52 protein-coding genes and 4 pseudogenes (1 of these 56 running past the window's edge) are annotated in these 56,259 nt (G+C 63.7%); 37 read left to right on the top strand and 19 right to left on the bottom strand.

Going from position 1 to position 56,259, the window contains the following annotated elements:
* Window positions 1-180 precede the first annotated feature (180 nt).
* The 7 genes and pseudogenes from NXT3_RS01770 to NXT3_RS01740 all read left to right on the top strand — a co-directional run bounded on the left by NXT3_RS01770 (window position 181) and on the right by NXT3_RS01740 (window position 9,083).
* Complete coding sequence (locus tag NXT3_RS01770) at window positions 181-1,311, top strand: Gfo/Idh/MocA family protein (RefSeq protein ID WP_104838700.1); 1,131 nt, start codon at window positions 181-183, stop codon at window positions 1,309-1,311.
* Between the two features lie 295 nt (window positions 1,312-1,606).
* A complete protein-coding gene (locus tag NXT3_RS01765; protein ID WP_037420896.1) occupies window positions 1,607-2,467 on the top strand; it encodes a MurR/RpiR family transcriptional regulator in 861 nt (286 codons plus the stop codon).
* A 109-nt stretch (window positions 2,468-2,576) separates the two neighbouring features.
* Window positions 2,577-4,517 (top strand): annotated as a pseudogene (locus NXT3_RS01760) (bifunctional 5-dehydro-2-deoxygluconokinase/5-dehydro-2-deoxyphosphogluconate aldolase); the annotation flags it as partial.
* Window positions 4,518-4,630: 113 nt separating this feature from the next.
* Window positions 4,631-6,484, top strand: a complete 1,854-nt coding sequence (gene iolD / locus NXT3_RS01755; protein WP_104839916.1) for a 3D-(3,5/4)-trihydroxycyclohexane-1,2-dione acylhydrolase (decyclizing) — start codon at window positions 4,631-4,633, stop codon at window positions 6,482-6,484.
* A 222-nt stretch (window positions 6,485-6,706) separates the two neighbouring features.
* Window positions 6,707-7,606: a myo-inosose-2 dehydratase gene (gene iolE, locus NXT3_RS01750; RefSeq protein ID WP_097537724.1), complete on the top strand. Its 900-nt coding sequence runs from the start codon at window positions 6,707-6,709 to the stop codon at window positions 7,604-7,606.
* A gap of 191 nt (window positions 7,607-7,797) precedes the next feature.
* Window positions 7,798-8,598: a 5-deoxy-glucuronate isomerase gene (gene iolB, locus NXT3_RS01745; protein ID WP_097525517.1), complete on the top strand. Its 801-nt coding sequence runs from the start codon at window positions 7,798-7,800 to the stop codon at window positions 8,596-8,598.
* A gap of 80 nt (window positions 8,599-8,678) precedes the next feature.
* Window positions 8,679-9,083, top strand: coding sequence for a GFA family protein (locus NXT3_RS01740; protein ID WP_037420907.1), 405 nt, complete (start codon window positions 8,679-8,681; stop codon window positions 9,081-9,083).
* Window positions 9,084-9,220: 137 nt separating this feature from the next.
* On the opposite strand, the gene NXT3_RS01735 is transcribed toward NXT3_RS01740, so the two are convergent.
* Window positions 9,221-10,204 carry an NAD-dependent epimerase/dehydratase family protein gene (locus NXT3_RS01735; RefSeq protein WP_104838699.1) on the bottom strand — a complete coding sequence of 328 codons (984 nt, stop codon included), beginning with the start codon at window positions 10,202-10,204 and terminating at the stop codon, window positions 9,221-9,223.
* Window positions 10,205-10,279: 75 nt separating this feature from the next.
* A complete protein-coding gene (locus NXT3_RS01730; RefSeq protein ID WP_037420913.1) occupies window positions 10,280-10,804 on the bottom strand; it encodes a helix-turn-helix transcriptional regulator in 525 nt (174 codons plus the stop codon).
* Between the two features lie 102 nt (window positions 10,805-10,906).
* On the opposite strand from NXT3_RS01730, the pseudogene NXT3_RS01725 reads away from it, so the two are divergent.
* From NXT3_RS01725 to NXT3_RS01715, 3 genes and pseudogenes are all read left to right on the top strand, one after another.
* Window positions 10,907-11,716 (top strand): annotated as a pseudogene (locus tag NXT3_RS01725) (AraC family transcriptional regulator); the annotation flags it as partial.
* Window positions 11,717-11,892: 176 nt separating this feature from the next.
* Complete coding sequence (locus NXT3_RS01720; protein WP_104838698.1) at window positions 11,893-12,804, top strand: DMT family transporter; 912 nt, start codon at window positions 11,893-11,895, stop codon at window positions 12,802-12,804.
* A gap of 14 nt (window positions 12,805-12,818) precedes the next feature.
* Entirely contained in the window at window positions 12,819-13,511 is a 693-nt protein-coding gene (locus tag NXT3_RS01715; protein WP_097525515.1) for a B3/B4 domain-containing protein, read from the top strand.
* A gap of 171 nt (window positions 13,512-13,682) precedes the next feature.
* On the opposite strand, the gene NXT3_RS01710 is transcribed toward NXT3_RS01715, so the two are convergent.
* Window positions 13,683-15,266, bottom strand: coding sequence for a peptide chain release factor 3 (locus tag NXT3_RS01710; RefSeq protein WP_097525514.1), 1,584 nt, complete (start codon window positions 15,264-15,266; stop codon window positions 13,683-13,685).
* Window positions 15,267-15,358: 92 nt separating this feature from the next.
* Here NXT3_RS01710 and dut point away from each other — a divergent pair, with 92 nt between their 5' ends.
* Window positions 15,359-15,835: a dUTP diphosphatase gene (gene dut, locus NXT3_RS01705; RefSeq protein WP_104838697.1), complete on the top strand. Its 477-nt coding sequence runs from the start codon at window positions 15,359-15,361 to the stop codon at window positions 15,833-15,835.
* Window positions 15,836-15,893: 58 nt separating this feature from the next.
* Here the strand turns inward: dut and NXT3_RS01700 are convergent, their stop codons facing one another.
* Entirely contained in the window at window positions 15,894-16,328 is a 435-nt protein-coding gene (locus NXT3_RS01700) for an Lrp/AsnC family transcriptional regulator (RefSeq protein ID WP_037420924.1), read from the bottom strand.
* Window positions 16,329-16,464: 136 nt separating this feature from the next.
* Between NXT3_RS01700 and NXT3_RS01695 the strand changes: the two genes are divergently transcribed.
* Together NXT3_RS01695 and NXT3_RS01690 are read left to right on the top strand one after the other, a co-directional pair.
* Entirely contained in the window at window positions 16,465-17,376 is a 912-nt protein-coding gene (locus NXT3_RS01695; protein WP_104838696.1) for a DMT family transporter, read from the top strand.
* Complete coding sequence (locus tag NXT3_RS01690; protein WP_104838695.1) at window positions 17,376-17,681, top strand: NIPSNAP family protein; 306 nt, start codon at window positions 17,376-17,378, stop codon at window positions 17,679-17,681. Before NXT3_RS01695 ends, NXT3_RS01690 begins: the two co-directional genes overlap by 1 nt.
* On the opposite strand, the gene NXT3_RS01685 is transcribed toward NXT3_RS01690, so the two are convergent.
* Both NXT3_RS01685 and NXT3_RS01680 read right to left on the bottom strand, forming a co-directional pair.
* Window positions 17,659-18,396 (bottom strand): gamma-glutamylcyclotransferase, encoded by a 738-nt coding sequence (locus tag NXT3_RS01685; RefSeq protein WP_097525509.1) that lies wholly within the window; start codon window positions 18,394-18,396, stop codon window positions 17,659-17,661. The genes NXT3_RS01690 and NXT3_RS01685 overlap by 23 nt on opposite strands.
* Window positions 18,397-18,470: 74 nt before the next feature.
* Window positions 18,471-19,103 carry a LysE family translocator gene (locus tag NXT3_RS01680; RefSeq protein WP_104838694.1) on the bottom strand — a complete coding sequence of 211 codons (633 nt, stop codon included), beginning with the start codon at window positions 19,101-19,103 and terminating at the stop codon, window positions 18,471-18,473.
* Between the two features lie 282 nt (window positions 19,104-19,385).
* Here NXT3_RS01680 and cysK point away from each other — a divergent pair, with 282 nt between their 5' ends.
* Complete coding sequence (cysK, locus tag NXT3_RS01675) at window positions 19,386-20,354, top strand: cysteine synthase A (RefSeq protein WP_037420937.1); 969 nt, start codon at window positions 19,386-19,388, stop codon at window positions 20,352-20,354.
* A gap of 284 nt (window positions 20,355-20,638) precedes the next feature.
* On the opposite strand, the gene NXT3_RS01665 is transcribed toward cysK, so the two are convergent.
* From NXT3_RS01665 to rsmI, 10 genes and pseudogenes are all read right to left on the bottom strand, one after another.
* Entirely contained in the window at window positions 20,639-21,079 is a 441-nt protein-coding gene (locus NXT3_RS01665; protein ID WP_144353212.1) for a hypothetical protein, read from the bottom strand.
* Window positions 21,080-21,229: 150 nt separating this feature from the next.
* The gene (locus tag NXT3_RS01660) at window positions 21,230-22,762 is read right to left on the bottom strand and encodes a YifB family Mg chelatase-like AAA ATPase (protein WP_097525505.1); all 1,533 of its coding nucleotides are present in this window, start codon (window positions 22,760-22,762) and stop codon (window positions 21,230-21,232) included.
* Between the two features lie 166 nt (window positions 22,763-22,928).
* Window positions 22,929-23,876 (bottom strand): glutathione synthase, encoded by a 948-nt coding sequence (gshB, locus tag NXT3_RS01655; RefSeq protein ID WP_097525504.1) that lies wholly within the window; start codon window positions 23,874-23,876, stop codon window positions 22,929-22,931.
* 177 nt (window positions 23,877-24,053) lie between these two features.
* A complete protein-coding gene (locus tag NXT3_RS01650) occupies window positions 24,054-25,046 on the bottom strand; it encodes an endonuclease/exonuclease/phosphatase family protein (RefSeq protein ID WP_199773316.1) in 993 nt (330 codons plus the stop codon).
* Window positions 25,043-26,169 (bottom strand): annotated as a pseudogene (locus NXT3_RS01645) (sn-glycerol-3-phosphate import ATP-binding protein UgpC). The gene NXT3_RS01650 and the pseudogene NXT3_RS01645 overlap by 4 nt, the downstream one beginning before the upstream one ends.
* Window positions 26,170-26,299: 130 nt before the next feature.
* A complete protein-coding gene (ugpE, locus tag NXT3_RS01640) occupies window positions 26,300-27,142 on the bottom strand; it encodes a sn-glycerol-3-phosphate ABC transporter permease UgpE (RefSeq protein ID WP_104839913.1) in 843 nt (280 codons plus the stop codon).
* 10 nt (window positions 27,143-27,152) lie between these two features.
* The gene (locus NXT3_RS01635) at window positions 27,153-28,073 is read right to left on the bottom strand and encodes an ABC transporter permease subunit (protein ID WP_199773315.1); all 921 of its coding nucleotides are present in this window, start codon (window positions 28,071-28,073) and stop codon (window positions 27,153-27,155) included.
* 125 nt (window positions 28,074-28,198) lie between these two features.
* On the bottom strand, window positions 28,199-29,497 hold the full coding sequence (locus tag NXT3_RS01630) for an extracellular solute-binding protein (protein WP_104838691.1): 1,299 nt from the start codon (window positions 29,495-29,497) through the stop codon (window positions 28,199-28,201).
* 106 nt (window positions 29,498-29,603) lie between these two features.
* Window positions 29,604-29,972 (bottom strand): YraN family protein, encoded by a 369-nt coding sequence (locus NXT3_RS01625; protein ID WP_097525499.1) that lies wholly within the window; start codon window positions 29,970-29,972, stop codon window positions 29,604-29,606.
* A complete protein-coding gene (rsmI, locus tag NXT3_RS01620) occupies window positions 29,962-30,891 on the bottom strand; it encodes a 16S rRNA (cytidine(1402)-2'-O)-methyltransferase (RefSeq protein ID WP_234828074.1) in 930 nt (309 codons plus the stop codon). Before rsmI ends, NXT3_RS01625 begins: the two co-directional genes overlap by 11 nt.
* Window positions 30,892-31,145: 254 nt before the next feature.
* On the opposite strand from rsmI, the gene dnaN reads away from it, so the two are divergent.
* The 7 genes from dnaN (at window position 31,146) to NXT3_RS01585 (ending at window position 36,404) form a co-directional block, all read left to right on the top strand.
* A complete protein-coding gene (gene dnaN / locus NXT3_RS01615) occupies window positions 31,146-32,264 on the top strand; it encodes a DNA polymerase III subunit beta (RefSeq protein ID WP_037377962.1) in 1,119 nt (372 codons plus the stop codon).
* A gap of 299 nt (window positions 32,265-32,563) precedes the next feature.
* Window positions 32,564-33,166, top strand: a complete 603-nt coding sequence (gene pmtA, locus NXT3_RS01610) for a phospholipid N-methyltransferase PmtA (RefSeq protein WP_083854119.1) — start codon at window positions 32,564-32,566, stop codon at window positions 33,164-33,166.
* Between the two features lie 15 nt (window positions 33,167-33,181).
* Window positions 33,182-33,763, top strand: coding sequence for a histidine phosphatase family protein (locus tag NXT3_RS01605; RefSeq protein WP_097525496.1), 582 nt, complete (start codon window positions 33,182-33,184; stop codon window positions 33,761-33,763).
* Window positions 33,764-33,768: 5 nt separating this feature from the next.
* Window positions 33,769-34,473: an orotidine-5'-phosphate decarboxylase gene (gene pyrF, locus NXT3_RS01600; protein ID WP_104839912.1), complete on the top strand. Its 705-nt coding sequence runs from the start codon at window positions 33,769-33,771 to the stop codon at window positions 34,471-34,473.
* Between the two features lie 127 nt (window positions 34,474-34,600).
* Window positions 34,601-34,888 (top strand): DUF1330 domain-containing protein, encoded by a 288-nt coding sequence (locus tag NXT3_RS01595; protein WP_037420963.1) that lies wholly within the window; start codon window positions 34,601-34,603, stop codon window positions 34,886-34,888.
* 135 nt (window positions 34,889-35,023) lie between these two features.
* Window positions 35,024-36,004, top strand: coding sequence for a complex I NDUFA9 subunit family protein (locus NXT3_RS01590; protein ID WP_097525495.1), 981 nt, complete (start codon window positions 35,024-35,026; stop codon window positions 36,002-36,004).
* A 238-nt stretch (window positions 36,005-36,242) separates the two neighbouring features.
* Window positions 36,243-36,404 carry a hypothetical protein gene (locus NXT3_RS01585; protein WP_012710132.1) on the top strand — a complete coding sequence of 54 codons (162 nt, stop codon included), beginning with the start codon at window positions 36,243-36,245 and terminating at the stop codon, window positions 36,402-36,404.
* A gap of 111 nt (window positions 36,405-36,515) precedes the next feature.
* Here the strand turns inward: NXT3_RS01585 and NXT3_RS01580 are convergent, their stop codons facing one another.
* The gene (locus NXT3_RS01580; protein WP_097525494.1) at window positions 36,516-37,322 is read right to left on the bottom strand and encodes an undecaprenyl-diphosphate phosphatase; all 807 of its coding nucleotides are present in this window, start codon (window positions 37,320-37,322) and stop codon (window positions 36,516-36,518) included.
* A gap of 257 nt (window positions 37,323-37,579) precedes the next feature.
* Here NXT3_RS01580 and NXT3_RS01575 point away from each other — a divergent pair, with 257 nt between their 5' ends.
* The 10 genes from NXT3_RS01575 (at window position 37,580) to NXT3_RS01520 (ending at window position 49,607) form a co-directional block, all read left to right on the top strand.
* Window positions 37,580-38,272 (top strand): glutathione S-transferase family protein, encoded by a 693-nt coding sequence (locus NXT3_RS01575; protein ID WP_037420971.1) that lies wholly within the window; start codon window positions 37,580-37,582, stop codon window positions 38,270-38,272.
* Between the two features lie 10 nt (window positions 38,273-38,282).
* Complete coding sequence (gene queG, locus NXT3_RS01570; RefSeq protein ID WP_097525493.1) at window positions 38,283-39,455, top strand: tRNA epoxyqueuosine(34) reductase QueG; 1,173 nt, start codon at window positions 38,283-38,285, stop codon at window positions 39,453-39,455.
* Window positions 39,443-40,315, top strand: a complete 873-nt coding sequence (locus tag NXT3_RS01565; RefSeq protein WP_104838689.1) for an SDR family oxidoreductase — start codon at window positions 39,443-39,445, stop codon at window positions 40,313-40,315. Before queG ends, NXT3_RS01565 begins: the two co-directional genes overlap by 13 nt.
* A gap of 462 nt (window positions 40,316-40,777) precedes the next feature.
* Window positions 40,778-41,152 carry a septal ring lytic transglycosylase RlpA family protein gene (locus NXT3_RS01560; RefSeq protein ID WP_037420980.1) on the top strand — a complete coding sequence of 125 codons (375 nt, stop codon included), beginning with the start codon at window positions 40,778-40,780 and terminating at the stop codon, window positions 41,150-41,152.
* A 132-nt stretch (window positions 41,153-41,284) separates the two neighbouring features.
* On the top strand, window positions 41,285-42,574 hold the full coding sequence (locus NXT3_RS01555) for an RsmB/NOP family class I SAM-dependent RNA methyltransferase (RefSeq protein ID WP_097537707.1): 1,290 nt from the start codon (window positions 41,285-41,287) through the stop codon (window positions 42,572-42,574).
* Window positions 42,575-42,781: 207 nt separating this feature from the next.
* Window positions 42,782-44,062, top strand: coding sequence for an imelysin family protein (locus NXT3_RS01550; protein WP_104838688.1), 1,281 nt, complete (start codon window positions 42,782-42,784; stop codon window positions 44,060-44,062).
* 44 nt (window positions 44,063-44,106) lie between these two features.
* Window positions 44,107-45,861 (top strand): di-heme oxidoreductase family protein, encoded by a 1,755-nt coding sequence (locus tag NXT3_RS01545; RefSeq protein WP_104838687.1) that lies wholly within the window; start codon window positions 44,107-44,109, stop codon window positions 45,859-45,861.
* A complete protein-coding gene (locus NXT3_RS01540) occupies window positions 45,861-46,985 on the top strand; it encodes an imelysin family protein (RefSeq protein WP_104838686.1) in 1,125 nt (374 codons plus the stop codon). Before NXT3_RS01545 ends, NXT3_RS01540 begins: the two co-directional genes overlap by 1 nt.
* A gap of 307 nt (window positions 46,986-47,292) precedes the next feature.
* Complete coding sequence (locus NXT3_RS01530) at window positions 47,293-48,282, top strand: magnesium transporter CorA family protein (RefSeq protein WP_104838685.1); 990 nt, start codon at window positions 47,293-47,295, stop codon at window positions 48,280-48,282.
* A 236-nt stretch (window positions 48,283-48,518) separates the two neighbouring features.
* On the top strand, window positions 48,519-49,607 hold the full coding sequence (locus tag NXT3_RS01520) for a DUF1513 domain-containing protein (RefSeq protein WP_104838684.1): 1,089 nt from the start codon (window positions 48,519-48,521) through the stop codon (window positions 49,605-49,607).
* Between the two features lie 12 nt (window positions 49,608-49,619).
* On the opposite strand, the gene NXT3_RS01515 is transcribed toward NXT3_RS01520, so the two are convergent.
* Window positions 49,620-50,174 (bottom strand): GNAT family N-acetyltransferase, encoded by a 555-nt coding sequence (locus tag NXT3_RS01515; protein ID WP_199773314.1) that lies wholly within the window; start codon window positions 50,172-50,174, stop codon window positions 49,620-49,622.
* 219 nt (window positions 50,175-50,393) lie between these two features.
* Here NXT3_RS01515 and NXT3_RS01510 point away from each other — a divergent pair, with 219 nt between their 5' ends.
* From NXT3_RS01510 to NXT3_RS01490, 5 genes and pseudogenes are all read left to right on the top strand, one after another.
* The gene (locus tag NXT3_RS01510; protein WP_234819746.1) at window positions 50,394-50,780 is read left to right on the top strand and encodes a PaaI family thioesterase; all 387 of its coding nucleotides are present in this window, start codon (window positions 50,394-50,396) and stop codon (window positions 50,778-50,780) included.
* Window positions 50,777-51,415 (top strand): 5'-methylthioadenosine/S-adenosylhomocysteine nucleosidase, encoded by a 639-nt coding sequence (locus NXT3_RS01505; RefSeq protein ID WP_104838683.1) that lies wholly within the window; start codon window positions 50,777-50,779, stop codon window positions 51,413-51,415. Before NXT3_RS01510 ends, NXT3_RS01505 begins: the two co-directional genes overlap by 4 nt.
* A 106-nt stretch (window positions 51,416-51,521) precedes the next feature.
* Window positions 51,522-53,084, top strand: a complete 1,563-nt coding sequence (gene guaA, locus NXT3_RS01500; RefSeq protein WP_037420999.1) for a glutamine-hydrolyzing GMP synthase — start codon at window positions 51,522-51,524, stop codon at window positions 53,082-53,084.
* A 227-nt stretch (window positions 53,085-53,311) separates the two neighbouring features.
* Window positions 53,312-53,562, top strand: a pseudogene (locus NXT3_RS01495) (hypothetical protein); the annotation flags it as partial.
* Between the two features lie 85 nt (window positions 53,563-53,647).
* A complete protein-coding gene (locus NXT3_RS01490) occupies window positions 53,648-54,709 on the top strand; it encodes a M14 family metallopeptidase (RefSeq protein ID WP_097525660.1) in 1,062 nt (353 codons plus the stop codon).
* Between the two features lie 42 nt (window positions 54,710-54,751).
* On the opposite strand, the gene NXT3_RS01485 is transcribed toward NXT3_RS01490, so the two are convergent.
* A complete protein-coding gene (locus tag NXT3_RS01485; RefSeq protein WP_037421085.1) occupies window positions 54,752-55,222 on the bottom strand; it encodes an Lrp/AsnC family transcriptional regulator in 471 nt (156 codons plus the stop codon).
* A gap of 204 nt (window positions 55,223-55,426) precedes the next feature.
* Between NXT3_RS01485 and tatA the strand changes: the two genes are divergently transcribed.
* Window positions 55,427-56,259, top strand: the 5' portion of a protein-coding gene (tatA, locus tag NXT3_RS01480; protein WP_097525659.1) for a tyrosine aminotransferase. 337 nt of this gene lie beyond the right edge of the window; the window shows 833 of its 1,170 coding nt (coding positions 1-833); its start codon is at window positions 55,427-55,429; its stop codon lies beyond the right edge, outside the window.

The following is a 56,259-nucleotide window of genomic DNA, read 5'->3' as shown; positions in this document are numbered from 1 at the left end:
TAAAAATGCGTTAACACTTTTCGCATGGCGTGCTTTTCAACAGCCGAGAGCATGCCGCCACATGCGCTGTTTCGCTTGGCACATCGGAAAGCCATTTCGAACAAACATTCCATATTGACAAGCTTCGCACATTTCATTTCATTTCGATCCAGATGCAAAGGCTCGGCCGGGAGGAACGACATGAGCGGCAAACGCAGATTGGGTGTCGGCCTGATCGGTACGGGCTTCATGGGCAAGGCCCATGCGCTCGGCTTCACGATCGCTTCGCGGGTCTTCGACCTGCCCTTCGAACTGGATCTGGTTTCGGTTGCCGACGTCACCGTGGAGACTGCCGAGGCCGCCCGCGCACGTCTCGGTTTCCGCAAGGCGACCGCCGACTGGCGCGAGCTCTTGACCGATCCGGACATCGACATCATCGACATCACCACGCCGAACCTTTTGCACAAGGAGATGGCGCTTGCGGCCATTGCCCATGGCAGGAATGTTTATTGCGAAAAACCGCTGGCACCGACCGTCGCCGACTGCGCCGAAATGGTCGCGGCGGCCGAGAAGGCCGGCCTCGTCACCCAGGTGGGCTTCAACTATCTGAAGAACCCGCTGATCTTCCTCGCCAAGGAGATCATCGACAGCGGCGAGATCGGCGAAATCCGCTCGTTCCGCGGCGTCCATGCCGAAGACTTCATGGCCGACGCCACGATGCCGTGGGCCTGGCGGCTCGATCCGAGGAGCGGCGGCGGCGCGCTCGCCGACATCGGCAGCCATATCATCGCCTGCATGCGTCACCTCGTCGGCCCGATCAAATCCGTGCTTGCGGAGACGGTCATCCACATACCGGAGCGTCCGGTCGCACGCGGCGCAACCGAGACCCGCGCGGTAGAAGTCGACGACATCGCCCGCGCCTTCATCCGCTTCGAGAGCGGCGCGAGCGGCAGCTTCGAGGCGAACTGGACCGCCACCGGCCGCAAGATGCAGCATGACTTCGAAATCTACGGCTCGAAGGGCAGCATCGTCTTCACCCAGGAGCGGCTGAACGAGATAAAGGTCTATTCGACCGGTGGCGACATCAAGAGCCGCGGCTTCCGCACCATCTGGGCAGGACCGGAACACCCGCCCTACGGCGCCTTCTGCGTGGCACCGGGACACCAGATCGGCTTCAACGATCTGAAAGCCATTGAGGTGCACGAGTTCCTGGAGGCGATCGCCAAGGGCGGCAGACCTTCGACGGATTTCCGCGAGGGCTACGAGGTCCAGAAGGTGCTTTCGGCCACCTACCGGTCGGCCAGGAGCAACGAATGGGTAGAGATCAGCTGACGGCGTTTCCTTCTCGAGAGGAAACGACGCCCGGGAATCGCCCTCACCCTAACCCTCTCCCCGCAAGCGGGGAGAGGGACTTGGACGGCGCGGCATATCCCTTCTCCCCGCGCGCGGGGAGGGCATATCCCTTCTCCCAGCGCGCGGGGAGAAGGTCGCGGCAGCGGGATGAGGGGCCAAACGGCTTTTCACCGCCACGGAGAATCCACAAAAATAGAACGTCCGTTCTATGCCCGTATCGCCTAATCGATTAAAGTGAGGCAAATAGAACAAGCGAGCCTGGAGACGCTGAACGATGTCGACATCGGAGACGACCACGGATGCCCCGCAGGATTTCGAGGCGCTGAAGGCCGTCATCCTCGAACGCAAGGCGCAATTGCCGAAGCGGCTGAAACAGGTCGCCGCCTATTCGCTCGACAATCCGGACGAAATCGCCTTCGGCACGGCGGCGAGCATCGCCACCTCGGCCGATGTCCAGCCGTCCACTCTGGTGCGCTTCGCCCAGCATTTCGGCTTCGAAGGCTTTTCGAGTCTGCAGCAGATTTTTCGGGCGCGCCTGCGTGAGCGAACACCGGGCTACGAGGACCGGTTGAAGGCGCTGCGCGGCAACGAGCACAGCAAGCTCGAGAGCGGCTCGATCTTCAACGGCTTCGTGGCGGCCGCGCATCGCTCGCTCGACAACATCGCAACATCGGTCGACCCGGAAGCCTTCGAGCAGGCCGTCGACATCCTCGCCAAGGCGGAGACGATTTATCTCATCGCCAAGCGCCGCTCCTATCCGATTTCCAGCTACATGGCCTATGCCTTCGGCAAGCTGAAAGTGAAATACCAGCATGTCGGCACGGCCGCCGGCATCGACGACGACATGCTGGCGATGGCGACGAAAGAGGATGCCGCCTTCGCCGTCAGCTTCTCGCCCTATGCGTCCGAGAGTGCGGCCCAGGCTCGGCTTTTGGCGAATCGAAGGGTTCCGGTCGTGTCGCTGACAGACTCCGCCTTCTCGCCGCTGGCCGAGTCGTCGAAGGTCTGGTTCGAGCTCGTCGAAGCCGATCATGCCGGCTTCCGTTCGCTTTCGGCCAGCATGGCCTTCGCCATGGCGCTGACCGTGGCGATCGCCGAAAAACGCCGTCGCGCCGAAGATGCCGCGTCAATATAGAACGAAAATTCCATATTGACGAGAGGACGGAATTTATGTTTCATACACTCATCGCCCAGCACCTAACGAAATCTGTCGGCGCCGGCGCGGCGTCCGCGGGGAGGAAGCAGTGAGCCAGATTCCATCGGCATCGGCAAAGGGCGCCAAGCCCCTCGACATCATCACCATCGGCAGAGCCTCGGTCGACCTTTACGGTCAGCAGATCGGCACGCGGCTTGAGGACGTGGCGAGCTTTGCCAAATCGGTCGGCGGCTGCCCCTGCAATATTTCGGTTGGCACCGCGCGCCTCGGGCTCAAATCGGCGCTGCTGACGCGCGTCGGCAACGAGCAGATGGGCCGCTTCATCCGCGAACAGTTGCAACGCGAGGGCGTGGAGACGCGCGGCATCGTCATCGATCCGGAACGGCTGACCGCACTCGCGATCCTCTCCGTCGAGAACGAAAAGTCGTTTCCGCTGCTCTTCTATCGCGACAATTGCGCCGACAACGCGCTCAATGAAGATGACATCGCGGAGGACTTCATCCGCTCCGCCCGCGCGGTCCTCGTCACCGGCACGCATTTCTCGAAGCCCAACACCGATGCCGCGCAGCGCAAGGCGATCCGGATCGCCAGGGAAAGCGGCGCGCAGATCGTCTTCGACATCGACTATCGCCCGAACCTCTGGGGTCTCGCGGGCCACGATGCCGGCGAAAGCCGCTACATCGCGTCCGACCGCGTCTCGGCACATCTGAAGACCGTGCTCGGCGATTGCGACCTGATCGTCGGCACCGAGGAAGAGGTGCTCATCGCGTCTGGGGAGAGCGACCTGCTGCAAGCCTTGAAGACCATCCGGTCGCTGTCGAACGCGACGATCGTCTTGAAGCGCGGACCGATGGGCTGCATTGTCTATGACGGGCCGATCTCCGACGATCTCGAGGACGGCATTGTCGGCAAGGGCTTCCCGATCGAAGTCTATAACGTGCTCGGCGCCGGCGACGCCTTCATGTCCGGCTTCCTGCGCGGCTGGTTGAAGGGCGAGCCGCATGCGACCTCGGCCACCTGGGCCAATGCCTGCGGCGCGTTCGCGGTATCGCGGCTGCTCTGCGCGCCGGAGATCCCGACCTGGACTGAATTGCAGTATTTCCTGGAGCACGGCAGCAAGGAAAAGGCGCTGCGCAAGGACGAGGCGATTAACCACGTGCACTGGGCGACGACGCGCCGCCGCGACATTCCGCTGCTGATGGCGCTCGCCATCGACCACCGCAGCCAGCTGGAGGATATCGCCGAGGGCAAGCCGGAACTGCTGGCGCGCATCCCGGCTTTCAAGGCGCTCGCCGTCAAGGCCGCTGCTGAAGTGGCCGCCGGCCGGCCCGGCTTCGGCATGCTGATCGACGACAAATACGGCCGAGACGCGCTTTATGCCGCCGGTGCCTACCGCGATTTCTGGATCGGCAAGCCGATCGAGCTACCGGGCTCGCGGCCGCTGCAGTTCGAATTCAGCCAGGATCTCGGCAGCCGGCTTATCGACTGGCCCGTCGATCACTGCATCAAGGTGCTCTCCTTCTACCATCCGGACGATCCGGCCGAAATGAAGGCCGCGCAGATCGCCAAGCTTCGTTCGGCCTTCGAGGCGGCCCGCAAGGTCGGCCGCGAGATCCTGATCGAAATCATCGCCGGCAAGCACGGACCGCTTGAGGACGACACGATACCGCGGGCGCTGAACGAGCTCTATGATGCCGGCCTGAAACCCGATTGGTGGAAGCTCGAGCCGCAGGCGAGCCGCGGCGCCTGGGCGGCCATCGACGCCGTCATCGAAAACCGTGACCCGCTCTGCCGGGGAGTCGTCCTGCTCGGCCTCGAGGCCCCTTACGACGTGCTGAAGGACGGGTTCGCGGCGGCGAGGACGTCGACGTCGGTGAAAGGATTTGCCGTCGGCCGGACGATCTTTGCCGACGCCGCCAAGAGCTGGCTCACCGGTTCGATGAGCGACGACGAGGCCGTCGCCGACATGGCGGCGAAGTTCAAGGCGCTGGTGGATCTCTGGCTGCGCTTGGGTGAAACAAAGGCTGCCCAAGCAGGACAAGGACGTGGGAAGCACCCGAAGCCTGCTGTACTTATAGCCGGCCTGCGGCATTAAAAACGACAATGGGCGAAGCGGACTTCGCCACCTGGAGGAAATTCAAGATGAGCCAGAAAACCGTGCGCCTGACCATGGCACAGGCCGTGGCGCGGTTCATGACCCGGCAGATGACGATCATCGATGGCAAGCGCGTGCCGATCTTCGGCGGCGTCTTCGCGATCTTCGGCCATGGCAACGTCGCCGGCGTCGGCGAGGCGCTCTACGCCATCCGCGAAACCCTGCCGACCTACCGCGCCCAAAACGAGCAGGGCATGGCGAACGCTGCGATCGCCTTTGCCAAGGCGAGCTTCCGCCGCCGCTTCATGGCCTGCACGAGCTCGATCGGCCCCGGCGCCCTCAACATGGTCACCTCGGCGGCCCTCGCCCATGTCAACCGCCTGCCTGTCCTGTTCCTGCCCGGCGACGTCTTCGCCAACCGCCGGCCCGATCCGGTGCTGCAGCAGGTGGAAAGCTTCGGCGATGCCACCATCTCGGCCAATGACTGCTTCCGTCCGGTGTCGCGCTATTTCGACCGTATCACCCGGCCGGAACAGATCATCCCGGCGCTTCGCCGCGCCATGCAGGTGCTGACCGATCCGGCCGATTGCGGTCCCGTGACGCTGTCGCTCTGCCAGGACGTGCAGGCGGAAGCCTATGACTATCCGGAATCCTTCTTCGACGAGAAGGTCTGGGTGCCGCGCCGCATCGAACCGGACCTCGACGAGTTGGCATCGGCGATCGAATTGCTCAAGTCCGCGAAGAAGCCGATCATTATCGCCGGCGGCGGCGTGCTCTATTCCGAAGCGACCGCAGACCTCGCTAACTTTGCAGAAAGGCACGGCATCCCAGTCGTCGAGACGCAGGCCGGCAAGTCCGCATTGCCGCATTCGCATCCGTTCAACATGGGCTCGGTCGGCGTCACCGGGACCTCCGCGTCCAACCGGCTTGCCGAGGAGACCGACCTGGTGCTCGCCGTCGGATCGCGGCTGCAGGACTTCACCACCGGTTCCTGGGCGCTCTTCAAGAACGACGAGCTGAAAATCATCGGCCTCAATGTCCAGCCCTTCGACGCCGGTAAGCACAACGGCCTGCCGCTGATCTGCGACGCGCGGGTCGGCCTCAACCGCCTGTCCGGCGGGCTCGGTGGCTACACGGTCGACCGGAGCTGGACGGAAAAGGCGAAGGCCGGCAAGGCCGAATGGATGGCCGCGGCCGACAAGGCGACGGCCACGACCAATGCGGCGCTGCCCTCCGACGCCCAGGTGATCGGTGCCGTCCAGCGCGCCCGCGGCGGCAACAAGACGACGCTCGTCTGCGCCGCCGGCGGTCTGCCCGGCGAGCTGCACAAGCTCTGGCAGGCGGAAGAGCCCGGCGGCTACCACATGGAATACGGCTTCTCGACAATGGGCTACGAGGTTGCCGGCGGCCTCGGCGTCAAGCTTGCCAGGCCCGAGCGCGACGTGATCGTCATGGTCGGCGACGGCAGCTACATGATGCTGAACTCGGAGATCGCCTCGTCGATCATGCTCGGCGCCAAGTTCACCATCGTTCTCCTCGACAACGCCGGCTACGGCTGCATCAACCGGCTGCAGATGGAGACCGGCGGCGCCAACTTCAACAATCTGCTTCAGGACACGCATCACGTAGAACTGCCGCAGATCGACTTCGCCGCGCATGCCGCCGCCATGGGAGCCGTCACCCGCAAGGTCGGCTCGATACCCGAACTCGAAGCGGCACTTGCCGAAACCGCCAACGAGGCCCGCACCACGGTGATCGTCATCGACACCCATCCGCTGATCACGACCGAGGCCGGCGGCCATTGGTGGGACGTCGCCGTTCCGGAAGTCTCGGAGCGCGAGCAGGTGAAGGTGGCCCGCGACGGTTACGAGAAGGCACTGCAGTCGCAGCGCTTCGGTTGATCTCAATAAACCACGGGTTCCAGTACATTCAGGGGCCCCTCTCCTCGGGTTTAACCCGAGGACTAGCCCTCTCCCTCAAGCGGGGAGAGGGGACTTCGGAGGTCGCGGCATATCCCTTCTCCTCGTCCTTACGGGGAGAAGGTGGCGGCAGCCGGTTGAGGGGCATTGCGCCAAAAGATAACGAAGCAACCGCTTCGAGCAGACAAACCAGAAAGTGAGACCATGATCCGCTACGGAACCAACCCGATCGCCTGGAGCAACGACGACGACCATTCGATCGGCGCGCATCTGACGCTCGAGGACTGCCTCTCCGATTGCCAGAAGATCGGCTTCGACGGCATCGAGAAGGGCCACAAGATGCCGTCCGATCCGGAGGCGCTGAAGCAGAAGCTCGGCTCCTACGACCTCGTCTTCGTCTCCGGCTGGCACTCGACCAATCTCTTGACCCATGACGTCGAGGCCGAGAAAAAGGCCATCCAGCCGCATCTCGATCTTTTGAAGCACAATGGCTGCAAGGTGGCGATCGTCTGCGAGACCTCGAACGCCATCCATGGCGACGATTCCAAGTCGCTCGTCAGGGACAAGCCGGTGCTGCCGGCCGATCAGTGGAAGAAGTTCGGCGCGGATCTCGAGGTGATCGCTGAGTATTGCGCCGACCAGGGTATCGACCTCGTCTATCACCACCACATGGGCACGATCGTCCAGAGCGGCGAGGAGATCGACCTGTTGATGGAAAACACAGGGCCGGCGACGAAGCTGCTGCTCGACACCGGGCACGCCTGGTTCGGCGGCTCCGATCCGGTGGAAGTGGCGAAGAAATACATGGACCGCGTCCGTCACATTCATTGCAAGAACGTCCGTCCGGCGGTCCGCAAAGTGGTTGAAGGCGAAGGACTCTCATTCCTCGAAGGCGTGCGCCGCGGCGTCTTCACGGTACCCGGCGATGCCGAAGGCGGTGTCGACTTCCTGCCGGTGCTGAAAATCGCCGCCGAACACGGCTATGATGGCTGGCTGGTGATCGAGGCCGAGCAGGATTCGGCGGTGCGCAATCCGTTCGAATACCAGTCCTTGGGCCTGAAATCGTTGAAGGCGTTTGCGAAGGAAGCGGGGCTGGACAAGTAAGCTCTTATTCGTTGGCAGCGCCCCCTCATCCGGCTGCCGCCACCTTCTCCCCGCTCGCGGGGAGAAGGGATATGCAGCGCCGCTTAAAGTCCCCTCTCCCCCTGCAGGGAGAGGGTTAGTCTTCGGGTTAAACCCGAGGAAAGGGGCGGGCCCAGACGCGGCTACAAGGAAGAAAATCAGGAGACCGTCACATGTCCAAACTGCTCGTCAAACCGAAGGCGCAAACCGGTCTGGTCCAGGACATCACGCCGGAGAGCGCCGGCTGGACCTATGTCGGTTTCGCGCTTAACCGGCTGAAGCCAGGGGAAAAGACCGGCGGCGAAGCGGGCGAGAAGGAATTCTGCCTGGTGCTCGTCAGCGGCAGGGCGAAGATCTCCGTCGACGGCGAGGATTTCGGCGAACTCGGCGAGCGCATGACGCCCTTCGAGGGTCAGCCATATGCCGTCTATGTGCCGAAGGGCAGCGCATGGCAGGCCGAAGCCACGACCGACCTCGAGCTCGCCGTCTGCTCCGCACCCGGTGGCGAAGGCTTCGAGGCGAAGGTGATCCACCCCGGCACGCATCCGCAGATGACGCGCGGCAAGGGCACCAATACCCGCTACGTCACCAATATCATGCCGGAGGACGACGGCTCGGCTCAGTCGCTGCTGGTCGTCGAGGTGATCACGCCGGGCGGCCACACCTCCTCCTACCCGCCGCACAAGCACGACCAGGACAACCTGCCGGCCGAAAGCTATCTCGAGGAAACCTATTACCACCGCCTCAACCCGCCGCAGGGCTTTGCCATGCAGCGCGTTTACACGGACGACCGATCGCTCGACGAGACCATGGCGGTGGAAGACGGCGACGTGGCGCTCGTCCCGAAGGGCTACCATCCGGTCGCCGCCATTCACGGCTACGACTCGTATTATCTCAACGTCATGGCCGGGCCGAAGCGGATCTGGAAGTTCCACAATGCCAAGGAACACGAGTGGCTGTTCACCGGCATCTGAGCCGGGGCGGCAATACACTCGACGAAACGGGCGGGCGCCCTATCGTATCTTGCTGAGGCAAAGCGACGAGGAGCCCTCCCATGCACATCGACGGCCAGTGCCATTGCGGCTTCGTCACCTATGAGGCGGAAATCGATCCCGAGGACGTCTCGATCTGTCACTGCACCGATTGCCAGAAACTCACCGGTTCCGCCTATCGCGTGACCGCGAGCGCGCCGCGCGCCTCCTTCCGGCTCACCGGCGGCGAACCGAAGCTCTACGTCAAGATCGCCGAGAACGGGCGCAAAAGGCTGCAATTCTTCTGCCCGCAATGCGGCTCGCCGGTCTATACCACGGGCACGGATGAGGACGCGGAGGAGATCGGCATCCGTGTCGGCACGATCAACCAGCGGGCCGAACTCACGCCGCGTTCGCAGATCTGGTGCTCCTCCGCCCTGCCTTGGGTCGGCGACATAAGCGCGCTGCCGGGGCGGCCGCGGGAATAAGAGAGGGTGTTGATACCCCCTCTGCCCTGCCGGGCATCTCCCTCACAAGGGTGGAGGGGTAGATGCCCGGCAGGGCAGAGGGGGGTGCGACCCAGGGGTACTCCGCAGATCCGACCCCGCGCAATCTCCGCGTACCACTACGCCACCGGATAGGGCCCCTCGGCGAACACCGTATCATGGTAGCCCTTCGAGCCGATCTCACGCGCCAAGGGACTTCGGAAATCCTCATCCCGGCGAAGGCAAGAAAGCGCGTGCCGGAAATCATATTTGGGCCGCCAGCCGAGAGACGAGATTGCCCGGGCACTCACATAAACCCGGTCGATCGACGGAAAGAGCTTCCAGCCCCGCTCTGCATAGAACGCTTCGCATTCCGGGAATCGGCGCAGGACGACGCGCGCGGCGTTCGTCCTGAGCTCGGCCAGGTCGTTAGGCGAAAAGGGCGTCGGCGCCGAGACGATATAGCGCCCGAAGCCAATCTCCTCTGCCCGCTCCAGCGCCGCCAGATGCGCGCTCACCACGTCTTCGATATCGGCCCGGCGGTAGAGGAGTTCGTTCGCCTGAGCATTCTCCGTTTCATAGCGGCCCCGGATTTCCGCATCGTCGTCGGCCTCGGGAAAAAATCGGGAGGTGCGCAGAATGAGGGTGGGCAGCCGGTGCCGCCGGGCGAAGAGTTCGCAGAGTCCTTCCGCCGCAAGCTTGCTTGTGCCGTAGATATTGCGTGGAATCGGCGTGACATCCTCGGTGATCCAGGCGGCCGGCGCGCCAGGCGCCGGCGTCAGCGCGGAACCGAAAGCGCTGGTGGTGCTGGTAAAGACGAAGGCGCCGACGCCCGCATCGGCTGCGGCCTCGAGCAGGTTGAGCGTCCCGGTGATATTGGTATCGACGAATTCCGAATAGCCGTGCGTCGCCACATGCGGTTTGTGCAGTGTCGCCGCATGGATGACGGCTCGCACGCCCTTGACGGCGTGCCGGACGAAGGCGGGATCGGCGATCGAGCCGAGATGGTCGCCGAATTCCGAGGGCTTGATGTCGACACCGCGCACCGGGCGCCCCGCCCGGCGCAATACTCGCATCAGCGCCTCGCCGAGATGGCCAGCGCTTCCCGTCACTAGAATTGTCATCCGTTCGCTCCTCGTTTCCTGGAAGGCTAAACGCGGCCGGCGAGGAGCGACAAGGCATAAATTATACCCCCGCGATCACGTCAGCGTCGTCACCAGGCGGCCGATCGCTCCGTCCGAAAGTGGAATGCGTTCCCACAGCACGCTGCCCGCGAGGATCGGCACGTCGTCGCGGCCGTTCGGCCCCGTCGCGACGACAAGCGACGACGTCTGGCCGTGATACCAGCCAAGGTCTTGAAGCGTCGCCTCAGCCTGCTGAATGCCCTCCGACGCATAACGGAACATCGGCGTTCCGAGCATATCTCGTCGCCATTCCTTCCGCCGGGCCGGCGACGCCGCCAGCAGCCGATGCGAGTGGTCGCAAATCAGATGGACGCGCGCTGTCGAGGTTTCGACGAGCCGCCTGATGGCCGCATCGGCGGCGGATGCCTGAGGTGCGAAGAGGCGTTCGAGAGCGGCTCGCTGATCCTCGGCGGGCATCAGGACGCCGGTCTCCCAGCGCGATACCGTCGCCTGCGTGACGCCCAGGAGCTCCGCCACGTGGCTCTGCTTGATGCCGCGCATGAGGCGCAAGCGCTTCAACGCGCGTCCTGTGTAAAGCATTGCCACCTCCTCGAAGCCGAACCGCGTGCCGCTTTGCCGCAGGACAACGGAAAGGCTATACCAGCATCGGGCCCAACGAAGAACACAGACGGCGATCGGATCGTGATGAAAGGCCAATTCAGGGTGATGCCGCGCCGCATTGACGGGGTCGACGTGGTCGAAGCCGCGACACGCCATCGCTTCGCGCGCCACACCCATGAGCAATTCGGCATCGGCCTCATTCACCAAGGCGCGCAGAGTTCGCTGAGTGGGCGCGGCACCGTCGAGGCGGAAGCCGGCGACGTGATCACCGTCAATCCGGGCGAGGTCCACGACGGCGCGCCGGTCGGCGACGCCGGTCGCTCCTGGCGGATGCTCTATCTCGCGCCGTCGCTGATCGAGGCTGTCGTCAGCGACATCAGCGAAGGACGAATGCGGACCTGCGAGTTCGCCGTTCCGGTCATCCGCAACGTTGTCCTCGCGGCCCGCTTTCGCGCCCTCTTCGCGGCTGCAGCGACCGCAGTCGGCGCCGAGGCGACGCTTCGCTGGGAAGAACTGGCGGTGACGTTGCTTGCCGAGGCGATGCATCTTGTCCCCAGATCCGCCACCGGGCAAAAAGTGCCCGCTTCGATCGCAGCGGCGATCAGTCTGATCGACGACGATCCGCTGACGCCGCTCACCTTGGCGGACCTCGCCCGCGAAAGCGGCTTGAGCCGCTTCCAGGTCGTGCGCGGCTTTGCCAAGGCGACCGGCCTGACGCCGCATGCCTATCTCATGCAACGGCGCATCGATATCGTCCGTCGGCTGATCGGCGAGAGCACGCCGCTTGCGGAGGCGGCGATTGCCGGCGGTTTTGCCGACCAGAGCCATATGACGCGGCTATTCGTCCGCAAATATGGGTTTTCGCCAGGCGCCTATGCGCGGGCTGTCGGCATGTCGCCCAAAAGTGCGCAGCGGTTTTGTGACATCGACATGCACAAAAACAAACACCCAAAGCGCGTGGCATGAATATGGTTGAATGCGACGCGCTTTAGGACCTGCAATTCCGTTCAAGACCGCCGCCCCCCGATCCGATTTTCTGCCGTCAGCAATCACGGATGGCGGGCAGCATGTCGAAGCAAGCTCAGGGATACTTCTATCTTTCTCTCGCGATGGTTCTGGTGGGGAGCACGGTTGCTGCGAGCAAGATCATCGCGGCCGGCCTGCCGCCTTTCACCGCAACTGCGCTGCGTTTCGCCATCGCCTTCCCGCTCTTGCTGCTGCTGATGCGGCGAACCCGAACGCCGTGGCCGCGGCTCCCAAGGGGCGACTGGCTCATCCTTTTTCTGCAGGCCGGCGCCGGCAGCGTCGGCTATACGACCCTGCTCATTTCCGGCTTGAAGCTCACCCCCGCGGCAGATGCCGGCGTGATCATCGGTACGCTTCCCGTCGTCTCGGCGGCGATCGCCATCGTCATTCTTGGTGAAAGACCGCATCCTTCGACGCTTCTCGCGATCGCTCTTGCCGCCGCAGGCGTGCTGACGATCGTTTTTCGATCGGAGACCGGCGGCATGCATTCGCTCACCGGTAGCGTTCTGATCTTCTGCGCCGTCATCTGCGAAGGGCTGTTCATCCTCCTCAACAAGCGTTTGAAGCGCGCAATCCCACCGCTGACCCTATCCAGTCTGATGGCCGGCCTCGGCGGCGTGATCGCCGCGCCGATTGCGCTTGCGGAGGTTCCCTGGGCCGGATCGACAACCACGGCCGCCATTGCCGCCGTCGCGTATTATGCACTGGTGCCGACCGTCGGCGGCTTCCTGCTCTGGTATGCGGGGCTGGCCAAGGTGAGCGGTACCGAAGCGTCGGTCTTCACAGCGCTTGCGCCCGTTTCCGCCGTGCTTTTCGCCTTTGCGGTGCTCGGCGAGCCGCTGACTCGTCATCAACTGCTCGGCATCGGCTGCGTCCTTGCCGCGGTGCTCTGCCTCGGCCGTTCCAGACCGACGACTCCGGGCAGCCTACGGATACGACCCGAACCTCATTGAACAGGAGCAGTCTCATGCATTTCCGTCACTCGACCGATATCTGGACAGAGTTCCCCGAACTTGCGGCGGGCGTCCTCCATGTCGAGGGCATCCATCGGGACGTGCCCGTCGCAGCCCATGCCACTGAGTTCGAGGCCGTCGCGAAAGCCCGACTTGCAGAAGCCGCAGAGGGTGATCTTCCCGAAATACAGGCCTGGCGCCGCGCCTTTTCGCGCATGGGGATGAAGCCGACGCAATATCGCTCAGCCTCCGAGGCGCTGCTCAGGCGGTTCAGGAAGGAGGGAACACTACCCAAAATCCATCCGCTGATCGATCTTTGCAATGCGGCTTCGCTCGCCTTTGCCATTCCGATCGCAGTCTTCGATCTCGACAAGGTGGCGGCCCATCTCGAGGTGCGGCACGCTGACGGCGACGAGATCTACATGACATTTGCCGGCGACATCGAACATCCTGAGCCGCGGGAGGTCATCTTCACCGACGCCGAGAAACGTGCCCATGCGCGACGCTGGACCAACCGCCAGAGCGGTTATTCGGCCGTGCGCGACGAGACAAAGCGCGTGCTGGTCGTCGCCGAGGCGCTGCATGCCGGCGCGGCGGCCGACGTGAAACGGCTGACCGACGAACTCGGCGCCGCCATCCGCGCCGTCTGGTCCGTCGAGCCTCGATGCGCGATATTGGGCCGGACGGCGCCGCGTCTTGATTGCTGAACGGCCACCATTCGCTTGGTCATCGCCTCACTGCTGCCAAAAAGCTTTGAACGGCTAAGGCGCGTTCCAACCGCGACAGCGAGGATCAAATCCATGCTTGATGGAGGCGTTCCATCACTTGCTGCGCCCAACTGATTCTCGCGCTGCGAATGTCATTCTCGTGGGGGTCGATCACGCCGCCTTGGCGACGTGATATTCCTTGATCGCCACCATTTTGATCGCCGGGTAGCGTTCCGACTCGTAGCGCAGCGAGAAGCCGTCCTGGGCCATGAACACCGGGTCGCCATCGAGGTCGCGGGCGATGTCGCCGCGCCGCGCCGCGATAAACTTTTCGAGTTCGGCGGGATTGTCGGCGGAGACCCAGCGGCAGACGGAGAAACGCGACATTTCGAAGGAGACGGGCAGGCCGTATTCCGCCTGCAGGCGCTCCTTCAGCACGTCGAGCTGCAGCGCGCCGACAACGCCGACGATGGCAGGCGCACCGTCATCGGGGGAGAAGAGCTGCACGACGCCCTCCTCCGCCATCTGCTGCAGCGCCTCCTTCAGCTTCTTCGCCTTCATCGCGTCCTCGAGCCGCACGCGGCGGAGGATTTCCGGCGCGAAGTTCGGCACGCCTTGGAAAACGAGCGGCTCGCCTTCCGTCAGCGTATCGCCGATCCGAAGCGTGCCGTGGTTCGGGATGCCCACCACGTCGCCGGCAAAGGCCGTATCGGCGAGCTGGCGCTGCGAGGCAAAGAAGAACTGCGGGGCGGTAAGCCCCATCTGCTTGCCGGTGCGCGACAGGCGCGCCTTCATGCCGCGCTCGAGCTTGCCCGAGCAGACACGGACGAAGGCGATGCGATCGCGGTGGTTCGGGTCCATGTTCGCCTGGATTTTGAAGACGAAGGCGGTCATCCGGTCGTCGGTCGCCTCGACGGTGCGGATGTCGGCGACCTGGGCGCGCGGCGGCGGCGCGAAGTCGCTGAGCGCATTGATCAGGTCGCGAACGCCGAAATTGCGGAGCGCCGAGCCGAAGAAGACCGGCGTCAGATGGCCCTCGAGGAAGGCTTTGCGGTCGAAGGGCTTGCAGGCCTCGATCGCCAGCATCGTCTCCTCGATGAAGGCGTCGCGCTCGTTCTCCGGCAGGCGATGCGAGGCCATTTCCGGATCGTTGACCTTGGTCAGCCGCTCCTGCGTGTCGGCGCCGCGCACCTCGTTGGTGGCAAGATGATACGTGCCGCAGAAGGTTTTCGAACGGCCGATCGGCCAAGTGACCGGCGCACAGTCGAGTGCCAGCTTTTGCTCGACCTCGTCGAGGATCTCGAAGGGGTCGCGGCTCTCGCGGTCCATCTTGTTGACGAAGGTAATGATCGGAATGTCGCGCAGGCGGCACACCTCGAAGAGCTTGAGCGTGCGCGGCTCGATGCCCTTGGCGGCGTCGATCACCATGACGGCCGCGTCGACCGCCGTCAGCGTGCGATAGGTATCGTCGGCAAAGTCCTCGTGACCGGGCGTGTCGAGCAGGTTGAAGACCGTGTCGTCGTATTCGAAGGTCATCACCGAGGTGACGACCGAGATGCCGCGCTCGCGCTCGATCTTCATCCAGTCGGAACGGGTCTGGATGCGGTCCTTCTTGGCCTTCACCTCGCCGGCGAGCTGGATCGCGCCGCCGAAGAGCAGCAGCTTTTCGGTGAGGGTCGTCTTACCGGCGTCCGGGTGCGAAATGATCGCAAATGTGCGGCGGCGGGAAACCGCCTCGGCAATGCTTTCGGCCATGATCTGAGTATCCTGTGAGTTGCCGCGTCCTTTACAGGCTCGGACGGCAATATGCAATTGACTGCCGGGAGACCGATCCTGCTTATGGCGGAATGGCCATGCACAATTCCATAGACCACCCTGCTCTCGCTCTCGTCCGTCTGCCGCACGCGCGAGACCTCGACCTGCCTGCCTATGAGACGGCCGGGGCCGCGGGCATGGACCTGCGAGCCGCCGTGCCCGCTGATCAGCCGATGACGATTCCGCCCGGCGCTCGCGCGCTGGTGCCCACGGGCTTCATCTTCGAGATCCCCGCCGGCCACGAGGGCCAGGTGCGACCGCGCTCCGGACTTGCCTTCAAGCACGGCATCACTTGCCTCAACACGCCGGGCACGATCGACAGCGACTATCGCGGCGAAGTGAAGGTGCTGCTCATCAATCTCGGCGAGACGGATTTCATCGTCGAGCGCGGCATCCGCATCGCCCAGATGGTGATCGCCCCGGTGATCCAGGTGGCGATCCGCGAGGCAGACGGCGCCGCGCCGACCGAGCGCGGCGCCGGCGGTTTCGGCTCGACGGGAGCTAACTGATGCATGTCCGCCAAAAGTGTGCAGCGGTTTTGGGATAACGACATGCATAAACAAGAATCTATAGCGGCGGCAGGCGCCGCTTGACCGGCGTCGACTTAACGATCGAGGTGTTGGTCTGCGCCTTTTCGGCGATGCGATCGAGGATCGTGTCGAGCTCGCCCATGTCACGGACGAGCATCTTGGCGATGAAGCAATCGTCACCGGTGATCTTGTCGCATTCGACGATTTCCGGTGTCTCCTGGATCAGCTTTTCGACGATGTGCAGCATGCCCGGCATCGGCCGGACGCGGACCACCGCCTGCAGCGGATAGCCGAGCCGCGCCGGGTTGACGGAGACGGTAAAGCCGTTGATCACGCCACGCTCCTCTAGCTTGCGCAGCCTCTCGGCAGCGCTCGGCGAGGAGAGCCCCGCTTCCAGCGCGAGTTCCTTCAGCGACACGCGGGCGTTCGCGGCGAGAATTTCCAGGATACGACGGTCAAGTTCGTCCAGCATCGGCAACTCCGTAAGTCAACTTGGGAAGTTCCCCTTACACAATTAGGCATTCTCTCACAATCTCCTTCGTCAATCCCTATATTCGCATCAGCAGACTCATTACTCTGGCGGTCAAGTCATCAGTGGAGCGAGAGCGATGAACAAGGATTTGCGGCGCGGAAGCGCGGAAATGACGGCGGCAATGCTGATATCGGGAACTATCGGCTGGTTCGTACTGATGTCGGGACAGCCGGTCGCCGGCGTCGTCTTCTGGCGCTGCGTCTTCGGGGCCGTGACGCTCGCAATCCTTGCCGCAGCCCTCGGCCTCATCGATCTCAGGCACTTGCGTCCGAAGGTCGTCGGGCTTTCCGTGCTCGGCGGTGTGGCGATCGTCATCAACTGGCTGCTGCTTTTCGAAGCCTATTCGCACGCCTCGATCTCGATTGCGACGATGGTCTACAACACGCAGCCCTTCATGCTGCTCGGGCTCGGGGCGCTTTTCCTCGGCGAGAAGATCACCCCAACCAAGCTGTTCTGGCTCTCGGTCGCCTTCATCGGCATGCTGGCGATCGTCTCCGCAAAGCCGGCGGGCGGAGCCGGAACCGGTCATTATCTCGCAGGGATCGCCCTCTCGCTCGGCGCCGCCTTCTTCTACGCCATTGCGGCGATCGTCACCAAGCTGCTCAAGGGCACGCCGCCGCAGCTTATCGCGCTGATCCAGGTCTTGACCGGCGCGGCGATGCTCGCCCCCTTTGCCATGACGGCGCCGCTGCCGCAGAGCGCAATCCAGTGGACCTTGCTGATCACCATCGGCGTCGTCCACACCGGCATCATGTACATCCTGCTCTATGGCGCGATCCAGCGGCTGCCGACCCATGTGACGGGCGCGCTTTCTTTCATCTACCCTATCGCCGCAATCCTGGTCGACCGCATTGCCTTCGGGCACCAATTGCAGCCCGTGCAGATCCTGGGATCGGCCGCGATCCTGCTGGCAGCGGCCGGCAGCAATCTCGGCTGGACGCTTCGTTCGGCCCCACGTATCAAGCAGCACGCCGAACGGAGCGCCTGATGATCACCTGCTATTTGAAATACGTCATCGATCCTTACAAGCTCAAGGAATTCGAGCATTACGCCAAGCTCTGGATTCCGCTGGTGAACCGGCTCGGCGGCAGCCATCACGGCTATTTCATGCCGCATGAGGGCGCCAACAATATTGCGCTCGCGCTCTTCAGCTTTCCCTCGCTCGCAGCCTACGAGACCTATCGCGAGCAGATGGCCGCCTATCCTGAATGCCAAGCGGCCTTCGCCTATGCCGAGGAGACGCGCTGCATTCTAAGCTACGAGCGCAGCTTCATGCGTCCAGTGTTTGAATGAGCTCGCTTGACGCCGCGGCTCCATCGCGCTCGATGCACTCCGCTACGAGCGCTTGTAGGCGCCACAAATTGCGATCTCGAATGCCCCTGGCTTCAAGATGCGTTACCGTGTTGAGGAGATACTCCGCGCCCGAGCCGACATGGCCGCAGGCGCGCGCCAGGACTTCGGCGACGGCCTCGAGAGGAAGGCTTCCGGTATAGAATGACGAAGCGCGGTTCATGACGAAACCCAGAGCGGGAACGGATCCCTGCCCCGTCTCGACCTTGATCCAGCGGGGCATGCTGTTGGGCGGCTTATAGGTGAACTCACGCCGGAACAGCCTTCCGAGCTGGCCTTCGAGGTCGTCGTTCGGCAGTTCGTAGAGAACGCCGCGGCACTGCCCGCCGCGGTCGAGGGCCATCATCAGACCCGGCTCATCGGGTGTGCCCCGAAAGCGAAGCATCCGCAAGCAGAACGAACGATGCCAGCCCCGGGCGATGCCGATCTCTTCCCTGACATGCTCGATCTCCGGCCTCCAGATCAGTGATCCATAGGCGAAGAGCAAGGTTGGCAAGCCCGGAGCCGGATGGCACTTCATTATCCGCGCCACCCAGTGGTCATAGTCCGCATCTGTGTGCAGTTGCGCTCCGGATCCCGGACCGCCGTCCGCAATCGCTCTGTGGACCTGCGCAACATGGGCCGCGGTCAAGCTGAAGGATGTTGATCTGCCGGACATGGTCAAAATCTCCGCCGAAGAGGATCGCGCAACGGTCCCCCGGGTGCAAGCTGGCCTTTCACGGGTGACCTCGCCTACCGGCGCGCCTCGGCAGCCATGCTGACGGCGAGGCTGGCGAGCACGGTGCTCATCATCCAGCGCTGCACCAGCATGAAGAGGGGCCGGCCTGCGAGGAAGGCGGCGATCGACCCGGCGGTCACGGCGATCAGCACATTGACGCTGACGCTGATTGCGATCTGCAGGCTGCCGAAAACGAGCGACTGCAGGAGCACGCTTCCGGATTCCGGTCGGATGAACTGCGGCAGCAGCGAAAGGTAGAGCGCCGCCACCTTCGGATTGAGCAGGCTGGTGACGAGGCCCATGACGAAGAGCTTGCGCGGTCCGTCCTGCGGCAGGTCGCGGACCTGGAACGGCGAGCGACCGCCGGGCTTCACGGCCTGCCAGGCGAGGAAGAGGAGATAGAGTGCGCCGGCGAAGCACAGCACGTTGTGGGCGAAGGGAACCGCGAGCAACAGGGCGGTGATGCCGAGCGCGGCGAAGACCATGTAGAAGACGAAGCCGAGTGCCACGCCGCCGAGCGAGACAAGGCCGGCGCCCGGGCCTTGGCAGATCGAACGGGAGATCAGGTAGATCATGTTCGGTCCCGGCGTCAGTACCATGCCGAGCGCAATCAGCGCGAAGCCGATGAGATTGTGAGTTTCGGGCAAGGCCGTTCCCCTTCCGCAGTTTTTCCGGAACGTGCACGGCTCAACGAGTCGCTAGCAACGCCGTTCTTGTCACCGGGTCAATTTTTGCGAGCGATGGTGCGGCGTTCTCAAGCGGAACTTTCCACGCCGTGCTATCCACCGACCGGAAAAACATGCTCCAACCGGCGGGTTTGCTATCGCTTTTTCCTTCGCCTGCCCGCATCCGGCGCTTTCCCGCTCTGGAATGGACCGTTGATTGTTCCTATTCTCATGACAACCATCTTGAGCAACGGGAGAAGTACAATGCCAGAAGCGCGCAAGCCCGGCCGCGGCCGCGTCTTTTCATCAATCACCGAAACGATCGGCGACACTCCCATCGTGCGGCTGGACAGGCTCGCCAGCGAAAAGGGCGTGAAGGCGAACCTGCTTGCCAAGCTCGAGTTCTTCAATCCGATCGCCTCGGTCAAGGACCGCATCGGCGTCGCGATGATCGAAGCGCTTGAGGCGGAGGGCAAGATCGAGCCCGGCCGGACGACGCTGATCGAGCCGACATCGGGCAATACCGGCATAGCGCTTGCCTTCGTGGCCGCCGCTAAAGGCTACAGGCTGATCCTCACCATGCCCGAAACGATGTCGGTCGAGCGGCGCAAGATGCTGTCGCTGCTCGGCGCCGAATTGGTGCTGACCGAAGGGGCAAAGGGCATGAAGGGCGCCATCGCCAAGGCGCAGGAACTCACCGAGACGCTGCCCGACGCCATCATCCCGCAACAGTTCGAAAACCCGGCCAATCCGGAAATCCATCGCAGGACGACCGCCGAGGAAATCTGGAACGACACCGAAGGCAGCGTCGATATCCTTGTTTCCGGCATCGGCACCGGCGGCACGATCACCGGCGCCGGTCAAGTGCTGAAGGCGCGCAAGCCGTCGGTCAAGGTGATTGCCGTCGAGCCCGAGGAGTCGCCGGTTCTCTCGGGCGGCACGCCGGGACCGCACAAGATCCAGGGCATCGGCGCTGGCTTCGCGCCGCCGATCCTCGACACCTCGATCTATGACGAGGTCGTCACCGTGAATGCGGGCGAAGCGGTCGAAGTGGCACGGCTCGTCGCCACGCTCGAAGGCGTGCCGGTCGGTATCTCCTCCGGCGCCGCGCTCCAGGCGGCGATCGAAGTCGGCCGGCGCGAGGAGAATGCCGGCAAGATGATCGTGGTGATCATTCCGTCCTTTGCGGAGCGTTATCTTTCGACGGTGCTTTTCGAGGGGCTGGGCGGGTAGAGGCGCGGGCACTGCGGAGCGGGATGAGAGGAGGTGCTCGGTTTTCCGCCCACCGCGCTCGATCCCTTCGCTGTTCAGCGACACGACGATCTCGTGCCAATCGCTGGGCTTGTTCATGAGGTCGGCCTTGGTCGAAGCCGCTTTCGCATTCTCCGCACCTCCCTCATCGATCTCATCTTCGAGGCGAACTCGGCGATGAAAGGTTCATCCCGCCGTCCCTGATCGCGATCGCCTGAAAGGGGGCGCGGACGCTGTAGTGCAGCACGCTTCGCCGTTTCGTGGCGCTATTTCGCAATTCCGGGGCAAAGGCTTTGAAAAATTTCGAGCCTCTCGGCGTAGGAGGCAAGCGAAAGGTTTGGGAGAAAAGCCTCGTCACCGTCGCGGCGGATGAGATAGTCCGTCTCCGACAGCAGCCCTTTCTTGATCATTTCAGGAGACTGCCTGGCGGAGCCGTGAAAGGAATAGCTGGAGCCATGCATGTCCGTCCAGGTGCGCTCGACGCAATTGCCGGTGACGCGGTCAGCGAGCTTCGTCGTCGCGATCACGTCTCCAATGCAGCGCAACGAGTCATCGCGGAGATATTCGACGCAGAAGACTTTCGCGTCCTGCGGCGTGTGCTTCAGGCGGATCACAGCGTTTGCCGTTCCAATTCCCTCCTTCGAAACGATCGTCATCGTCATGCCGATTCTCGCCCCATAGGAGAGCTTGCTTGGGTTCTCGGACACTGCCGACCCCACGGCCGGTCCAAGGAGAATGCCTGCCACAAGGGCGAGCGGCATAACGAAACCGTTTGGTTGGAAGGTGCCGTTGAAGGGGAACACGATAGCGGGCCTTGAGAGATGGACTTGGATTTGTGCAACTGGGCCAGGCGAGCGCTACGCCGCTACCGGCAGGCGCTCGCCGGCGACGCGATAGGAGATCGCTTCGGCGAGATGGATCCGTCCGACGGTCGGTGCTTCGTCGAGATCGGCGAGCGTGCGGGCCACCTTCAGTACACGGTGATAGCCGCGCGCCGAGAACTTCATCTTTTCCGCGGCGTCCCTGAGGAGCTGCAGCCCCGCCGAGTCGGGTTCGGCGATTCTCTCGATCATCGCCGTCGATGCCCGGGCATTGCTCGTCAATTCCGGATGGCCGAGGGCGGCGAGGCGACCCCGCTGCAACTCGCGGGCGCGGGCGACGCGGCGCGCGACGACGGCGCTTGCCTCCGCCGTGCCGGGGCGGATGAGGTCGGCGGCACTGACGGCGGGCACGTCGATGCGGATATCGATGCGGTCCATCAGCGGACCGGAAATCCGAGCCTGGTAATCGGCCATGCAGCGCGGGCCGCGGGCGCAGCTGCGGCCCGGCTCGCCGGCCATGCCGCAGCGGCAGGGGTTCATCGCGGCGACGAGCTGGATCGCCGCCGGGTAGCTCACACGGTGATTGGCGCGCGCAATGACGCATTCGGCGGTTTCGAGCGGCTGGCGCAGCGCATCGAGCACCTGCGGGGGAAACTCCGGAAACTCGTCGAGAAACAGGACGCCATGATGGGCGAGCGACGCCTCCCCGGGTTTTGCCCGCAAACCGCCGCCGATCAGCGCCGCCATGGTGGCGGAATGGTGCGGCGCACGGAACGGCCGGCGGTCGGAGAGCTTGCCGCCCGCCAATTGCCCGGCGATCGAATGGATCATCGACACTTCGAGCAGTTCGGCTGGGGAGAGCGGCGGCAGGATGGACGGCAGACGCGACGCCAGCATCGACTTGCCGGAACCGGGAGGGCCTACCATCAGGAGATTGTGATTGCCGGCGGCCGCGACCTCCAGCGCCCGTTTGGCGCTTTCCTGGCCCTTGATGTCGGCGAGATCGGGAAGATCGGCGGCGGCCGCCCGGACCGCCGGTTCGGGGCGGGAGAGCACCTGCGTGCCGCGGAAATGATTGGCGATGGCAATCAGGCTGCGCGGCGCCAGGATATTGATCTCGGCGCCGGCCCAGGCCGCTTCAGCGCCGCTTTGGGCTGGGCAGATCAGCCCCTTGCCGAGTCCATTGGCCCCGATCGCCGCCGGCAGCGCGCCGGCAACTGGAGCGATCGTGCCGTCGAGATTAAGCTCGCCGATGACCACAAAGCCGGAAAGTGCATCCGCTGGGATGGCGCCGAGCGCCGCCATCAGGCCGAGCGCGATGGCGAGGTCGAAATGGCTGCCTTCCTTGGGCAGGTCGGCCGGCGCCAGATTGACGGTGACCCGCTTGGCCGGCAGCGCCAGGCCCGAGGCGTGCAGCGCCGCCTGGACGCGTTCGCGGCTTTCGGCAACGGCCTTGTCCGGCAGCCCGACGATCTGCATGCCGACCTTGCCAGGAGCCACCATTACCTGGACGTCGACCGGAACGCCCTCGATACCCTGAAACGCAACCGTGCTGACGCGCGCGACCATGATGCCCCCATTGCTCCAGCCTGCACCGCACAACCGCCGCCGGTAGCAAGCCAAATCTTGCACGGTACGCGCTCAAAAACAAGAACAATAATAGAACAAACGCGCGTGAGGTGAAATCGGCGTGTGCCGACCGGGTAGGTCGAACGTTCCTAAACGATTGCGGAGGTCAGCCGCGTTTCTTTTCGATTGCATCCCAGAGCATGCTGGCGACATCGGCGCCGCCGAACTTCTTGACCTCGCGGATGCCAGTCGGCGAAGTGACGTTGATTTCGGTCATGTAATCCCCGATGACATCGATGCCGACGAAGAGGAAGCCGCGCTCTTTCAGCGCCGGTCCGATGCGGGCGCAGATTTCCTTCTCGCGAGCGGTGAGCTCGGTCGCCTCGGCGCGGCCGCCGACATGCATGTTGGAGCGGGCGTCGTGTTCGGCCGGGACGCGGTTGATGGCGCCAACCGGCTCGCCATTGACGAGCAGGATGCGTTTGTCGCCCTTTCGGACCGCCGGCAGATATTCCTGGGCAATGAAGGGCTCGCGAAACATCTGGCCGAACATTTCAAGCAGCGACGAGAGATTGCGATCGTCGCGCGCCGAATGGAAGACCCCGGCGCCGCCATTGCCGTAGAGCGGCTTCAGGATGATGTCGCCCATCTCCTCGCGGAAGCGGGCGATCTCGCTCGCATCCCGCGTGATCAGCGTCCGCGGCATCAGGTCGGGAAATTCGGTGACGAAGATTTTCTCCGGCGAATTGCGCACCCAGGCCGGGTCGTTGACGACGAGCGTCTTCGGGTGAAGCCGCTCCAGAAGATGCGTCGAGGTGATATAGGCCATGTCGAAGGGCGGATCCTGGCGAAGCAGGATGACGTCCATGGTCGAAAGATCGATCCGCTCGGGCTCGTCCAGCGTGAAATGGTCGCCCTTGACGTCGCGCAGCGTCATCTGCTGCGCGGTCGCATAGACCTTGCCGTCACGCAGCGACAGCTTGTCGGGCGTGTAGTGGAACAGCCGGTACCCGCGCGCCTGTGCCTCGAGGCTCATGGCAAAGGTGGAATCGCCCGCAATGGTGATGCCCGAGACATGGTCCATTTGGACCCCGACATTGACGATTCCTGCCATTTTCCCGTTCCCGTTGGTTCCCCTGCCGCATTCGCCCAAGGCGGAAATCGCTTCGGCGAAATCATACAGCAATTCAAAGCGCTACCGCGACGATCATGCACCCGCAACGGCGGACACCGCCACAGGAGGCCCGCCACATGTAGAATGCGCAAGGCGCTTAGGCAAGGAGACCGGCGCCTATTGGAAACCCTCGACGAGGCAGGTGATGAGGTCGTGATCGGAGAGCGGCCGCCCTGAGGTGTCGAGCGAGGGAACGATGCGGCTCTCGCCGATCTTCAGCCCCCGCGCTAAGAACCAGTCGAGCTTCATCGCCCGTTTCGGCCAACGGGTGATCAGGCTCGGACGGGTGGTCATTTGATCGAGCGGTCCGCCGTGGCGGGTGAAGCCGCGTGCAGCGCTCGCCGCAAAGAGGCCCTCCGCCTCGAAATCGCCGCCGATATGGTTTCCCGTATTGAGATCGCCGCCGATCAGGATCGGAAGTTCGGGAAAGGCGGTGTCCAGCTGATCGATCAGTTCCTTCATCTGCCGCTCGCGATAGGCGGCGGTCGTGGCGCTTTCCAAATGCGTGGAAACGGCGACGAAGGGACCCGCTTCGGTCTCGATCACGGCACCGACGGCGCAGCGCTCGCCGAGACGCGGCTGATCGGTCTCGTCCCTGAACCACAGGCGCTCCCCGCAAAGCCGCAACAGGAAGGGACGCCGGAGGGGCACGGCGGTCAGCAAGGCATTGCCGTGGAAGCCCTTGTCGTTGAAGTCGTCCTTGCAGAATTCGCGCTCGGTATCGGAGCCGAGGCCGAGCTCGATGAACTCGACGCCGTAGGCGTATTGCATTTCCAACGCGCTCGCAATCTCGGCCGTCGTGTGGCGCTGGCCGGTGCGGGCCATGCCGTTGTCCATCTCCGAAAGCAGCACGAGCCGCGCCCCGGTCGCGCGGAGATGCTCGGCGCTTTCTTCGGGAAACAGGCAGCGCTCGAGGTTCCAGGCAGCAACAGTGAAGGGAAAGGCAAGCGGCGCTGGCGTCGTGGCGGCGCCGCCGACCTCGATCGTGTTCATCGCCTCGATCCCGGCCATGATCGCGTCATGGGTAGGGATGCTGCGTTCCGTCCGGGCAATGCCCTCGCGGTGCTCTCGCGAAGGAACAGCAAGGGTCGATACGGCTTTCTCAATCACGACACAGGCTCCAAATTCACGGCGTGCGGACGGGCCGGCGCGGCACCGGCCATGCCATCCGCCCGCTCTTGACGATGAAGCCGCTTGCCGTTCTCCGCCGAGAAGAAATGCAGGCGATCCATCGGGATGGCGATGGCAAGCTCGCTGGAAAGCGGCGTTTCCGGCGGCAACGCGACGGTCAGCGGCTGATCCTCGACCGCGCCGTGCACCAGGCGTTGTGCTCCGAGTTCCTCGACATAGTCGACGCGGAAGAGCAAGGCCTGCTCGCCGGCAGATGCCGGGCGCAAGTCTTCCGCCCTGAGCCCGACGGTCACCGGCCCCCGGGTCGGCGCCGGATAGTCGAGGTCGATCGCATGCGTGCCGATATGCAGGCGGCCGCCTTCGAGCATGCCCTTGAGGAGGTTCATCGCCGGCGAGCCGATGAAGCTCGCGACGAAGGTCGAGGCCGGTGCGTGATAGACCTCGAGCGGCCGGCCGATCTGCTCGATGCGGCCGCCGTTCAGCACCACCAGCCGATCGGCGAGCGTCATCGCCTCAAGCTGGTCGTGGGTCACGTAGAGCGAGGTGGTACCGAGCCGCTTCTGCAACCGCTTGATCTCGCCGCGCATCGAGGCCCGCAGCTTCGCATCGAGGTTCGAAAGCGGCTCGTCGAAGAGAAAAGCGGCCGGCTTGCGGACGATCGCCCGGCCCATGGCGACGCGCTGGCGCTGGCCGCCCGAAAGCGCCCGCGGTTTGCGGTCGAGATAGGGCTCGATCTCCAGCATCCGCGCGGCTTCCGCGACGCGCGCGTCGATCTCCGCCTTCGGCGTCTTCCGGTTCCTGAGGCCATAGGCCAGGTTCTGGTAAACCGTCATGTGCGGATAGAGCGCATAATTCTGGAAGACCATGGCGATGTCGCGTTCGGCCGGATCGACATCGTTGACGAGGCGCGTGCCGATCGTCACGCTGCCTTTCGAGATCGTCTCCAGCCCGGCGACCATGCGCAGAAGCGTTGACTTGCCGCAGCCGGAGGGGCCTACGAGCACGATGAACTCGCCGTCGGCAATGTCGATCGAGACCGACTTTACGGCCTCGACATTGCCCGAGTAGATTTTTAGACCTCTGCGATATCGATCGCCGCCATGGCTAGCTCCGTTGGTCAATGAGGAATGCGGAGCGGGAACGGATCTAAAACCCGCCGCGCCTCCGGTCGTTCCACTTTGTGTCTGCGCATTTCCGACGGCGAACCGCCGCACACTTCGCCGGGAAATGCTCTATTTGTCGCTCTCAGTAAGTCCCTTGATGAACCAGCGCTGGAACATGACGACGATTATAACCGGCGGCAGCATGGCGAGGATGGCCAGCGCAAAGGCCTCGTTGTAATCGGGAATGTTGGAGCCGACCCAGACGAGCAGGATCTGCTTGATGCCGCGCACCAGCGTGAAGAAGCCCTCGTCCGTCGTCATCAGCGTCGGCCAGAGATACTGGTTCCAGCCGTAGACGAACATGATGATGAAGATCGCCGCCATCATGGTGCGCGACAGCGGCACCAGCACGTCGATGAAGAACTTGAACGGCCCCGCGCCGTCGATCCGCGCCGCCTCCAGGAGTTCGTCCGGTACCGACTTGAAGAATTGGCGGAAATAGAAGGTGCCGGTCGCAGAGGCGAGAAGCGGCACGATCAGCCCGGTATAGGTGTTCGTCAGCCTCAGGGCATTCATCACCTCGTAGGAGGGCAGGATGCGGACCTCGAGCGGCAGGAGCAGCGTCGTGAAGATCACCCAGAAGAACAAGCTCGCCAGCGGAAAGCGGAAATAGACGATCGCATAGGCCGCCAGCATCGAGAGCACGATCTTGCCGACGGCAAAGCCGACGCCGAGGATCATGGAGTTCAGCATCATGTTGAAGCCGGTGACCTTGCCGGTGAAACCGCCCTCGCGGGCCAGAACCGTCTCATAAGTCTCGGCGAAATGGCCGCCCCAGGTGAGACTGAGGCCATTGCGGTGGATGTCTGCCGCCTCGTGGGTCGAGGTCATGAAGGCGACGACGACGGGCATCACCATGATGAAGACGCCGATCAGAAGAATGACGTGGTCGAGCAAACGGGTGCGATGCATCGGCATCACCTCAATTATAGTGCACGCGCCGCTCGATGAAGCGGAACTGGAAGACGGTGAGCACCAGGACGATCAGCATGAGGATCACCGATTGCGCCGAGGAGCCGCCGAGATCGTTGCCGCGGAAGCCGTCCATGTAGACTTTGTAGACGAGCGTGATCGGGTTGTTGGCGGCCTTGTCCTTCACCATCACGTCGATGATGCCGAACGTATCGAAAAGCGCATAGGTGACGTTGATGATCAGCAGGAAGAAGGCAGTCGGCGCCAGCAGCGGCAGGATGACCGTCCAGAAGCGGCGCAGTTCCGAGCGGCAATCGATCGCCGCCGCCTCGCGCACCGACACCGGAATGCCCTGAAGTCCCGAAAGGAAGAAGATGAAGTTGTAGGGGATTTGCTTCCAGACCGCGACGACGATCATCGCGAAGGCCGTGTCGAAATAATCGAGCCCGACTTTGATGTCCCAACCGAACCAGCGGGCGAATTCGACGAGCGGGCCGATATGCTGGTTGAAGAACATCATGCCGATCAGGCCGGCGGCAGGCGGGGCGATCGCATAGACCCAGATGAGCAGCGTCTTGTAGGTCGCGTTGCCGCGAATGACGCCGTCCGCCTTGACGGCGAGCAGGAGCCCGATCGCCAGCGCGAAGAAGGTGACGAGGGCGGTGAAGATGGCCGTGAACCGCGCTATGCCGAAATACTCGGTCGACTTCAGGACGTCGGCATAGTTCGTGAGGCCGACGAAGGTGGAGCCGAAACCGAACGGATCCTCGAGATAGAAGGAGGACTGGATCGCCTGGGCAGACGGCCAGTAGAAGAACACGAAGATGATCGCGAGCTGCGGCGCGAGAAAGAGATAGGGCAGGAAAGGCGAGGCGAATTGCACGCGCTTGGCGGCTGCCTGCTCTCCTTGATCTTTGGAGCGGCCCCTCATCCGGCCTGCCCGCCACCTTCTCCCCGCACTGGCGGGGAGAAGGGACGCTCCATTGTCGGCGGCATTCCCCTTTCCCCGCGCGCGGGGAAAGGGGAATGGTGAGGGGCTCGCCTCGCTCATCGCAATCAGCCGGCGGTCTTGGCGAAACGGGCGAGCAGTTCGTTGCCTTCCTTCTCGATCGCTTCTAGGGCATCCTTCACGGTCGCTTCGCCGGAGAAGATGCGGCCGTATTCGCGCTCCATGATCTCGCGGATCTGCGGATAGAAGCCAAGGCGGTAGCCCCTGGACCAATCGCCGGCCGGCAGCAGGAGCTGCTTGATGCCGACTTCGGCGACCGGCTTTTCCTTGTAGTAGCCGTCCTTCTGGGCGAGCTCATAGGCCGCCTTGGTGATCGCAACATAGCCGGTGTCCTTGTGATAGAAGTACTGGACTTCCGGCGAGGTCAGGAACTGGAAGAAATCGGCCACGCACTTGTTTTCCTCGTCCGACTTTCCGGACATGGCAAAGAGTGCGGCGCCGCCGATGAAGGAGTTGGTGCCGGCGCCCTTGATCGCGTTCCAATAGGGCAGGAAGGTCGCCGAGAAGGGCATGGTCGCAGTCTTTTGCAGACCGCCGAAGGAGCCGGAGGAGCCGATCCAAAGGGCTGCCTTGCCTTCTTCGAAGACTTTCTGGTTGTCGTTCCAGCCGGCACCGTAGAAAGCGAAGTAGCCCTGGTCCTTCCAGGCCTTCAGCTTCTCGAACATCATCTCCAGGTTCGGGTCGGTGACCTTGAGCTTGGTATCGACGACGCTGTCGTAGCCGTTGTTGTTGGTGGCGAACTGGATGTTGTTGCGTGAGAAGAAGTTCTCGGTGAACTGCCAGGTGAGCTGCGACTGGACGAGCGGAATGAAGCCAGCCTCCTTCAGCTTCGGTGCGATAGCCTCGAACTCTTCCCAGGTCTTCGGGGCCTCGACGCCGGCCTTCTTCAGGGCCTCGTCGTTGATATACATGATCGGCGCCGAGGAATTGAACGGCATGCCGACGAACTTGCCTTCGCTATCGGCGTAGAAATAGCGCACGCCGTCGATGAAAGCGCCACGGTCGAAACTGTAGCCCGCCTTGGTGATCAGGTCCTCGGCCGGAATGACGGCGCCCTTGGCGTTGATGATGGTTGCGGCACCGGCGTCGAAGACCTGCAGGATGTTCGGCTGTTCGCCGGAGCGGAAAGCGGCGATGCCGGAGGCAAGCGCTTCCTCATAGGTGCCCTTGCTGACCGGCGTCAGGGCGCAGGCGCTCTGGGAGACGTTGAATTTCTGGGCGACCTCGTTGATCACCTCGCCGTTGCGACCGGCCATGCCGTGCCACCAGGTGATGTTGGTCGCGGCGAGCGACGTCGTCGTGGAAAATGCAAGAGCAATGGCTGCGAACGAAATGGTTTTCAACATGGCTGGTCCCTCTCCACCGTGGTTGCGGTGGGCAGTGGACTAGTGACATTCGATGACAGGCCGGTAATGCTTTTGTGTCGGATCGATTACATTTTTGATCGTTTGATCAAAACGCGTCCGGCAGGTGCCGCGGCCAGCGCCAGGGCATGACGGCGACGATGTCGTAGCTGACCGAGAGGCGGTGAAAATCCGTCTGGCGCGACAGCCAGATATCGCTCGCCGCCCTGATCCGCCGCTGCGCCGTATCGGAGACGGCGAAGACGGCTCCGTCGAAACTCGCCCGGGCCTTGACTTCGACGCAGGCGATCAGGTCGCCGCGGCGGGCAATGATGTCGATCTCGCCGAGCTTGGTGCGATAGCGCATCGCGACGATCCGGTAGCCCTTGAGCATCAGGCAGAGCGCGGCTCGGTATTCGGCGAGATGGCCGCGCTTCAGCGCCATGAGCTTGCGGGCAGCCGGGCGCTCAGCCTTCATGACTGTCCCTCAGGCTGAGGAGTCGATCGTAAAGCTCCTTGCGCGGCAGTCCGGTCCGGCGCGCCGCCTCCGTCGCCGCCTTGCCCATCGGCATGTCGCGGACGAGCTCCTTCAGCAGCGCGTCCACGTCCGCGGCCTCCGCGACGGGCTTTGCGTCCGGCGGACCGATCACCAGCACGATCTCGCCCTTGACGCTCGCGCCTTGGTCATAAAAGGCTTTGAGCTCGCCGAGCGTGCCGCGGCGGAACTCCTCGAAGGCCTTGGTCAGCTCGCGGCAGACAGCGGCTCTCCTCTCCTCGCCGAAAACCGCGGCGGCGGCGGCGACGGTGGCGGCGATGCGGTGCGGCGACTCGAAGAAGAGGAGCGTCGCTGGCACAGCGGCGAATTCCCTGAGCCGGTCACGCTTCGCCTTGTCCTTGGTCGGCAGAAACCCGGCAAACAGGAAGGCGTCGCTCGGAAGTCCCGACGCGACGAGGGCGGCAAGCGGCGCCGACGGGCCGGGGACGGGAACGACCTTGTGGCCGGCGTCGACCGCGAGTTGCGCCAGGCGATACCCGGGATCGGAGACGAGCGGCGTACCGGCATCGGAAACGAGCGCCACCGATTTCCCCTCGGCGAGCCCCGCAATCAGCCGCGGCCCGGCCTCGGCGGCATTGTGTTCGTGGTAGGCGACCGGCCGATTGACGATGCCGTAGCGATCGAGCAGCACCCGCGTCACGCGCGTATCTTCGCAGGCGAGCAGATCGGCGCCGGCAATCGTCTCCAGCGCCCTCAAGGTGATATCGGCGAGGTTGCCGATCGGCGTCGCCACCAGATAGAGCGCCGGTTCCAGGGGGCGCGCCGGTACGCTTGCATTGTGCAGCCGAAAGCTGCGCTGTCTTTCCTTCTCCGCCGCCTCGGCCGATTGCTGCTTTTCCAACGCCCTGTTCCCGCTGATGCCCGGCTTGCCGATTCGCGCCCTTTATGAGTGAGCGGCCAGCGCAGGGCAAGGCCGGCCGGGACGGCAGGCTGCTGCATTTGGGAAAAGCCCGCGAAACCGCTTGCTTTCGCGGCGATTTTTCTGCCATTTTGCCCGTCCACATCGCTCCGGCCGGCCGGCCGGGACACACGCAGTTTGACGCCGCGGCAGGCGCGCCCCGCCCGTCCGGCAATGGTTGAAAGCGGTAGCATCCCATGCGCATTACTCTCGAGCGGTCCAATCTTTTGAAATCGCTGAACCATGTCCACCGCGTGGTCGAACGGCGCAACACGATCCCGATCCTCTCGAACGTGCTGCTGCGCTCCGACGGCGCCAGCCTCGAAATGAAGGCGACCGACCTCGACCTGGAGATCACCGAGGCAACACCGGCGCAGGTGGAACAGGCGGGCGCAACCACCGTTCCGGCGCATCTGCTCTATGACATCGTTCGCAAGCTGCCGGACGGTTCCGAGGTGCTGCTCGCCACCAATGCCGAGGGCACGGCGATGACCGTCGCCTCGGGCCGCTCCAAGTTCTCGTTGCAATGCCTGCCGCAATCGGACTTCCCGGACCTCACGGCCGGCAGCTTCTCGCATTCCTTCCGCGCCAAGGCGACGGATCTGAAGATGCTGATCGACAGGACGCAGTTCGCGATCTCGACGGAGGAAACGCGCTACTACCTCAACGGCATCTTCTTCCACACGGTTGAGAACAAGGGCGAGCTCAAGCTGCGGGCGGTGGCTACCGACGGCCATCGCCTCGCCCGCGCCGACATCGAGGCGCCGGCCGGCTCCGAGGGCATGCCCGGCATCATCATTCCGCGCAAGACCGTCAGCGAATTGCAAAAACTGCTCGACACTCCTGACGTGGTGGTCACGGTCGAGGTCTCGGACGCGAAGATCCGCCTGACGATCGGCTCGATCGTCATGACGTCGAAGCTGATCGACGGGACGTTCCCGGACTATCAAAGGGTGATTCCGGCCGGCAATGACAAGGAACTGCGCGTCGACTGCCAGTCCTTCGCACAGGCCGTCGACCGCGTTTCGACGATCTCCTCCGAACGCGGCCGGGCCGTCAAACTGGCGCTCTCCGACGGCCAGATGACGCTGACCGTCAACAATCCGGATTCCGGCAGCGCAACGGAAGAATTGCCGGTCGGTTATGAGAGCGATCCGCTCGAAATCGGCTTCAACGCCAAATATCTTCTCGACATCACTGCCCAGCTTACCGGCAATGAGGCGGTCTTCATGCTGGCGGATCCCGGCTCGCCGACCTTGGTGCGCGATCTTGCCGCGGACGACGCGCTCTACGTGCTGATGCCGATGCGCGTCTGAGGACAATACGTCTCGATCAGACGCACAGAGGTCGCTGCAGCACGTTTCCGGTCCGAAATCGACTGCGATTTAAAGAGGCGGGCAGCGGCGCGAAATCGGATAGAACCCGCCATGCTGCCGCCTGGCGGGTTTTTCATTGGCGGGACTGTCGCTGGTTGTTGATAAAGTGTCGCTTTCAGACGCAGGCCGACTTGTTTTCGCCGCAGATGGGAGCACATTATGAGCAGACGCTTACGCGCGGCCGCCGAATCGCGGTACCGCGCGCAAAGCCATGGGAACAATGAAGCCGAGGGGATTCGATGAGTCTGCGCCTGAAGGTGAAGGAAAAGTTCGGTCAGAAGTTCGACGAAGAGATTCGCTTCTTTAAGGGCTGGATGAGCAACACCCGCGCGGTCGGCGCGATCCTGCCGACCTCCGCGGTGACGGCGCGGCGGATGGCGAGCGTCGTCAATCCGCGTTCCGGCTTGCCGGTGCTTGAGCTCGGACCGGGGACGGGCGTGATCACCAAGGCGATCCTCGAGCGCGGCATCTCCCCTGAAAAGCTGGTATCGATCGAATACTCCACCGAATTCTTCAACCAGTTGAAGCAGGATTTCGCCGGTGTGAACTTCATCAACGGCGACGCCTTCGACCTTTCGCGCACGCTCGGCGCGCTGAACTGTCAGCAGTTCGACAGCGTCGTCTCCGCCGTACCGCTCCTTAATTTTCCGATGCACCGTCGTGTCGAGCTGATCGACGATCTGCTCTCGCGCATCCCCTTCGGCCGCCCGGTCGTTCAGATCTCCTATGGGCCGATGTCGCCGGTCGTCGCCATGCCGGATCGCTATCGCATCCAGCATTATGATTTCGTCGTGCGCAACATCCCGCCGGCACAGCTCTGGATTTACAGCAAAGCCCATTAGACGGACGGCTCGCCCGTGTTCGGCGTCTATATCACGCACCCGCAGATCCAGATCGATCCTGCTGTCCCGGTGCCGGAGTGGGGCCTGTCCGATCTCGGGCGGGAACGGGCGCGCCTGACCTCCAATCAGCCGTGGGTCCGGCTGCTTGGCCGCGTCATCTCAAGCGGAGAACGGAAGGCGCTGGAAACCGCAGCGATCCTTGCCGAGGCCGCGGGCGTTCCGGTCGAAACGGATGAGGAAACCGGCGAGAACGACCGCTCCGCGACCGGATTTCTGCCGCCAGAGGATTTCGAGAAGGCCGCGGACCGATTCTTCGCCCATCCGGAGAAAAGTTTCAGGGGCTGGGAGCGCGCCATCGACGCGCAGGCGCGGATTGTGAAGGCGGTATTCTACATCCTCGACCGCCACGATCCGGCCGTCCCGATCGCCTTTGTCGGCCATGGCGGCGTCGGCACGCTGCTCAAATGCCGGATGACCGGGACGGCGATCGCCCGCAGCGCCGACCAGTTGCCGGGCGGCGGCAATCTCTTTGCCTTCCGTCTTGCGGATCGCGGCGTCACATGCGACTGGACGCCGATGGAAATCTGGCAGGGGTGATCGACATGAGCACAAGCGCGCGTGACCGGCTGATCGTCGGCCTCGATATTCCGACGACCGCCGAGGCGGAGAAAATCGTTTCGACGCTTGGCGACGAGGTCCTCTTCTACAAGATCGGTTATCAGCTCGTCTTCGCCGGCGGCTTGGATTTCGCCCGTGATCTCGCCGCGGGCGGCAAGAAAGTCTTTCTCGACATGAAGCTGCTCGACATCGACAACACGGTGGCGAAGGGCGTCGAGAACATCGCCAGGATGGGCATGTCGATGCTGACGCTGCACGCCTATCCGAAAGCGATGAAGGCGGCCGTCGACGCCGCGAAGGGATCCGACCTCTGCCTGCTCGGCGTCACGGTGCTGACCTCAATGGATGCCCAGGATGTCGCCGATGCCGGCTATGGAACCGATCCGCATACACTGGTGCTGCGCCGTGCCGAACAGGCGCGCGCCGCCGGCATGGGCGGCATCGTCTGCTCGGCGGAAGAAGCCGCAGCCGTCCGCCGTGTCATCGGGGCGGAGATGGCGGTGGTGACGCCGGGAATCCGTCCCGCCGGTGCGGAGAAAGGCGACCAGAAGCGGGTGATGACGCCGGCCGAGGCGATCCGCGCCGGCTCGAGCCATCTCGTCGTCGGCCGGCCGATCGTCAAGGCGACCGATCCGCTGGCTGCGAGCCGCGCCATCCTCGCGGAGATGAAAAGCGCCCTCCCTGGTTGATTCCGTCGCCAGGAAGCAATCAGACTCGGCTTTTCGACTTCTCGTCTGCCGGCACGCTTGACCTCGACCAGGAATTGCCGGAAGTAACGATCCCGTCTGCACTTTTCGGAAAGACGAGGAGCTCATCATGGCCAAGGGATACTGGATTGCTCGGGTCGATATCAGAGACCCCGAACGCTACAAGGACTATGTGGCGGCCGCAAAACCCGCCTTCGTGAAATATGGTGCCACCTTCCTGGCGCGCGGCGGCGAGTTCCACCGGCTGGAGGGGGCCGTGCGCGCCCGCAACGTGGTGATCGAATTCCCCTCGGTGCAGGCCGCGATCGACTGCTACAATTCCCCCGAATATCAGATCGCCGCGGCGATCCGCCAGGAGGTCGCCGACGCCGAGATGGTGGTGGTTGAGGGCGTCTGAGGATTAGCTGGGAGCCCTGCCGCGGGCAGCGGACGGAAGGCTAACAAGCCGTGCCGTGGAATGGCCTTCACCTTGCCCGCTGCTTCGGCTATGTAGCAATCCATTCTTGCCAACGACCTCAGGAGTGCGCTTCCCATGACCTTGTCCAACCTTCCGCCGCTGGTGACGATTTTCGGCGGATCCGGATTTGTCGGCCGTCATGTGGTTCGCGCGCTTGCAAAGCGAGGCTATCGCATCCGCGTCGCGGTGCGGCGGCCGGACCTCGCGGGCCATCTCCAGCCGCTCGGCACCATGGGCCAGATTTCCTTCGTCCAGGCCAACCTGCGCTATCGCCGGTCCGTCGACCGCGCCGTCGAGGGGGCCGATCACGTGATCAATTGCGTCGGCGTGCTCTTCGAGCGCGGCCGCAACACCTTCGACGCGGTCCAGGACTTCGGCGCCCGGGCCGTCGCCGAAGCCGCCCGCGCGGCCGGTGCACAGCTGACGCATATTTCGGCGATCGGCGCCAACACGAATTCCGAATCCCAATATGCCCGCACCAAGGGCCGGGCCGAGATCGCCATCCTCGAAACGGTGCCAGAGGCGGTCATCCTGCGGCCGTCGATCATCTTCGGACCCGAGGACGATTTCTTCAACAAATTCGCCAGCATGGCGCGTTTCGCGCCGGCCCTGCCGCTGATCGGCGGCGGCCACACGAAGTTCCAGCCGGTCTATGTGACGGATGTCGCCGAAGCCGTCGCCCGCTCCGTCGACGGCAAGCTCAAGGGCGGGACGATCTATGAACTCGGCGGCGCCCAGGTCCTTTCGTTCCGCGAATGTCTCGAGATCATGCTCGAAACGATCGATCGCAAGCGTTCCTTCGTCTCGATCCCCTTCGGCATCGCGTCGCTTCTCGGCAGTGTCGCATCGCTCGTGCCCTTCATCGCGCCGCCGATCACCGCCGACCAGGTCGTGTTGCTGAAATCCGACAATGTCGTTTCCCCGGCCGCCGAAGCGGAAGGCCGGACGCTCCCCGGCATCGGCATCGAGCCGACGTTGTTGGACTCGATCCTGCCGACCTATCTGGTGCGTTTTCGCCCGCAGGGGCAGTACACGCGCGGCGGTCGCGCCGCCTGATCATCCCCGCGGGGGTTGTCGTCTGATCCAGCCGCCGGTCCCGCCGGCGGCTTTTGCTTGTGGCGCTGGCGCAACAGCGTTGCAGTTCTGCCGCAGTCGAAAACCGGAATGGTGTTTACCGCAGATTCAGCATGTCCTGATATTGATCATGACACGCCCGGCGAATAAACACCGCTCGCACCCACGGCGCGGCGAGCGCAGGCGGTGACAACTTCATACTCGAAAGGCACAACGTCCCATGGGCAAGTCGATCGCAATCTTTTTTGCGTCTGCGGCACTGATCATTCTGGCTGGCTCATTCATCGCACCGGGCACTGTGGCGAGCAGCAGCAAGGGCTGCACGCCTGCCTATGGCGTCGATCCGTGCACGACCGCGTCGATCGGCGCATCCGGCTGGTAAGCCGGGCAACTGCCTCGGCCGTGAGGCAGACATTTTGAGTTTATTGGCGGGGGCCAGGGGCCGCATGCGTTTCGCAAGAGACGCATGCGGCTTTAGTTTTTCGGGCTGCGCCTACCCCAGTAGCCAGAGGCCGATCAGGCCTGCGGTGCCGACAACAATGCGCCAGATCGCGAAAGGCGTGAAGCCGCGCTGCGAGACGAAATCGAGCAGCGAGCGCACCACGAAGATGCCCGCGACGAAGGCGGCGATGAAACCGATAGCGATCAGGCTGATGTCGTCGAAGGAGAGCGCGTTGCGGTTCTTGTAGAGATCGATGGTGAAGGCGCCGACCATGGTGGGCATAGCGAGGAAGAAGGAGAACTCGGCGGCCGAACGCTTGTCGGTTCCCATCAGCAAAGCGCCGGCGATCGTGGCGCCGGAGCGTGACGTCCCCGGGATCATCGCCAGGCACTGGAAGAGGCCGATCTTCAGCGCCAGCGAAGGCGGGTAATCGAAGACGTCAGTGTAGCGCGGTTTCAAGGGCAGCTGATCGATCACATAGAGGATGACGCCGCCGACGATCAGCACGACGCAGATCAGCATCGGCGTCTCGAACAGCACCGTCTTGATGAAGTCATGCGCCGCGGCGCCGATCAGGGCCGCCGGCAGGAAGGCGACGAGCACCGAGAAGACGAAGCGCCGCGCCTTGACGCTTGTCGGGAGCGCCAGCGCGATCGACAGCAGCTTCTTGAAATAGACGAGCAGGATCGCAAGGATGGCGCCGAGTTGGATGAGCACGGCGAAGGTATTTCCCGGCGACTTGAAGCCGAGGAAGTGTCCGGCAAGGAGCACATGCGCCGTCGACGAGACGGGGACGAACTCCGTCAGGCCTTCGATGAGCCCGAGCACGAGCGCGCTGATGATCGATTGATCGGCCATATATGAACGGTTCCTGATATTCTTGGATTTGGGAGGAGAAAGTCGATTCTCTTGTGTTTGCCACCGCAACTACCTATAGCTCGTTGTATGAAGCCGTGGCCAGTTGCATATGCCGCGATGCCTACTGCATGTTTCCTTAAATCGAGCCGATTTAAGGATCAAAACATGCAGCGATTCAAAGTGCTGCAGCGTCCTTTGTGCGTCTGAAAAGACGCACGGCGCTGTAGATCCCCGAAAACAGCTGCACCCTGATATCGATGCCGACACTGTATCATCACCCCATGTCCTCCGCCTCGCGGTTCGTACGCCTTATTCTCTCAGAATATGGCTATCAGACGGAATTGAGCGAAGAGCAGCCCTGGGAGAACCGGCGCGACTTCCTGGCGCTCAACCCGGCCGGCACCCTGCCGGTCTATGTCGACGACAGCATGCGGGCGCTTTGCGGCGCGACGATCATCTCCGAGTATCTCGACGAGACCAGCGGCATCATGAAGCGTGATCGCCGGCTCTTGGCGGAGGATCCCTTTCAGCGCGCCGAAATCCGCCGGCTCAGCGAATGGTTCCTGCAGAAGATGGAGGCCGACGTCACCCGGCCGCTGGTGCGCGAGCGCATCTACAAGCTGCAGATGACGCCGGACCAGGGCGGCGGCGCGCCGGATTCGAAGATCCTCCGGACCTCGCGCAACAATATCCGCCAGCATATGAAGTATCTCTCCTGGCTCGCCGGCTCGCGTCCCTGGCTTGCAGGCGATCGGATTTCCTACGCCGATCTCGCGGCGGCCGCGGCGGTCTCCGTCCTCGACTATCTCGGCGAAATCGACTGGTCCGACGCCCCGACCGCCAAGGAATGGTACCAGCGGCTCAAATCCCGGCCGTCCTTCCGCCCGCTGCTCGCCGAGCGGGTGCGCGGCGTTACCCCCGTTTCCCATTATGCGGACCTCGATTTCTAAGGACACGACAATGCCCGGCGACGCTGCAAAGGCGGAGAACCAGGGCAGGAAACGCCGGACGCTCACCGCCTTTCTGAAGGAGGAAGCCGCGGCCAAGGGCTTCGAGCTCTGTCGGATCACCCGGGCGGATGCCATACCGCAGGCGCCGGAGCGGCTCCGGCAATTCCTGACCGCCGGCTGTCACGGCACGATGGAGTGGCTGTCCGAGACGGCGGAGCGGCGCGCCGATCCGCGTGTGCTGTGGAGCGAGGTCCGCTCGATCGCCCTCTTCGGCATGAACTACGGGCCCGACACCGATCCGCTGGAGATCCTCGCCAAGCAAGATCGCGGCGCGATCTCCGTCTATGCCCGGAACCGCGACTATCACGACGTCGTCAAGGGACGGCTCAAGGAGATCGCCACGCGCTTTGCGGCGCGCGCCGGCGAGGATGTGAAGGTCTTCGTCGACACCGCGCCGGTCATGGAGAAGCCACTGGCGGAAAGGGCCGGACTCGGCTGGCAGGGCAAGCACACCAATCTCGTCAGCCGCGAATTCGGCTCCTGGCTGTTTCTCGGCAGCCTGTTCACGACCGCCGATCTCGACATCGATGATCCCGAGCGGGACCATTGCGGCTCCTGCCGGGCCTGCCTCGACGCCTGTCCGACCGGCGCTTTCCCGGCGCCCTACCAGATCGATGCGCGGCGCTGCATCTCCTACCTGACGATCGAGCACAAGGGGCCGATCGACCCCGAACTCAGACCGCTGATCGGCAATCGCATCTATGGCTGCGACGATTGCCTGGCCGTCTGTCCCTGGAACAAATTCGCGCACTCGGCCGCGGAGATGAAGCTCAAAGCCAGGGAGGACCTCAGGGAACCGGAGCTCGCCGCCCTGCTGACGCTCGACGACGCCGCCTTCCGCAACCTGTTTTCCGGCTCTCCCGTGAAACGCATCGGCCGCGACCGTTTCGTCAGAAATGTCTTGATCGCCGCCGGCAATTCCGGTGAAGAGAAGTTGCTACCCGCCTGCAAGGCATTGGCGCGTGATGCCTCCCCAACGGTCCGGGCGATGGCCGTCTGGGCGCTTTCGCGGCTGATGGCAGCTGACGAGCTCGCCGCCTTCGCTATGGAGTGCGGGCAGGAAACGGATGACGAGGTGCTTTCGGAATGGCAAATGGCGGGAGTGAGCCGATGCATGTCCTGATACTTGGTGCCGGCTATTCCGGCACGGCGATCGCGAAGGCGCTGGCGCCAGCCGCACAGTCGGTCGCGGGAACGACCCGCTCGCCGGAAAAGCTGACGGCGCTCCAGGCGGCCGGCATCGAGCCGCTGCTGTTCGACGGCGACGACATTTCCCCGGGACTCGCCGAGGCGATGGGCAAGACGACGCACCTCATCCAATCGATCGCGCCGGGACGCGAAGGCGACCCGATGTTCCGCTCGGCGACGCCGCCACTCGACGACCTCATGCCGCGACTCCGTTGGGTCGGCTATCTCTCGACCGTCGGCGTCTATGGCGACCATGGCGGCGGCTGGGTCAGCGAGGAAACGCCGATAAAGCCGGTTTCGCAGCGCTCGAAGGAACGGGTCGAGGCGGAAAACGCCTGGTCGGACTATGGCGCCAGGCGGGGCGTTCCCGTCGCCGTGCTTCGACTTGCCGGCATCTACGGCCCGGGCCGCAACGCTTTCCGCAATCTTTCCGAAGGCACGGCCCGACGGGTCGTCAAGGCGAACCAGGTCTTCAACCGCATCCGCGTCGAGGATATCGGCGCGGCGGCCGCGTTCCTTGCCGACCGCGGCATGGGCGGGACCTTCAACGCGACCGACGACGAGCCGGGACCGCCGCAGGACGTGGTGGCCGAGGCCGCCCGGCTGATGGGCGTCGAACCGCCCCCGGAAATTCCCTTCGAGAGCGCGGAGATGTCGCCGATGGCGCGCTCCTTCTATGGTGAGAACAAGCGCGTTTCCAATGCGCGTCTGCACGAGACCGGATTCGACTTCGCCTATCCGAATTATCGCGTTTCGCTTGCACAGCTATGGGCAAGCGGGACCTGGCGTGGATAGTAAAACCACCTCTCCGATACTTTTATCAGAATATCCCCCACCGCCGAAAGCATGTTGCGAGATCATCCGAAAGTAATAGATTCGGACGACTCACCTTGACTGCCTCATACTGCCCTATTTCGACCTATACTTCGCCATTCTATACAACCTAGGCGATAGATGGGGATTTTGATGAGGGAAATTCGTAGAAATTCACGCGCATCGAAATTTTAAATGATTTTTTACGTCAGCCTGGGAGTTGGGAGGAACCAAAACCCGCAGGAAACGTTTAGGCGCTGATTCAAAAGAACTTCTTGGGTCTTCTAAAGCAATTAAAACGGCATCTCGTTTTAAATTAACAGCATTTTTCAATAAATCCTAATGACTGGTTAACGGTTGAAGCACGTTTTTGCCATGTTTTGCCCTAATTAGCTCGAACTGCAAAGGGAACTAGTCGAACATTCAATCCGAAGGGGTCACCGCTTGAAGCCCGCGAAAATCAAGACTGCTGCCGCCGCAGCGCTATTCGCCGTCGGGATGGGTCTCGTCTCGGCATCCGACAGCCAGGCAAAGGGAACGGGTTGCGGTGGCGCCTCCTGGTATGCCCTCACCTCGAAAACCGCCTCCGGCGAGCGCATGAACGCCGCGCGCCTGACGGCCGCGCACCGAAGCTTGAAATTCGGCACCAAGGTCCAGGTCACCAACAAGCGAAACGGCAAGTCCGTCGTCGTGCGCATCAATGACCGCGGTCCCTTCATTCGCGGCCGGGTCATCGATCTTTCCAAGGCGGCCGCCTCGCAGATCGGCATGGTCCGCTCGGGCACCGCCAGCATCTGCTACCAGGTCGTCAATTCCTGATCGTTCGAAGGCCGCCGGCTTGAGGCTGGACGGTTCTCTTCCGCGGGGCGATCGCTCCCGCACATAATGCGACCGCTCACTTGCTCTTCGGTGCCATCGCCGCTACCACGGCGAAAAAGGAGTTGATCGAAGATGCGATTGGGCGGACGGCTCGCCGGAGCCATAGACGTTCTTGACGATATCGAGAAGCGCAAGCGCCCGGTTGCCGACGCGCTCAAGGACTGGGGCCTGTCGCATCGTTTTGCCGGCTCGGGCGACCGTGCCGCCATCGGCAACATCGTCTATGACGCGCTCCGGATGAAGCTCTCCCACGCCTATCTGATGGATAGCGAAAGCCCGGCCGCCCTCGGCCACGCGGTCATGTACCGCCAATGGGGCTTCACGCCCGATAGGCTGGCGGCGGAACTCTCCGACGACAAGTTCGCCCCGCAGGCACCCTCGGCAGAGATGATGAGGGCGTTCCGCGAGCGCCGTATCGAAGACGCGCCGCTCCATGTGCAGGGCGATGTCCCTGAGTGGACGCAAGCCTCTTTCGAAGAAAACTTCTCGGACGACTGGCTCGACGAAGCCAGGGCGCTCGCCGGCCGGCCAACACTCGACCTTCGCGTCAACACGCTGAAGGCAAGCCGCGACAAGGTCTTGAAGGCATTGGAGCGCAGCGGTGCCGAACCGTCGGCGATCGCCCGCCACGGCATACGCATCCCCGCCGGCGAGGGCGCCGCGCGCCTGCCGCACGTCACCGCCGAAATCTCGTTTCAGAAGGGCTGGTTCGAGGTTCAGGACGAGGGCTCGCAGATCGTCGCCGACCTGGTCTTTGCGCGCGAGGGTGAGCAGGTGCTCGACTATTGCGCCGGCGGCGGCGGCAAGACGCTCGCCATCTCCGCCGCGATGAACAACAAGGGTCAGGTGCATGCCTATGACGCCGACCGCAAGCGTCTCGCGCCGATCATCGAGCGACTGAAGCGCGCCGGCACCCGCAATGTCCAGGTGCACGAGTCGGCGGAGGCGCTCACCCCGCTTGCAGGCCGCTGCGACCGGGTGCTCGTCGACGCGCCCTGCACGGGGACCGGAACCTGGCGGCGCCGGCCCGACACGAAGTGGCGCCTGACCCAGAAGAACCTTGAGGAGCGACTGGCCCAGCAGGAGGAGGCGCTTGCCGGCGCCGCCCAGTTCGTGCGCCCCGGCGGGCACCTGATCTATGTGACCTGCTCCGTGCTTCCGGAAGAAAACGAAGCGCAGGTCTACGGCTTCTGCGAGGACAATCCGGAGTTCGAGATCCTCTCGGCCGCCGCAACATGGGCGACGCTGTTCGGTACCGACAAGCCACAGCCCTGGTCGGCCGATATGAAGACCGTCACGCTGACGCCCGCTTCAACCGGAACCGATGGGTTTTTCTTTTGCCTGATGGGCAGGAAAAGCTAGCGGCCCAGTGCATGTCGCCCACAAGCGTGCAGCGGTTTTGGGGCAACGACAGATACCGAGACGAACGCTGCAAGGGGAAGTCGCAAGTTTGAAAATCTTCTAAACTATACGCTTTGACACCAGTTTGCTTTTGGTTCATGACATGAGCGCTTTACCGGCCTCGAGCCGCTTTGCTCGGCCGGTCTGCAAGAAGCGAAGGAGAGGGTCATGACCAAGAATTTCACCCGCGCCGCCGCGCTGGCACTCATGACGGCCACGTCCGTGCTGGCCCTGCAGCCGGCCAGCGCCGCGACCGACGCAGCCGCCGTCGTAATGCATTATGCGGCGATCGCGCATGCCAAATACGAGGACGCGGTGACGACCGCCGAAGCCCTCGACAAGGCCGTCGATGCGCTGATCGTCAGCCCCAACGAGGAGACGCTGAATGCGGCGCGCGAGGCCTGGCTCAGGGCGCGCAACCCCTACCAGGAGACAGAGGTCTACCGCTTCGGCAATGCGATTGTCGATGAATGGGAAGGCAAGGTGAACGCCTGGCCGCTCGACGAGGGCCTGATCGACTATGTCGACCCGAGCTACGGCACCGAGAGCGACGAGAACGCGCTGTTCACCGCCAATGTCATCGCCAACAAGACGATCAAGATCGACGGCAAGGACGTCGACGCGACGAACATCACGCCGGAATTCCTGGCCGGCACCCTGCAGGAAGCCGGCGGCATCGAGGCGAATGTCGCGACCGGCTACCACGCCATCGAATTCCTGCTCTGGGGCCAGGACCTGAACGGCACCGGCCCGGGCGCTGGCAAGCGCGCCTATACCGATTTCGACACCAAGGCCTGCACCAACGGCAATTGCGACCGCCGCGCTGCCTACCTGAAGGCGGCGACCGACCTGCTCGTCTCCGATCTCAAGGAAATGGTCGCCAACTGGGCACCGGAAGGTGCCGCGGCCAAGGCGGTGGAAGCCGAACCCAAGGCCGGCCTCGCGGCGATCCTCACCGGCATGGGCTCGCTCTCCTATGGCGAACTTGCGGGCGAGCGCATGAAGCTCGGCCTGCTGCTGCACGATCCGGAAGAGGAACATGATTGCTTCTCGGACAACACCCACAATTCGCACCTGCATGACGCGATCGGCATCCAGTCCGCCTATACGGGCGAATACACCCGGATCGACGGCACGAAGCTCACCGGCCCGTCGCTTTCCAAGCTCGTCGCCGCCAAGGACGCCGCGCTCGACAAGGAGATGACGGCCAATCTCGCGACGACGGTCGAGAAGATGCAGGCGATGGCAAAGCGGGCCGAGACCGTCGAGGCCTACGACCAGATGATCGGCGAAAACAATGCGGAAGGTAACGCTACCGTCCAGGCCGCGATCGACGGGCTGATTGCCCAGGCCAAGACCGTCGAACGGGTCATCGCGGCGCTCGACCTCGGCACGATCGAGCTTGAAGGTTCGGATAGCCTGGATAATCCTAACGCGGTTTTCCAATAAGCTGAAAAGGCGGGCCGTTCCGACAGCGGCCCGGCTCTTGCCCGATGAAAGTCCTGACCGCCCGCTTCCTCGCGCTGCCGCTCGCCGCGCTTATCGGCGTTGCCGCCGCGGCTTGGGCTACAGGCGATGGCCTCGGCGCTGCCGCCGGGGTGAAGGGTGATACCCCCCTCTGCCCTGCCGGGCATCTCCCCCACAAGGGGGGAGATTGGCCGGAAGCAAAGCCCTGCCCCATCAACGCGCAAATACTGAACCTGTCGAATTCAACCGAACACGCGCAGCCTAATTCGTTGAGCGGAACATCGGCGCTTACCGATCTCCCCCCTTGTGGGGGAGATGCCCGGCAGGGCAGAGGGGGGTGCCTCCCGGCCCGCGACGACCTTTCCGGACAGGATCTCGAACGCGTCGAAACCGTCACCCGGCCCACCCAGGACTTTTCCAAGGCCGAACAGTTCGAGGCGATGTCGGCGGGCGCCACAACGACGATCGCGCCAATCGACCAGAGGGTCTTCCAGCAGTTCTCGGCCAACCTACCCTTCGAAGACGAAGAGAATTTCAAGCTCGGCAAGGCGCTGTTCGAAAAGCTCTGGGTCTCCGCCCCCTCCTCGACCCAAGCCTCCGATGGACTCGGCCCTCTCTATAACGCCCGCGCCTGCGAAAGCTGCCATCCGCGCGATGGGCGGGGCCGCCCGCCGGAGGGGGTGGATTCGACATCGACGGTCTACCGTCTCGCCCGTCCGCCGCGCGACGAAGCCGAACGGCGCTTCATCGCTGACCACCAGGCACTGAATTTCCCGGACCCCGTCTATGGCGCCCAGCTGCAGGACAGCGCCGTGCCCGGGCTTGCCGCCGAAGGCCGTCTCAAGGTCAGCTACCGGGAAGAAGCGGTGCCGCTTGCGGATGGCGAGATCGTCCATCTCCGAAAGCCGCATTACAGAGTCACCGATCTCGGCTATGGCCCGATGGACCCGATGACGACCCTGTCGCCGCGCGTCGCCCCGGCGATGATCGGGCTCGGCCTCATCGAGATGATCCACGAGGCAGACATTCTTGCGAAAGCCGACCCGGACGACCGGGACGGTGACGGCGTCAGCGGACGGGCGGCAATCGCCCGGGATCGGGACAGTGGCACGATCGCGCTCGGCCGCTTCGGCTGGAAGGCTCAGAATCCGACCATTCGCCAACAGGCAGCAGACGCCTTTGCGGTCGATATCGGCATTTCCACGCCGGCCTTCGACAGCGGCCATGGCGACTGCACCAAGGCGCAGGGCGCTTGCCTGACGCTTCCGATCGGTGTCCAGGCGCGGCTCGGTCCGGTCGAGGCCCCCGACCCGGTGCTCGGCCTCGTCACCTTCTATTCCGCCAATCTCGCGGTGCCGGCCCGGCGCAAGGCGAGCTTTCCGCAAACGCTAGAGGGCAAACGGCTTTTCTATGAAGCGGGCTGTCCGGTCTGCCACACGCCGAAATACGTGACCCGGCGCGATGCGCCTCACAAGGAGCTGGCCTTCCAGCTGATCTGGCCCTATTCCGACTTCCTGCTGCACGACATGGGCGACGGGCTCGCCGACGGCCAGCAGGTCGGAATTGCCAGCGGACGCGAATGGCGCACGCCGCCGCTTTGGGGGCTGGGCTTGACGAAGACCGTCAGCGGCCACACGTTCCTGCTGCATGACGGGCGTGCCCGGAATTTCACCGAGGCCATCCTCTGGCACGGCGGCGAGGCGGAAAAGGCCCGCGATGCCTTCGCCGCCATGTCGAAGGACGACCGAAACGCCCTGCTTTCCTTTCTGGAGTCGCTCTGATGCGCCTGCGCCTTCCCCTGATCCTCGGCTTGCTGCTTCTTGCAGCGATCGCACCCGCGGCGGCCCAGGAGGGCAACGCGCTTTTGCCGCGCGTTCTCGACGAAGCCGCCCTGCCGGGCGTGATGGCGAAGGCGGTCGATGGCTTCATCATTCCCGGCTATCGCGACCTGAGGCGGGCGACGGGCGAACTTGGCGAGAAAAGCGCCGCGCTTTGTGCGACGCCGTCTGACGCTGCACTTGAGGAAACGCGAGCGGCCTTTTCGGATGTCGTGCAAAGATGGTCGACGATCGAGATCATCCGCCTCGGACCGGCCCTCGAACAGAACAGGTTCGAGCGCTTCCTGTTCTATCCGGATCGCAAGAGCACCGGCCTGAAACAGGTACAGGCTATTCTCGCCAAGCGCGACGAGAGCGCGACGCAGGCGGAAAGCCTGAAAACGAAAAGCGTCGCCGTGCAGGGCCTCGGCGCGCTTGAATATGTTCTCTACGGCACGGGAGCCGAGACGCTGACCGGCGCGGAAGGTGACTTTCGCTGCCTTTACGGAACGACGATCGCGCAGAACCTGGCGACGATTGCCGGCGAGTTGCTCGCCGCCTGGGAGAAGCCCGAGGGCCTCCAGTCCGCCTGGAAGTCGCCGAGCGCTGACAATCCCCTCTTCCGCGACAACAGGGAAGCGGCAACCGAACTGCTCGGCGTTCTCGTGCACAGCGTCGAAATGATCAAGGACCAGCGGCTGCGCCCCTTCTATGCCGGCGCGATCGACGGCAAGGCTGACGAGGGCCGCCCCAAGCTCGCCATCTACTGGCGATCGGGCAATACGATGAGGTCGATCGCCGGCAACCTCAGCGGCCTGCAGACGCTGTTCAATGCTGCGGGAATGGAGAGCCTGCTTCCCGCCGACAGCCGCTCTATTGCCGGGTCGGTAAATTTCCTTTTCAAAGCATTGATCGGCATGACCGAACGCGTCGACGGCCCGCTCGACGCGGTGCTTGCCGATCAGAAACAGCGTTCCCGGCTCGACTTCATCACTCTCAACACGGCCGACCTCCTCGACCGGCTGAACCGCGACTTCGGCGGCGCGATCGGGCTTGGGGCCGGGTTTTCCTTCGCGGACGGCGATTGACACTACAGCGCCGTGCGTCCTTTCAGACGCACAAAGGACGCGGTAGCGCTTTCAATTACTGCATGTTTTTGTCCTTGAATGGGCTACGCTTCAAGGAAACATGCAGTAGCGTGAAAAAGCCTCCGGTTGACAAGCCGCGAATATGGGAGCAAAGCGCATTCCATGCCCGTCTCGCGGGCATGCTTCACCCACGAAGGACTAACCCAAGATGAACCCCGACAGTCGAAGTCGAGTCTTCCTTGCGGCCGTGCGGACCTGATTGATCAGGGCTCCGGGCGGTCCGATGACCTCGCCCATGGAGCCCAGAATGCTGCGCATCTACACAAGCCAGAACGGCCATCTCGTGCTCGTCGATCGTGCCGCCGGTCCTGCCTTCCAGGAGCCGGTGACCTGGTTCGACCTCTTCAACCCCTCCGCAGATGAGACGCGTTTCGTCGAGGAGCATCTCGGCATCGCCATTCCGACCCGCGACGAGATGCAGGAAATCGAGCTGTCCGACCGGCTCTACCAGGAGGACGGCGCGGAATTCATGACCATGACCGCGACCGCCAAGCTCGACAGCGACTACCCCGCCAAGGTGCCGGTGACCTTCGTGCTGAAGGGCGCGACGCTCGTCTCGGTGCGCCACGCCGACCCGAAACCGTTCCAGCTCTATGCAACGCGCATCCAGAAGCCGAATGGTGCCGTCTGCGAGACGGGCGAACTGGTCATGCTGGGTCTGCTCGAGGCGATGATCGACCGGATTGCCGACGCGCTGGAGCGGGCCGGCAACGAGGTCGACGCGATTTCTCGCGAGGTCTTCCGCAAGTCGCATGCCAGCGCCACCAAGAAGACGCGCGACCTGCAGTCGCTGATCGAGCAGATCGGCCAGAAGGGCGACCTGCTGACGACCATCCGCGAAAGCCTTGTCAGCATCGGCAGGCTCGTCGCCTATCACGTCGCGGTGGAAGGGAGGGCGGCACGCAAGGCCGCCAAGGAGAGTCGGCAGCGGATCAAGCTGATCCAGCGCGACGCCGCCTCGCTCGGCGACCACGCGCTGTTCCTGTCGAACAAGATCAACTTCCTGCTCGACGCGACGCTGGGGCTGATCAATCTCGAGCAGAACCAGATCATCAAGATCTTCTCGGTCGCCTCCGTCGTGTTCCTGCCGCCAACACTGGTCGCCTCGGTCTATGGCATGAACTTCGACGCGATACCGGAACTGCACTGGCACTTGGGTTATCCCTATGCACTGGTGCTGATGGTCATGTCCGCGCTGTTGCCGTATCTCTATTTCAAGCGCAGGGGCTGGTTGTAGATGACGCAGTCGAGACCCCTCCCCAACCCCTCCCCACAAGGGGGAGGGGCTTGCCCGCCGCGGCCCGCCGAGCGCCATCTGCGACATCCGAACTCGCGGATCCGCTCTAAGCGGCCGAATCGGTCGCGGCATTGTAAATCCCTCCCCCTTGTGGGGAGGGGTTGGGGAGGGGTTGCGCTGCAGGATCGCCTCTCCGCCGAGAGACGTTCACTGTCGTCGGCCACGCGGAAAAACGCATGAGCACCAAAACCCTCATCGATCGACGCAGCTTCGTCAAAATGGCCGGCGCCGCCTGGATGGCGACGCTCGCCCCAAGCGGGGCCTTCGCGCTCGAGCGGGCGGATGCCGTCTTCGCCTCGGCCTTCATGGCGCCGGACGGCAGCTATGGCGTGGCGACGCTGACGGAGGAGGGAGAGATCGTCGAACGGACGCTACTGCCGGCGCGGGCGCATGGCATGGCCTTCTCGCCGGCGGCCCGCCGCGCCGTCGCCTTTGCGCGCCGGCCCGGAACCTATGCCATGATCCTCGCGACCGACGGCACCGCCGAGCCGGTCGTCATCTCCGCCGCCGAAGGCCGCCACTTCTTCGGCCACGGCTGCTTCTCCGCCGACGGGCGGCTGCTCTACGCCACGGAGAACGATTTCTCCGCCAATCGCGGCATGATCGGCGTTTACGACGGGACGCGCGGCTTCATCCGCACAGGCGAATTCCCCACCTATGGCATCGGTCCGCACGACATGACGCTGACCGCCGACGGCCGGACGCTCGCAATCGCCAATGGCGGCATCGAGACCCATCCGGATTTCGGCCGCACCAAGCTCAATCTCGATCACATGGAACCGAGCCTCGCCCTGGTCGATACGGCGACCGGCGCGCTCATCGAGAAACACGGCCTGCCGCCGGAGCTCAAGCAGCTTTCCACCCGCCACGTCGATATCGGCGCCGACGGCAGGATCTGGTTTGCCTGCCAGTACGAGGGAGCGCGCAACGACCTGCCGCCGCTGGTCGGGCATTTCAAAAAGGGGGAGGAGCTGAGTTTTATCCCCCTCCCCGAGCGCACGACCGCCGCCCTCGCCAATTATGTCGGCGCCATTGCCATCAACCGCCGCGAGGACCTTGTCGCGCTCACGTCGCCGAAGGGCAAAGTCGCCGTGACGCTCGAAGCGAAAACGGGCGCGGTCTTGAAGGAGGAACGGGTCGTGGATGCGGCGGGCGTTGCCGCCGCGAGACCCGGCTTCGCCGTCTCGACTTATGATGGCCGGTTCAAGGGTCAGAAGAGTGCCGTCGCCTGGGACCAGCACATCCTCGGGCTCGGCAAGGATTAGGACGCTTCTAAATCAGGTCGCGACATTTCCCGCACCGGAAAGCTTGACCAGGTCATCCCAGCGATAGGCGATCTGTTCGAGGCTCTCGCGGCCGACGCTGACCCGGCCCTCTCCCACCGCCCGCGCGCCGAGCCGCTCGTAGAAGGCCCGGTTCGGATTGCCCTTCAGCACCCAGGCGAAGAGCGACGAGGCCTGCAGCTCCCGGCAGTGGGCCGCGACCGTGCGCACCAGCGCCGCACCAATGCCCGCGCCATGGAACTCCGGCAGAAGATAAAGCTCGTAGAGTTCCCGGTCGAAGGCCGGCGGCATGGACCGCGCCCGACCGTAATTCGCAAAACCGACCACTCGATCTTCCGAGAGATCGACGGCGACCAGGAGGAAGGCGCCCGGTATTCGCATTCGCCGCGCATGGCCGATCGCCTGGTCCTCGACCTTCATGGCGTCGAGATAGGCATCGGAAATGATCCCGCGGAAGGTCGCGCGCCAGGTGTTCACCAGCACCGACGCGATCATCATCACGTCGTCCGGTACGGCAGGGCGGATCTCTATGCGCCTGAAGTTCCTCATCAGGATGATATATGGATGCGGCGTGCGTCCCGAAAGTCCGTCGGCACCGGGTTCGCCCGTGCGGACGATTGCGCTTGTCCTCGGTCGCGACGCATGCAACTGTCGGCGCGATCGGGCATTCCGGTCCGTTTCAGCAAGGGGCTTTTTGAATTGAGGCACGACAGCGAGCCGCACGATTTCCGCGCCCGCATCCGGGAGAGTTTCGACCGCCAGGCCGCCATGCGCACGATCGGCGCGGAACTTACCCGCGTTGAGCAGGGCACGGTGGAGATCGAATTGCCGTTCGATCTCAAGCTGACGCAGCAGCACGGGCTGCTGCATGCCGGGGTGATCTCGGCAGCGCTCGATGCCGCCGGCACCTATGCGGGCTATTCGCTCATCGATCCCGACGCATCGCTGCTGACCATCGAGTTCAAGGTCAATCTCCTTTCGCCCGGCCGCGGCGAGCGTTTTCTCTTCCGCGGCGAGGTGACGAAGCCCGGCACGACGATCATTGTCTCGGACGGCAAGGCCTATGCCGTCCGATCCGACGGACCGGCAAAGCTAATCGCCTCGATGACCGGAACGATGATGGTGGTGCGCGGCCGCGAGGGGATCGAGGGATGAGTTTCGAGTTGAAGCCGGTCGCCGGTAAGAACATCCTCTACGTGATGGCCGTCAACCTGGAATACGGCCCCTGCCTCAAGCACCGGATCAGGCCGCTGATGACCGGCGTCGGCCCGGTCGAAGCGGCCGTCGGCCTGACCAAGGCGCTTTGCGAGCTCAAGGCCGCAGGCAGGCTGCCGGATCTCGTCGTCTCGCTCGGCTCCGCCGGTTCCGCCACGCTCGAACAGACGGAAATCTACCAGGCGGCCTCGGTCGGCTATCGCGACATGGACGCCTCGCCGCTCGGCTTCGAGAAGGGCGCGACGCCCTTTCTCGATCTGCCCGCCGTCGTCAAGCTGCCGCATCGGGTCCCGGGCGTGAAGGAGGCGCGGCTTTCGACCGGCGCCGGTATCGTCTCCGGCAAGGCCTATGACGAGATCGACGCCGACATGGTCGAGATGGAGACCTATGCCGTCCTGCGCGCCTGCCAGGCCTTCGACGTGCCGCTGATAGGGCTGCGCGGCATATCGGACGGCAAGGCGGAGCTGAAGCATGTCGACGACTGGACGGAATATCTGCACGTCATCGACGAGAAGCTGGCAGACGCGGTGGACCGGCTGGAAAAGGCGCTCGACACGGGCCAAATCCGGCTCTGACGGTTCTGCAGCAGGTCCTAAATTGTCGGGGTGCAATGAAATCGTTGCGCCAAGGGCGGCCTTTCATTAAAGGCTCGCCATGTTCAAGCTTGCCTGAAGGCCCGCCATGACCCAGACAGCCCATCCCGACACCGTCCTGATCGTCGATTTCGGCAGCCAGGTGACGCAGCTCATCGCCCGGCGCGTACGCGAGGCCGGCGTCTATTGCGAAATCGTGCCGTTCCAGTCGGCCGAAGAGGGCTTCAGGCGCCTGAACCCGAAGGCGGTGATCCTGTCCGGCAGCCCGGCCTCGACGCTCGAGATCGGCTCGCCGCGCGCGCCGTCGGTGATCTTCGAAAGCGGCCTGCCGGTCTTCGGCATCTGCTACGGCCAGCAGACCATGTGCGCCCAGCTCGGCGGCAAGGTGGAAAGCGGCCATCACCGCGAATTCGGCCGCGCCTTCCTCGAAGTCGAGAAGGATTGCGCCCTCTTTGACGGACTCTGGTCGCTCGGCTCGCGCCACCAGGTATGGATGTCGCATGGCGACCGGGTGACAGCACTGCCCGAGGGCTTCGAGGTGGTGGCGACCTCGTCCAACGCCCCCTTCGCCTTCATCGCCGACGAGAAGCGCAAATATTACGCCGTGCAATTCCATCCGGAAGTGGTGCATACGCCCGACGGCGCCAAGCTCATCTCCAACTTCGTCCACAAGATCGCCGGCATCAAGGGCGACTGGACGATGTCGGCCTATCGCGCCAAGGCGGTCGAGGCGATCCGTGAGCAGGTCGGCGACAAGAAGGTGATCTGCGCGCTTTCGGGCGGCGTCGATTCCTCCGTTGCGGCCCTCCTCATCCATGAGGCGGTCGGCGACCAGCTCACCTGCATCCTCGTCGACCACGGTCTGATGCGCAAGGACGAGGCGGCCAACGTCGTCGCCATGTTCCAAGAGCATTACAACCTGCACCTCCTCCATATCGATGCCTCCGACCGCTTCATCGGCGAACTTACGGGCGTCAGCGATCCGGAAACCAAGCGCAAGATCATCGGGCGGCTGTTCATCGAGGTCTTCGAGGAAGAGGCGAAGAAGCTCGGCGGCGCCGATTTCCTCGCCCAGGGCACGCTTTATCCTGACGTGATCGAAAGCGTTTCCTTCACCGGCGGCCCATCGGTGACGATCAAGTCGCACCACAATGTCGGCGGCCTGCCGGAGCGCATGAACATGCAGCTCGTCGAGCCGCTGCGCGAACTCTTCAAGGACGAGGTGCGCGTGCTCGGCCGCGAACTCGGACTGCCCGACAGCTTCATCGGCCGCCATCCCTTCCCCGGCCCCGGCCTTGCCATCCGCTGCCCGGGCGGCATCACCCGCGAAAAGCTCGAAATCCTGCGCGAGGCGGACGCAATCTATCTCGACGAGATCCGCAAGGCGGGCCTTTACGATGCCATCTGGCAGGCCTTCGCCGTGCTGCTGCCGGTGCAGACGGTCGGCGTCATGGGCGACGGGCGCACCTACGAATTCGTCTGCGCGCTGCGCGCCGTCACCTCGGTCGACGGCATGACCGCCGACTTCTACCACTACGACATGGAATTCTTGGGCCGCGCCGCGACCCGCATCATCAACGAGGTGCGCGGCATCAACCGCGTCGTCTACGATGTGACCTCGAAGCCGCCGGGCACGATCGAGTGGGAGTGAGGCTCAGTCCTCCAGCTTCGCCCAGCAAAGGTTTTGTGGGGTCTGCAGCGCCATCCGTCTCTTCAGATGCATGGCGCTGATGTTCACGTCCTCAAATCGACAACACCAGGAATGTTCGCTGAGGATAAGGCGGTGCGGCGGTTGCTTCAGAGCAACTCCGATATAGGCTACTTGCACCATCAAACTTCAGCGATGGGAGCACCATGCCAAGGCAAGGATGGACATGGAAAGTCGATGGCTTCCTGTTCGAACCGGGAAGCAACCGTTATCTCGGGCGCCTCCGCAAGTTCAGCCAGTGTCCCAAAGGCAAATTCGATGCCTTGCGCCAGGCTGCGGCGCAATCCCCTTCAACAAGGTCGTCGCGGGATTTACGCCGCGTGCCGACCTGTTGAAGCCGGCACGCTATGCGATGCTCTATGAGCGGGGAAAGGGAGTGCTGCGCTCCGCGCTCGACCTGCCCACGGTCGATCAGGATTGATCCGGCCAGTCAATCGGCTTGCATGGCGAGGCTCATGCAAATAACGACTTGCGCGGGTATGGCCCGAACCATTGAGGACGGCAAAGTGGAAGTTTCCGAGATCATCATCGCCGGTGATACGCCGGGCGTCGAGTGGCGTCTGCCGGTGTTCCGGTTCACTGGAACCAGAGCCGGGGCACCGCGGAGCTATATTCAGGCCGCCCTCCACGCCAACGAACTGCCGGGCACGGCACTGCTTCATTTTCTCCTGGACCGACTGCGCCAGGCCGAGAGGGAAGGCATGATCCTCGGCGACATCACCGTCCTTCCCCAGGCAAACCCGATCGGCGCTGCGCAAGCGCATTTCGGCGAGCTGCAGGGCCGCTTCGATCTCGGCACCCGCGCCAATTTCAACCGCGACTTTCCGCTGATCCGGCTTGGCGATCGCGGCGGCCTCATCGAGAATCTCGAACAGTATTCGGCGGTCGACCGGCTGAAGCGACATCTGCTGCACATGGCACTCGGCTGCGACCTAGTGCTCGACCTCCATTGCGACGACGAAGGACTGCAATACGCCTATATCGACGAGGCCTTCTGGCCGGAGGCCGCGGACCTCGCCGCCGCACTCGACATGCGGGCGGTGCTCCTCTCCGACGGGGAAAGCTCCGCCTTCGAGGAGGCCGTTGCCTATGCCTGGAAATACGGGAGCGCCGGCGAAAGGAAGACCTCGCTGCCCGGCCGGCTTTCGGTGACCGTGGAACTGCGCGGCACGCGCGATGTCTATCCTGACCTGGCCGGCAAGGATGCCGAGGGCGTCTATCGGTTTCTCGCCGGACGCGGCGGCGTCGCGGCGGACGACGATCCTCGCCCGAGCTTTGGCGGCGTGGTGGCGCCGCTCGACAATATCGAGATGATTCGCGCGCCAGCAGCCGGGGCGATCCTCTTTCACCGGGACCCCGGCGAACAGGTCAAAGCCGGGGACCTGCTGGCGACGATCCTCGCCAGGCCCGGCGTGGCTGATGGAGCGATCGAGGTTCGGGCGCCGCAGGACGGCTTGATCGTCACCCGCGTCTCCACCCGCTTCGCCCGCTGCCGATCTGACCTGATGAAGATTGCCTGCCCCGGGCCGTCGCGGGCTCGGCGCAGGCCGGGGACGCTGGAGGCGTGACCCACACGCAGGCATTTCCTCAGCCTGACGATCCGGCCGCTCCTAAGGCGTCGAACCACCCTGCAGCTTCGGGCTGTCGAGCAGGATCGTCGAGCGCAGCGTCTTGATTTCGGCGATCTGCTCGAACTCGCTCCAGAGCAGGCGCTTGTAATCCGCCACATCGCGCACCGCTATCTTCAGCAGGAAATCGAAATCGCCGGCGACCGTATGGCACTCGACCACCTCCGGAATGCGTGACACCAGCTCGATGAAGCGCTGCCCGACCTTGCTGGCGGTCCGTTCCAGCGTCACCTCGACAAAGGCGTGGAAGCCGATGCCGAGTGCCTTCGGGTCGACGACGACCGTCTGGCGGATGACGCCGGTCGCGTAGAGACGCGCCAGCCGCCGCGACAGCGGCGCCGGCGACAGCCCCACCTTGGCGGCGAGTTCGTTGTTGCTCTGCGACGCATCTTCGATCAGCAGCCTGATGATCCGCCGGTCGGTCGCATCCAGCTCCGTTCGTTCGATTTCCATCATTCCCGAGTTTTCGCAAATGGGATGCAGTTGATGCCCAGTATACCGCAAAAGCACGCGCCAGCATTAGCGAAATCAGACAAATATGTCGTCGATTTTGCGCCATGCTTATCTTACAGAGGATCCGTCAAAGCCCTGATGCGGCTTGCCTTTGAACAAACCCAAGACGACTATCGACCGGTCACAGCTCCAAGGATCTCCAGCATGTTCGACGCCCTCGCCCGCCAACCCGACGATCCGTTGCTGGCCCTGATCGGCCTGTTCCGCAAGGACGAACGCCCCGGTAAGGTGGATCTTGGCGTCGGCGTCTATCGCGACGAGACCGGCCGCACGCCGATCTTCCGCGCCGTCAAGGCGGCGGAAAGGCGGCTGCTCGAGACGCAGGAGACGAAAGCTTATGTCGGCCCCGAGGGAGATCTGGTGTTCCTCGACCACCTCTGGGCCCTCGTCGGCGGCGAGACGGTCGAGCGCAGCCATGTGGCCGGCGTGCAGACGCCCGGCGGCTCCGGCGCGTTGCGGCTTGCGGCTGACCTGATCTACCGCATGGGCGGCCGGAAGATCTGGCTCGGCCTGCCGAGCTGGCCGAACCACGCGCCGATCTTCAAGGCAGCAGGCCTCGAGATCGCCACCTACGACTTCTTCGATATTCCGGCGCAATCGGTGACCTTCGACAATCTCGTCAGCACGCTCGAAGGTGCTGCCGCCGGCGACGCGGTGCTCTTGCATGCGAGCTGCCACAACCCGACAGGCGGCGTCGTGACCGAACCCCAATGGATGGAGATCGCGGCGCTCGTTGCCGAGCGCGGCCTGCTGCCGCTCGTCGATCTCGCCTATCAGGGTTTTGGGCGCGGCCTTGAACAGGACGTGGCCGGGCTCAGGCACCTCTTGACCGTCGTTCCGGAAGCGCTCGTCGCGGTTTCCTGCTCGAAGTCCTTCGGACTCTATCGCGAGCGCACCGGCGCGATCTTCGCCATCACCCCCTCGTCCTCGTCCGCCGATACGGTGCGTTCCAATCTCGCCGGCCTTGCCCGCACCAG

The sequence above is a fragment of the Sinorhizobium fredii genome (genome assembly GCF_002944405.1).
Lineage (GTDB): Bacteria > Pseudomonadota > Alphaproteobacteria > Rhizobiales > Rhizobiaceae > Sinorhizobium > Sinorhizobium fredii_C.
Note: the sequence above shows the minus strand (reverse complement) of the source record. Positions and strands in the feature narration are given on the sequence as shown.

What these genes read in the sequence shown, in the direction of transcription:
- NXT3_RS01770 (WP_104838700.1), top strand. Translation starts at nt 181, where the DNA reads ATGAGCGGCAAACGCAGATTGGGTGTCGGCCTGATCGGTACGGGCTTC.
- NXT3_RS01765 (WP_037420896.1), top strand. Translation starts at nt 1,607, where the DNA reads ATGTCGACATCGGAGACGACCACGGATGCCCCGCAGGATTTCGAGGCG.
- iolD (WP_104839916.1), top strand. Translation starts at nt 4,631, where the DNA reads ATGAGCCAGAAAACCGTGCGCCTGACCATGGCACAGGCCGTGGCGCGG.
- iolE (WP_097537724.1), top strand. Translation starts at nt 6,707, where the DNA reads ATGATCCGCTACGGAACCAACCCGATCGCCTGGAGCAACGACGACGAC.
- iolB (WP_097525517.1), top strand. Translation starts at nt 7,798, where the DNA reads ATGTCCAAACTGCTCGTCAAACCGAAGGCGCAAACCGGTCTGGTCCAG.
- NXT3_RS01740 (WP_037420907.1), top strand. Translation starts at nt 8,679, where the DNA reads ATGCACATCGACGGCCAGTGCCATTGCGGCTTCGTCACCTATGAGGCG.
- NXT3_RS01735 (WP_104838699.1), bottom strand. Translation starts at nt 10,204, where the DNA reads ATGACAATTCTAGTGACGGGAAGCGCTGGCCATCTCGGCGAGGCGCTG.
- NXT3_RS01730 (WP_037420913.1), bottom strand. Translation starts at nt 10,804, where the DNA reads ATGCTTTACACAGGACGCGCGTTGAAGCGCTTGCGCCTCATGCGCGGC.
- NXT3_RS01720 (WP_104838698.1), top strand. Translation starts at nt 11,893, where the DNA reads ATGTCGAAGCAAGCTCAGGGATACTTCTATCTTTCTCTCGCGATGGTT.
- NXT3_RS01715 (WP_097525515.1), top strand. Translation starts at nt 12,819, where the DNA reads ATGCATTTCCGTCACTCGACCGATATCTGGACAGAGTTCCCCGAACTT.
- NXT3_RS01710 (WP_097525514.1), bottom strand. Translation starts at nt 15,266, where the DNA reads ATGGCCGAAAGCATTGCCGAGGCGGTTTCCCGCCGCCGCACATTTGCG.
- dut (WP_104838697.1), top strand. Translation starts at nt 15,359, where the DNA reads ATGGCCATGCACAATTCCATAGACCACCCTGCTCTCGCTCTCGTCCGT.
- NXT3_RS01700 (WP_037420924.1), bottom strand. Translation starts at nt 16,328, where the DNA reads ATGCTGGACGAACTTGACCGTCGTATCCTGGAAATTCTCGCCGCGAAC.
- NXT3_RS01695 (WP_104838696.1), top strand. Translation starts at nt 16,465, where the DNA reads ATGAACAAGGATTTGCGGCGCGGAAGCGCGGAAATGACGGCGGCAATG.
- NXT3_RS01690 (WP_104838695.1), top strand. Translation starts at nt 17,376, where the DNA reads ATGATCACCTGCTATTTGAAATACGTCATCGATCCTTACAAGCTCAAG.
- NXT3_RS01685 (WP_097525509.1), bottom strand. Translation starts at nt 18,396, where the DNA reads ATGTCCGGCAGATCAACATCCTTCAGCTTGACCGCGGCCCATGTTGCG.
- cysK (WP_037420937.1), top strand. Translation starts at nt 19,386, where the DNA reads ATGCCAGAAGCGCGCAAGCCCGGCCGCGGCCGCGTCTTTTCATCAATC.
- NXT3_RS01660 (WP_097525505.1), bottom strand. Translation starts at nt 22,762, where the DNA reads ATGGTCGCGCGCGTCAGCACGGTTGCGTTTCAGGGTATCGAGGGCGTT.
- gshB (WP_097525504.1), bottom strand. Translation starts at nt 23,876, where the DNA reads ATGGCAGGAATCGTCAATGTCGGGGTCCAAATGGACCATGTCTCGGGC.
- ugpE (WP_104839913.1), bottom strand. Translation starts at nt 27,142, where the DNA reads ATGCATCGCACCCGTTTGCTCGACCACGTCATTCTTCTGATCGGCGTC.
- NXT3_RS01635 (WP_199773315.1), bottom strand. Translation starts at nt 28,073, where the DNA reads ATGAGGGGCCGCTCCAAAGATCAAGGAGAGCAGGCAGCCGCCAAGCGC.
- NXT3_RS01630 (WP_104838691.1), bottom strand. Translation starts at nt 29,497, where the DNA reads ATGTTGAAAACCATTTCGTTCGCAGCCATTGCTCTTGCATTTTCCACG.
- NXT3_RS01625 (WP_097525499.1), bottom strand. Translation starts at nt 29,972, where the DNA reads ATGAAGGCTGAGCGCCCGGCTGCCCGCAAGCTCATGGCGCTGAAGCGC.
- dnaN (WP_037377962.1), top strand. Translation starts at nt 31,146, where the DNA reads ATGCGCATTACTCTCGAGCGGTCCAATCTTTTGAAATCGCTGAACCAT.
- pmtA (WP_083854119.1), top strand. Translation starts at nt 32,564, where the DNA reads ATGAGTCTGCGCCTGAAGGTGAAGGAAAAGTTCGGTCAGAAGTTCGAC.
- pyrF (WP_104839912.1), top strand. Translation starts at nt 33,769, where the DNA reads ATGAGCACAAGCGCGCGTGACCGGCTGATCGTCGGCCTCGATATTCCG.
- NXT3_RS01595 (WP_037420963.1), top strand. Translation starts at nt 34,601, where the DNA reads ATGGCCAAGGGATACTGGATTGCTCGGGTCGATATCAGAGACCCCGAA.
- NXT3_RS01590 (WP_097525495.1), top strand. Translation starts at nt 35,024, where the DNA reads ATGACCTTGTCCAACCTTCCGCCGCTGGTGACGATTTTCGGCGGATCC.
- NXT3_RS01585 (WP_012710132.1), top strand. Translation starts at nt 36,243, where the DNA reads ATGGGCAAGTCGATCGCAATCTTTTTTGCGTCTGCGGCACTGATCATT.
- NXT3_RS01580 (WP_097525494.1), bottom strand. Translation starts at nt 37,322, where the DNA reads ATGGCCGATCAATCGATCATCAGCGCGCTCGTGCTCGGGCTCATCGAA.
- NXT3_RS01575 (WP_037420971.1), top strand. Translation starts at nt 37,580, where the DNA reads ATGCCGACACTGTATCATCACCCCATGTCCTCCGCCTCGCGGTTCGTA.
- queG (WP_097525493.1), top strand. Translation starts at nt 38,283, where the DNA reads ATGCCCGGCGACGCTGCAAAGGCGGAGAACCAGGGCAGGAAACGCCGG.
- NXT3_RS01565 (WP_104838689.1), top strand. Translation starts at nt 39,443, where the DNA reads ATGCATGTCCTGATACTTGGTGCCGGCTATTCCGGCACGGCGATCGCG.
- NXT3_RS01555 (WP_097537707.1), top strand. Translation starts at nt 41,285, where the DNA reads ATGCGATTGGGCGGACGGCTCGCCGGAGCCATAGACGTTCTTGACGAT.
- NXT3_RS01550 (WP_104838688.1), top strand. Translation starts at nt 42,782, where the DNA reads ATGACCAAGAATTTCACCCGCGCCGCCGCGCTGGCACTCATGACGGCC.
- NXT3_RS01545 (WP_104838687.1), top strand. Translation starts at nt 44,107, where the DNA reads ATGAAAGTCCTGACCGCCCGCTTCCTCGCGCTGCCGCTCGCCGCGCTT.
- NXT3_RS01540 (WP_104838686.1), top strand. Translation starts at nt 45,861, where the DNA reads ATGCGCCTGCGCCTTCCCCTGATCCTCGGCTTGCTGCTTCTTGCAGCG.
- NXT3_RS01530 (WP_104838685.1), top strand. Translation starts at nt 47,293, where the DNA reads ATGCTGCGCATCTACACAAGCCAGAACGGCCATCTCGTGCTCGTCGAT.
- NXT3_RS01520 (WP_104838684.1), top strand. Translation starts at nt 48,519, where the DNA reads ATGAGCACCAAAACCCTCATCGATCGACGCAGCTTCGTCAAAATGGCC.
- NXT3_RS01515 (WP_199773314.1), bottom strand. Translation starts at nt 50,174, where the DNA reads ATGAGGAACTTCAGGCGCATAGAGATCCGCCCTGCCGTACCGGACGAC.
- NXT3_RS01510 (WP_234819746.1), top strand. Translation starts at nt 50,394, where the DNA reads ATGCGCACGATCGGCGCGGAACTTACCCGCGTTGAGCAGGGCACGGTG.
- NXT3_RS01505 (WP_104838683.1), top strand. Translation starts at nt 50,777, where the DNA reads ATGAGTTTCGAGTTGAAGCCGGTCGCCGGTAAGAACATCCTCTACGTG.
- guaA (WP_037420999.1), top strand. Translation starts at nt 51,522, where the DNA reads ATGACCCAGACAGCCCATCCCGACACCGTCCTGATCGTCGATTTCGGC.
- NXT3_RS01485 (WP_037421085.1), bottom strand. Translation starts at nt 55,222, where the DNA reads ATGGAAATCGAACGAACGGAGCTGGATGCGACCGACCGGCGGATCATC.